This is a genomic window from Aeromonas sp. R2-2, assembly GCF_040908355.1.
In the GTDB taxonomy this organism is placed as follows: Bacteria; Pseudomonadota; Gammaproteobacteria; order Enterobacterales; family Aeromonadaceae; genus Aeromonas; species Aeromonas veronii.
In genome coordinates this window covers 167,437-212,606 of sequence record NZ_JBFODQ010000091.1, presented here as the reverse complement: position 1 = coordinate 212,606, position 45,170 = coordinate 167,437, and the positions used below count along the sequence as shown (strand labels likewise).

Below are 45,170 nucleotides of genomic sequence, written 5' to 3'. Positions count from 1 at the left end.
CTTCTTGGCGTTGCTGATGCGGCGCAGCTCGCGCCATACCCCGACCGGGGCGCCGCCGATCTGCTGGAAGGTGCGAATGCCCCACCAACTGGCCCAGGCCACGGCATGCAAGGCGCCCTCATCGGCGGCAGTGCCTGCCTCTTCGTCATCGTCCAGGTAGGCGCCGTCGATGTTCTTGGCAATGTATTTGGCGATATAGCCCGCGGAATCGCCCTTGGCCGGGTCTATCTCTTTCCAGTCGAAGCGGGGAGTAAAGTCGGTAAAGGGTGGGGCGCCCTTGATATCCCGCACCAGCTCTTCGTGGTCATCGGTCAGGGCATAGCGTTGCAGGATGCCGATCACCCGGTTGCGATCTTCCGGGCGCATAAATAGCAGCAGGTGCCAGTGCGGGGTGCCGTCGTGGTGAGCCTCGCACACGCGAAATCCATAAACGGGCGCGTTCCACCGTTTGAGGGCGGCTCTGGCGCGGCTCCAGAGTTTGGCCAGATAGGCGCAGGTCTCCCGCGGCGTGGCCCCTTGATAGCGCTTGTTCTCTACCGCTTTGCCGTTGTGCTTTTGTGTCCAGGCATGAAAGCGGCTCGGGGCGGTCCAGGTGAAGAAGACCCCCACATGACCCTGCTCCTCTGCATAGTCATTGAACCCCCGAGCACGCACCATCATTTCGTTGCGGCGGTTCACCGGGTTGGCGTTGCTGGCCTCCCAGCAATCCTTCATCGACACGACCAGATCATACTGCTCGTTGACCACTTCCGACTCGGCCAGCCAGCGCATCATGGCCCGCTTGCGTTCGCGTACCACCTTCATGGTGGCGTTCGATACATAAGCCGACACGCCCTTGCGTACCTTGCCGAGCAGAATGTTGATCTGCTCCTGCAGCCGGTCCCAGCAGCGGTTGACGCGCTTCTCCCACCACTTGGCTGAGAGCAGGCGCACCAGCACGCTCAGGATCCAGTTATCCCGCACTTCGTCGGATTTGAATTTGGGCATCTTGCCGATAAAGCCCCACTGGTCGGCAGTCTGGCGCATCAGCGCCCAGGTCTGCAGCAGATCCGGCTCGGCGCCCTCTTTGATGTCCTGCTCGATGTTCTTGTAAATAGCTGCGGTCTGGTTGGCGAACTGGTGGGCCACCTTCTTGCGGCCGTCTTCATCGCGCATCTCCCTCGGGTTGACCGGGATGGAATGGAGCAGCTGGCGCACCCAGCGGGTGCGCTCACGCAGCCAGATATTGGCTGCCCGGCAATGGGTGAAGCTGCAATCCTTGCGGCGCCTTGCGTACTGCTTGAACAGGTCGCGGGTTAACTCGGGGGAGAGGCCATCGAGCAACTGGATGGCCCACAGCAGATCGTATTGGCCGCGTGGGCCGCCGAAAACGGCGTCAAAGTTGACGCCGGGCAGAGAGTTGCAAAGGGTGTTGACGCGCTGCAGCTGTGCTTTTCTCGACAGCGGCAGCCGGGTGGTGAGCTTGGTCATGCGTTAAGCGGATAACGTCTTGATGCGAAACAGGCATCCACTGATGCGCTGCTGAGCATGGGTTTTCATTCGACGGGCGGCCGCACACTGGCGCAGCAACAGCTTGATGCTGACGCGGGGGCGTGCAGGTAGCCGGCGCGCATGGGCCAGCTCCCGTTGATAAAGACGCAGCCGCGCTGCGTCCTCCCGATAGGTCTCTTGCCAGCGATACATCTGGCTGGTCAGTTCCTGCTGCAGGTGATGGGTCACTTGATCACCTCACCTTGCCCATGCAGTGGCGCGCACTCTTGCCACCACTCGCCGATCTCTTTGGCCAGCGCGGTTTCGCCCTGACCCAGTGCCAGCCAATAGACAGAGCGCACCGCACCGAGTGCCAGCAGCTCTCGGGGGATATCCCGATCGCCTCTGGCCTCACCACCGGCGGCGATAAACTCGGCGCGGGCTGCCAGCCAGTGGGTGGTCAGCTGGTTGTGAGCGGGGATTGGTGCCGCCTCTTCATCGTCTCCATCGCCGTCATCATCGAGCAGATCAGCCGGGTTGCTGGTCGCAACCAGCTGTAGCTGGATGTACTGCTGGCCGGAGTAAACCCCGCCCAGGGCGATGCGGTTATCTTCGGCATTGGCGGCAAACATATCGGCCAGCAGACCCTCGACCACCTTGGGGGCTTGGCGGGCAATCTTGATGATGTCACTCATTGGCAGGCCCTCCGGTTGATGCTGAGAAACAGCTGATGCCAGCGCAGGGCACGCTTTGCCTGGGCTAACATGGTTTTACCCTCCGTTCCTCTGAGGCATGAGGAGTGACGGGCTTTGGCAGTGAGCCGCTGGTGCAGGCGCGGCAACTCGGCCAGCGCCTCCTGCTCTGATATGGGATGGAAGATCGTGGTCATACATGCACCTCCGGTGTGGCGATGCCGGTCAGCAGCCAATCGACATGGCGCTTCAACTCAGGGTGGTTGGCGAGCAGCAGGAATAGGCCGCCCCCGATCTCGCGGTATCCCAGCTCGTAGTTCTTGAGCGTGGTGGGCGGAATGCCGAGCAGGGCGGCAAACTTGGGGCGGCTCAGCTTCAACTGCTCCCGCAACTGGCGCAGGCGCTTGGCGGCATGGTGGTTGAGCAGATTGATTTGGATCGGTTGTGCGTTCATGGTCAGGCTCCTTGCTGAGTGGTGCAGGGGTTGATGCGGCTGAACAGAGAAGCCCAAGCCAGTGCGGTTGACCGCTCGATAAGCGCAACCCCGTCCGGGTGTTGGCTAAGACGGGCGCCATAGCGGCCCGTCAGCTTGCGTTGTTGGATGCGAAGGTTGCGCAGGGCGCAGGGGATCGCTAAAGTTGCCATGTCGACTTCCTCATATGTTGTTGATAGAGGCCCGCTTGGAGTTGCAGCTCCGTAATGCGGGCTTTTTTATTGCCCAATGGGGCGTGGGCCTTGCCCGGTCATCTGGCTTGCTGCCAGCACCGCGCGTTTCATGCGCAGCTTTGCTGCTCTCTCTTTCTTCTCCCTCTCGATATCCCTGATGGATCTGGTGACCGGTGCCGGGTGCCATACCTTGGTGTCACAGCCGCCACGAAATTCGCTTTGGTACTCCAGTGCAATCACGGCAAGGCGGATCGCCTCGCGCTGCGCATGCGGTAATGCCGATAGCGTGGCGCTCATCAGTTCGCCCCGAGGCTGGCGGGCGATGGCACAGATGGCCGCTTTCTTGGCCTGGCCCAGTGCTAGCCAGTCGGTGTCGAGGCTCGAGCGCTTCTTGCCGAACATCTCGCGCAGCAACATGCAGCCGGCGGTGTTCATGGCCACCTGTTCTTCTGGCGTCAGGCCAGCCAAATTGCGTTGTTGATGGTCAATGCGTTGGGTTTGCATGGGTTCCCTCTTTACATGGTCATGGTTTGCATCAGGATGTCTGACGCACAGGCCAGGGTCGGCACCGCCTGAAAGCGGGCCTCAATGTCGTGGATCAGGATGGCGAGCGACCCCATGGCCGAGGTGGCCACGCTCACCAGGGTGTTGCGCTCAGAGCGGGTGATCCGGCCGCGGTCAGTCAGCTCCAGCGCCCGCTGGCCAATGCTGGCGATCTTGGCGTTCAGGTCGATGGCCTGGTGGGGCAGGGAAGGGGCCCGATCAGCCTTGGGGATAGCCACTGCTGTGAGGCCACACTCCAACAGCAGGCCGTCGAACAGGGTCTCGTCCCCCTCTGTGGCGTGATAAATGGCCACCAGTTCCCGGGCGGTGAGTTGATGCGGTTGTGCTGGGTTTAACTTGTTGCGCAGTAACTGTTCGCCAATACCAGCAGCGCGTGCCACCTCGGCAAGGGAATGGCTGGCGGCGAAGCGTGAGCAGGCGGACTCGAAGTGCGGTTGTTTGGTTGAACTCAGGTCAAACATAGTGAACTCATCCTTGGCCGGTTATGGTTAACTCGCGAGCTTGAAGTTGTGTACTAACATCGAGCCGGCCATCTGCTTAGCGATGAACACATGCACCTTGACCATCACCAGCTCGTTGCCTCTGGTTTTTTCCATGACATCGAGGCGGCCGGTTCTGACCCAGTGGCGAGCAGTGTCGACAGAGACACCGATCCACTCGGCGAACTTGGCGATGGGCATCAGCGGTGGAATGTCAGGGGAGATCACAAGGTTGATCGCACTGACGGTCATCGGCGGAGCATGCGAAACGGCAGGATTGATATGACGTGGTGGCATTGGTGCTACCCTCATTGTGCGGTACGAGGTTGCGAGTCGTTGGCTTTCAGCTTGCCGCCTGTCATCACCTCGATCTGGTACGCACGCCCCTTTGGAATGACTTCACCCCAGCAGGAAACCGTGGCCATGTTGATACCCAGAGCCTTGGCTGTCTTGGAGACCCCACCGAAGTGGTTGAGCACATCCGTCTTTTTCATCACGAGTACCTTTGAAGTTTTAAACAAAAAGATTGGAACTCCAATCATCAGATTTGGACTTTTTATCTTTTAGACTTTGGAAAGTCAATCACTGAGTTTAAAAACTTCAAAGTTCATGAGTGTTAAAGTTTTCAAACTATGAAAAACGAACGCATCAAAGAACTTCGAAAAAAACATGGACTTACCCAGCGGAAGCTGGGCGAGCTTATTGGTGCGACTGGACCATCTGTGTCTCAGTGGGAAAGCGGTGATGTGTCCCCTAGCGCGGATTATCTAGTCGCCTTGGCAAGAGTATTCGGGGTGTCTGCCCACTGGCTTTCTACGGGAAAGGGATCGCCGGAACAGTCGAACGTTGAGCCAGCAGTGATCCCGCAGGGAAATCGGGTACCGATCCTGAGCTATGTCCAAGCTGGCAACTGGCGGGAGATGTGTGAGCAGGCCACGACCTTTGATGGCAATGTGGAGTTTGTGTCTGCCAGCGTTGATATCGGTCCTTGTGGATTTGGCCTTTGGCTACGCGGTAACTCCATGACCCCGTTCTTCAACGAAGGGGATCTGGTGATCATTGATCCTGACGAGCAACCACGTCCTGGTGACTATGTAGTGGCCAAGAACGGTGGCGAAGAGGCCACCTTTAAGAAATATCGCCCCCGTGGTATCGACGAGAACGGGCAAGAGGTGTTTGAGCTGGTTCCCCTCAACGACGATTACCCCACCATGCATTCAGATCGGCAGCACATCGAGATCATCGGCGTGATGGTCGAGCATCGAACTTTCCGAAAACGATAAGGGTGAGCTTGTGTGCACGGCCCCATAGCAATTGCATCAGGAACAGAGCGTTAGGCAGCCTCCATTGATTGAGACAATATCTTTTCCCTTTCAGAGAAGTTTTTATGACACCCATGATTTTGAACGGGTGGTCAGGCCGGCGCAGTTCAGTAAATTGCCCTTTATTTCTAATGTGGAGATAAAGATAGGGAGGGACTGTAAGTTTCTGGCTGATGCCACCCTGAAACTGCTTTGCCTTTGTCACCATGTAGTGTCGTTACGTAAGAATTTGACGCTAACTTTTGAAGGAGGGGCCTGCAATTGTTTCACTTTCCTAGAGCGCTGTGGTTTTTTCCACTCGTTACCGCCAGAAGCCGTCGTCATGCCGTACAGACCTCAAGCTCGGGATGCCTCAATAGCATATGCTGGCCAGAGCGCTAATTTGCTTGAGATTCGGGCCGTCAGCCCCACGGAGTCAAGTCGGAACAGACCTATTCCTAGTCAGTTAACTGATGCGCTAGGTGTTTTGATAAAAACAGATTGCGATACGTTCCTGTCTAACATTCAGACTGTTGTCAGCGAGTTTTGTAGCAATGTGTTTGAACATAGCCAGGTATCAACCCCTGGATTTGTGTACATGCACCACTATCCAGCCTCAGGTAACATTTTCATTTCTATCGCTGATCTTGGGGTCGGGCTTCTCAATAGTCTACGCGAGGGCTTACATTGGCGTGGGCACCCACACCAGAACTCACCTGACCAGGCACTCATTCTGGAAATGTTCAACAAGGGATTGAGTCGTAAGGGTGAGCACAGAGGATCTGGGTTAAACCGAGCTGCAATGATTGCCATCCAGTTTGGTGGTTCACTTCATGTCAGACTCGATAAGCATGTGATCGATCTAAAGCCTAACGGCAACCAATTTGAAGCCACAGCGTTTATGAGTACAGATTGCTTTCTTGCGAAAGGAACTCACATAACGCTCTGTTTTCCTCGGGCAAAACTGTAGTGTTTCCTTGCTATATCTACCTTACTCTGATTCAATAAGTTTTATGAAACAGATAATCGCACGTATCAAACTCATCGATTTCATGGGCTTTGCTGAGCCGAATGCTGATGGCACCAAGGATGGATGGGGAGTTACTGATGGTGAGGCCGTCGCGGCAGCACTCTCAAACTACATCTCTAATTCTCCAGAAGTGGATATCTACGATATCTCACTTGAAGGTGTCAGACGCATCGATGCATCCTTCCCTCGTGAGGCGTTCATCATGCTCGCAGCTAAGTCCGTGGGCAAACGGGGCTTTTTTGTCAGTGACGTTGCTAATGCTGTCTTACTGGACAACATTCGTGCTGGGGCTGATAAGTTGAGCTTTCCCTTGCATGCCTGCTGTCAGGGGCGTGTGGAGGTTTTGGGGCCAGAACCGAAAAGAACCCAAAAAGAGCTGTACAGCTATGTTGTGAGCAAAGGGTGGGTGACCGCGTCGGAGGTCGCAGAGGTATGCAACCTGAAAATCAACAATGCGAGCAACAAGCTAAAAGAGCTGGTTGATGAAGGTTTTTTGCTTAGAAAAGAAGGCGTTGCTGAGACTGGGGGGATTGAATTTTACTACTTCCCTATCTATGGGCAGGGTCAGCAGAAAACTGCTTCATAAAATTTCTTGATCGAGAAGATCCGCTGTGTTACTTTAGCCAATAAGGAGGTCTAGTTCGGCCTCCTTGAAAAACAAAGGCCATTCATTTTTTTTAGTGAAAGGCCTTTGTTAAGGCAGGGTGTTCATTATTTTTTGTGAATGCCATACGGCGAGCAATCGTCTTTATCGAGAGAATTGAAATTATGTTTAGCAAAATCAAAGATGTACATGTATGTGCCTATCTGAGGCGGCGTAAAGGGCGTTTAGAGTATGTGACTTCACATTGGCGTTCTTCGCCGGGGAGTTAGTAATGCTTTGTGTTCTAGAAAACAAAAAAGCCCAATGTGGGGACATTGAGCTCCTTTCTTAGACACACATCGCTGAAATTCGGACTGCGCCTGTTTGTTTTTGCAAACTAACTATAGTCGCAGTCCGATTTTTTGCCAACAAGTTTTAATGAGTCTCGGCTTGTCTTGGCCAGATCTCAATTTACAAAATGGCTTGGTCAGTAGCTTAGTCAGTAGCTATGACATCGGATAGTTTGAAGTCTTTGAGCATTTATTGGCAACTTAGTAACAGGTTCACCACGCAATGACAGTTCGCAAACTTGATGACGGCAAGCCAAAACCCTGGCTTGCCGAAGTTTATCCCCAAGGGCGTGATGGCCCTCGTAAACGCAAGCGCCATGCCACTAAGGGCGAAGCCTTAGCGTGGGAAAAGCACATGTTGGCTCAACCTTGGCTGCAGCCAGGGGCGGGGAATGTGGATGACAGGCGGCTGAGTGATTTGGTGGCGCTCTGGTATGGTCGCCACGGTCAAACCTTGACTGATGGCGAGCGACGCCGCGATAAGCTTATTTGGTTGGCTGAGGCATTGGGCAACCCCGTGGCAACAGAATTCACGGCCCAACAATTTGCGGCCTACCGCGAACGGCGCCTGGCAGGTGAGCTTTATGTTCCCGGTCAACGCAAGCAAGTGTCCCCGACCACTATCAACCGTGAACTACTCTACCTGCAGGCGGTGTTCAATGAACTTGGCCGCTTGGGTGAGTGGGCGCATGGCAACCCGCTAGAGGTGTTGCGTCAGTACAAGGTGCAAGAAGCCGAGCTGGCGTTCCTGAATCAGGATGAGATTGAACGGTTACTCGCGGCTTGTGCAGGCCTGAAAGATTTGTGGCTGATCGTGATGCTCTGCCTCTCGACCGGTGCTCGCTGGTCAGAGATCGAGAAGCTTACCCGCTCACAGGTTGGCATCGGCCGGCTTACTTTTACCCGAACGAAAGGCAAGAAGAATCGAACTGTGCCGGTGGCAGGTTGGCTATTGGCCTTGTTGCCCAAGCGCACTGGCCGCTTATTTGGTGACTGCTACGCTGAGTTCGAGAAGGCGATACGGCGGGCCGAGATTGAATTGCCTGCAGGCCAAAGCACCCACGTTCTGCGTCATACCTTCGCCAGTCACTTTATGATGGGGGGAGGCAACATTCTGGTGTTGCAACGGATCCTAGGGCATACCGATATTAAGATGACAATGCGCTATGCCCATTTTGCCCCGGATCACCTCGAAGATGCAGTCAAACTCAACCCGATCACCGCGCTGAAAAATGGCGGCAAAATGGCGGCAGCGCTCACCAGCGATACCCAATAAGCCCCATCCATCCCCAAGCAAACCCGCGAAAACACGGCAAGTTATTGATTCAGAATGGCTTGCGATGGTTTCAAAATCCGCCGGTGAATAACCGTGTCGGTTCGAGTCCGACCCCGGGCACCATCAAATTCATGACAAAAGGCCATCAGCAATGATGGCCTTTTGTTTTTTGGCGTTTCTGCGCTTTTGGGGCGTTACTGTTGAGCTGGCAGTGCTTCCCGTTACCTCTTGGTATCCCTTCTCTTTTCCCGCTCTCCGTTATTTCCTTTCCTTGATATAGCCGCTGACGGCATCACCGCCAGCGGCCTGTTTCTACTGCGGTTTTTTCCAAACCTTGCTGCATCAGAACATGGTTGCCGCACTATCCCAGCAGGGCAAACAGCAGGGTACCGAGGGTGCCTGCGAGCGTCAGCGCTATGATGGCTCTGGGTGTGCCGTGCAGCTTGGTCCACATAAACAGGCTGGTGAGGGCGAGCAGCAGCAGGGCCAGGGCGGCGATATCGCCAAACAGCTGCCAGCCGAGGCCGGTGCCCATGCCGCGGTGCAGCCGGTTGAGGCTGGCGGCAAAGTTGGCCAGTTGCAGGTCGGTACGTACCAGCAGGGTACCCTCAACATAGCTGGCAGCCACGCTCTGGCTGAGGGTAACGCCGCGCATCTCCCACTTGGCGGGCAGGGTGAGCGGGCCGTTCGGGGTGGGCAGGGTCTGGGCCGGGGTGATCATGGTTCGCCCGTCGGCAAAGGTATCGGGATAGCGCTGTTGCAGCAGGATTTTCAGCTGCTCCGGGCTGGCGAGCGGCGCCTTGAGCACTATCTCTTCACTCGATTTGTCGGTGTGGGGGCCGGGGATGGGCAACACGGCACGGTGTTGCAGCCAGAGACCGGTGATGCCGTACATCAGCATCAGGGCGAGGGTAAAAAAACCGGCCCAGGCATGGAGGCGGCGTACCCATTTGTTGTTGTGAAGGGGAACTCTTCTGCGTTTCATCGTGGTTGCTTCATAAAAAACTGGCCAGCAAGGGCTGGCCAGTCGGGGTGGTTGTCACTGAGATCAGAAGCGGTAGGTACCGGTCAGGCTCAGCTGGCGGGGTGTGCCCGGCATGATCTGGTTGGCACTGGTGGCGCTGACGAAGTACTCGTGATCGGTCAGGTTTTCGGCGCTCAGCTCGGCTTCCCACTGCTGCCAGCGATAACCGGCGCGCGCATCGAAGCGGGCGTAACCGGGCAGTGTGGTGGTGTTGGCGTTGTCGGCAAAGCGATCGCCCACTGCCGTCACGCCGGTTTCACCGAACCAGCCCTGCTCGCCACTCTTGTAGCCGAGATAGAACTGGCCATTCTGACGGGAGACGTTCATCGGGCGCTTGCCCTGCAGATCCGCATCCGCCTTGACCTGCTCCGCATCCTGAATGGCGAAGCCGCCACGCAGATAGATCTCGTCGGTCAGCTCGGCGCGGGCGCTCAGCTCGACTCCCTCGGTACGCTGCAGGCCGGTGAGGATCACCTTGGTGGGATCCAGCGGATCCTTGGTGCGCTTGTTGTACATCTCCAGTCGATAGAGGGAGAGAGTGGTCGCCAGCTTGCCGTTCAGCCAGTCACTCTTCACACCACCTTCGTAGAGGCGGGTGTGCTGGGGTTCCAGCCCGTTGTTCTTGTCACCCGGGGTGATGCCGATCAGCTCGCCGCCCACCGGAGTGAAGGTCTTGCTGTAGGAGGTGTAGAAGGCGTGATCCTCGAGGGGGTTCCACACCAGACCGAGGCGCGGGCTCAGGCTGTTGACCGAGACGCTCTCCTCCTTGTTGAGGTCGTAGCGGCGACTGGTGACGGTGAAGTTGTCACGGCGCAGCCCGCCAACCAGATGCCAGTCACCCAGGCTGAGCTGATCCTGCAGATAGAGGCCATTGCCGCGCACCTTGTGTTTGGCGTCGCTGGAGAGCTTCATGGCGCCATTGTAGGTAGGCAGTGAGCCCGGGTCGTAGAGATTGCCAGACGGGATGGCGGTGGCGTTCTGGTAGAGCTTGGGTGTGCGCTCCTGCCAGTTCTGCTCGAAGCCAACCAGCAGGCGATGTTCCACCGGGCCGGTCTGGAACAGACCCTCGGCCTCGGTGTTGCTGATCAGGTTCTTCGCTTTCAGATCCTGCTGCCAGCGGGAGCGGGTCACCTTATCCCCTTTGACGCTGGTGACATAGGTGTTGTCAAACTGGCTGCCGAGGGTGGAGTAACCGAGCTGCTGGCGCAACTGCCACTGATCGTTGATATCCCAGGAGAGGCGTGAGCGGGTGGATTGCGCCACGTCATCGATGAAGTCGCGGCTGGTATCGCTGTAAACATACTCTCGCGGCACATCGGCCGGACGGCCATTGACCCCGGGAATGCCGCGATCGGGGGTGCGGTCATGTTCGTTGCGCTCGTACTGCACCAGCCAGTTGAGGTTGTCGCTGATCTCCCAGTTGGCGGAGGGGGCCAGCAGGGTGCGCTTGCTCTTCACGCCGTTGCGGAAGCTATCTTTGTCCTCTTGCGCCATGTTGAGGCGCAGTTGCACCTGCTCACTCGCCTCACCATTGAGGTCGGCGGCCAGTCGCTGACTGTCAAAGCTGCCGACCCGGGCGGTGACGCTGGACTCCTGCCCTTTTTGCGGCTTTTTGCTGACCCGGTTGACGATGCCCCCCGTGCTACCGCGGCCGTAGAGCACGGCTGCCGGGCCCTTGAGCACTTCCACCCGCTCGATGTTGCCGAGATCCCGGGTGTACTGCATGTCGTCGCGGAATCCGTCGAGATAGAAGTCGTTGCTGGCGCTGAAGCCGCGGATATTGACCCCGTCGAAGCGGGTATCACCGCTGGCGTTGACCCCGGGAATGCCGCTCAGGGCTTCACTCAGCGTCGGTTGGCCGAAGGCGGTCAGCTCGCTGACCTTGACGCTGTCGATGGTCTGGGGCACCAGCTTGGCTGGCGTATTGGTCCGGGTAGCGGTGGCAACTTCCTGATGCTGGGAGCGTTTGCCAACCACAGTCATGGTTTCATCGGTGGCCTGGGCAGTGAAGCCGGTGCCCAGCAGTGCCAGCGAGACCAGCGTTCTGCGAAAGTGAGGGTGCTGCATATTCAATATTGACTCTTTGGATGTCGACCTGACGGCTCGAACATATTGATTTAATTATAATTAGCCTGACCCGCTAAAGCGGGATGCCAATGATATTGATTTTCATTTGTCTGGCAAGGTGAAAATGGATAGGGGCATTGGAGGAGGGTTGTGCGGTCGGGGGAGCTCGGCTGAAAAGCAGAGCCATTGCAGCAAACCGCGAGAACGAAGCGAGGGAAAAGGGCGTAGCGGAAGAAAAAGGTGCGAAATGTGAAGCGATATCCGGCCCGATGTGTCGGGCCGGATGGAGGGTTCAGTGGGTACGCAGCAGTCGGCGGGCGAGGGGGAGGGCCGCCATCAGGCGATAGGCCAGCAGAGACGCTCCCAGCAGCAGCGGCACCTTGGTGATCTCCCACAGGATGGATGCGCCCTGCGGGCCGAATACGAAGAGCCAGACCACCAGCATCATGTGCAGGCAGTAGATCCCGAGCACTTTGGGGGCCTGGCGCTCAAGCCAGCTGCCCTTGCCCCACTCGGGGTTGGCCAGCAGTAGTCCAAACAGACCGATAGCCCAGGGAAGGGAGCCAAGCAGGAAGTCGTGGCGGGTGAGCGGCACTGCGGCGAAGTGCTGCAGCGCCCAGGCTTCACAGCCATAGAGCGCCACGCCCGCCAGCAGCAGTTGCCAGCCGGTGCGGGCATCGGGCTGCCACTGACGCTGGCGCAGCAGGGCCCCGAGCGCCACAAACAGCAGGGAGAAGAAGGGGCCGTTACGGGTGAGTAGTGGCCACTCGGTGCCCAGCAGCGGCTTGGCATAGGAGCCCCCCAGCAGCGCCAGCAGGTAGAGGCCAAGACCCAGCCAGAGGGCGAGCGCTGGTCTGCCAAGCCGGTAGCAGAGTGCCAGCAGGGTCACCGCCATGATCAGGGCTGGCAGGAACCAGAGGTGGATCATGCCGCCCACCAGCCAGCCATTGAGGGGGTCGCCGAGCTGGAATTGCCACTGCCCGCGCAGGGAGGCCAGATAGCCTTGCTGCACGGCATCCAGCGGATTGAACGGCACCAGCAGGTAGACCAGACTCCATACCAGCCAGAGCAGCAGCAAGGGGTGGCAGTAGCGCCAGGCAACGGTCAGCGGCGCTTCGCGGCTCAGTCTCGGCTGCAGAAAGTAACCGGCACAGAGGAAAAACAGCGGCACGGCAAAGCGGCATAACTGGTTGATGGTGCCGCTCAGCCAGAGCCAGGATCCACTTCCCCACAGGGCGGGATTGAACGGATTGGCGAAGGGGGATACGTGAATGGTCATCACGGCCAGAATGGCCAGTACCCGCCCGCACTCGATACTGGGAATACGCATGGTGGCTCGTCGTTACAGGGGTTGTGATGGCACGCTAAAATTCTTGCCGAAAACTTACAACCAATTGATTCTATTAGTGTGAATCACGCTGTTGAGTAGTTACGTTTTGTAACGGGATGGCGGAAGGTGTTACCTGTAGCGGGAACTGGATCCCATTTTTTGGGCGCGCTCATGCAGATAAAAAAAGCGAGGCAGGTGCCTCGCTTGGTTGGGGATCTCGAGCTTACTGGTGAGTCAGCATGCTGCTCTGGTTGGCTGCAAGGGTGGTTCTGCCCGCGCTCTCCAGCCAGGTTTTGATCCGCTTGGCGTCGGCGACCCGATCGTTGGTGGTTTCGGCATTGAGCAGCACCATGATCACCGGCTCACGATTGACCTTGGTACCCAGCACCAGACAGCGGCCCGCTTCGCGGATATAGCCGGTCTTGGAGAGGGTGAACTCCCATTGCCCTTCGCGGATCAGCCGGTTGGAGTTGAGGTAGTGCAGCTGACGCTTGTTGGTACGCACATAGCTCTGCTCGTCGGTGGAGTACTGGCGGATCAGCGGATAGGAGGCCGCTGCGGCGGCGAGCTTGGCGAGATCCTGCGCGGTGGAGACATTGCGCGGGTTGAGCCCTGTGCTGTCAGCGTAGCGGGTATTCCACATCCCCAGCATGCGGGCTTTGGCGTTCATCGCCTCGACAAAGGCACGCTGGCCGCCGGGATAGTGGCGGGCCAGCGCCGAGGCGGCGCGGTTTTCAGAGGACATCAGGGCGATATGGAGCATTTCGGCGCGACTGAGCCTGGAACCTATGGCTAGGCGCGAGCCGGTTCCCTTGATGCGGTCGATGTCGGCATTGGTCACGGTGAGCATTTCGTTGAGGCGCAGGTTGGCATCCAGCACCACCAGCGCCGTCATCAGCTTGGTGAGGGAGGCGATGGGCATTACCCGGTTGCCGTTGCGCTCGGAGATCACCTCGCCGGTTCTGTGGTTGGCCACCACGAAGGCAGCCGAGCTGAGGTTGGGCACATCCCGTCGCTCGAGAAAGCCGCTGCTGCTCTTGCTGCTGGCGGAAAAGGGGTTGGCATGGGCACTGTCCATAGTGGCCGGCAGCATTATTGCGCCAAGCAACAGGGGAAGGAGGGAACGCATCATCATGATCAGCTCTACCGGACGAAATACAGGGATATCTCGCTAAGTTATATGTCGTGAACTGGCGCTTCACAATCATTCTCACCTTGATATTGATAATTTACGGCGTTGAGCGTGCTCTGACGGCGAGGAGTTCGTAAAAGAGGTCTCTATGGAGTCTTTTTTTGCATTGAAACTATGGGCTGGCCGTGATGGCGAGCGGAAGCCGGCGCTAAAAAAAATCGGGACCAGAACGGCCCCGATTGGCATGGAGCATTGCCTACCGTTTAGTGGGCATCTTCCTGCTTGATCTTGAAGCGCATGGCGATCACCACGAACAGCAGTGGGCCAATGATGGTCCAGACGCCGGTGGAGATATCGCCGGAGATAAAGGGGGCGACCACGGTAAAGACGTTGCCGAAGGCGACCAGGATCAGGCTGATGATGGTGGCAAGCAGTACCGAGCCCGCGCTCTTGAAGAAGATCAGGTCCTTGCCCAGCGCCGGGTTGTTGCGATAGCGATACCAGGCGTAGATGAGGAACATGTAGGGCAGGGTCATGCCGACGTTGGTCATGGTGATGATCAGCTCATAGAGGGCGGCGGCCCCTTCCGGGTTGATCAGGGTAAAGATGGACTTGGCGGCAATGAACAGACAGACCACCCAGGCTTGCACCTTGAGGGCTTCAATGCGCACGCCATTCTCGTTCTCGCGCTGGAAACGCTCCGGCCAGAAGTAACTCGGGGTGCCGGTGATGAACTGGCGCAGTGGCGCGTAGGAGAGGGCGATAAAGGCACCCAGATAGCTCAGGAACATGCCCAATCCGGCAAAGCGCATGAGCACCTGTCCAAGCCACTCGCCACCGAGATGGCGCCCCAGCTCCAGCATGATGATGAAGAGGGCGGAGAGAGAGGTGATCCCCTCGGCCGGGAAGTCGCTCCAGCGCATGATTGAGCCGACCGCCAGAAAGCCGATGATGTAGCAGAGTACGATGAAGGCGCCGGAGAGGAAGATGCCGCGCTTGAGGTCACGCTCGGGATCTTCCAGCTCGTCAGCCACTCCGGCCATCGCCTCGACCCCGCCGTAGGCGAAGATGGCGAACACCATAAAGCCGAGGAAGGGGATGATGTCGTTGAAAGCGGCATTGGGAGAGGCAGTCAGCGATGCCTGGGTGAAGGGCTCCTGCAGGGTCATGCCGCTCACCGTGAAGGTGAAGACGCCGCCAACCAGCAGCAACACGTTGAGTGCCACCACGGAGAGACCGCCGATGGCCGCCACTTTGGCGAAGCGGGCGCTACCCAGGGTGATGAGCTTGGTGACGGTGGCAACCAGCGCGATGGCGACCACACCCAGAATAAAGGGGCCAAAGTCGATGCCGGTACCCAGGGTGACCGGGATGACGGTGATGTCGCGGCCAAACAGCATGAAGGAGAGGGGCACCCACATGGAGAGCGCCTTGCCAAACATCCAGATGACGTAGGAGGCGAACCACATGGTCAGACCGATAAAGGCGAATCGGGTCGAGACCGAGTGGCGCATCCAGGTAAAGATACCGCCCGCCTCTTTGCGAAAGCCGGTGCCGAATTCGATCATCATCAAAATGAACGGGATGAAGAAGAACAGACCGCCAATGACGAACATCGGAATGGCGGCATATCCCATTCGGTAAAAACCGATCCCGATATTAGTGACGCCAAATACCGATGTTAATATCATCAATATAAAGGCGCCCAATTTCAGCTTTTTTGCCGACATATTAAAAACTCCCTGATGGTGCTGGATTTAAAATAATCAAAAATTAAACGGACGAAACCGGACCCATTAATAACGCGGTAGCGCCATGCCATCTTGCTGTGGCGGGCGCGATCGGGTCATCTCTGACCGGGCTGGCTTACCCGTCAGGCGGTCAATGAATGTATGGGCGGAGCGGCATGGTCTGTGCCATGCGCGGTATTGGTCAGCGTTGCCGAAAATTAACTGTGAACGATTTTATCATTAATGCTGCTGGGCAGGTAAGTTTCCCGAATGAAGCTGTGGTTGAAATAAACAGACCTGCCAGTTAATTGATACGTTGCGGATGTAAACATTTACGCCCGGGCCGACACTTATTTCCATTATTCGTATTCGGCATATTTGGCGGAGTGAATACGCTATCCTGCCTGATAAATACGCCCCAATGGCGACAGCGCTTATCCTCCCAGCCGGGTCAGCAGCACGCCGCCGGTAATAATGGCCGCCGCCGTCAGCCGCATGCGCCCGAGCGGCTCTTTCAGCAGCCAGACCGAGAGCAGCATGGCAAACAGCACACTGCTTTCGCGCAGAGCCGCGACCACGCCAATGGGGGCTTGGGTCATGGCCCAGATAACAATCCCGTAGGCGAGCAGTGACATGGCACCTCCGGTGGCGCCAACCAGCGCATATTGACGGATCTGGCGCCATGCGTTGCGTTTCTGGTGGACGAGCAGCACCAGCAGCATTGCCAGCCCGGTGCAGGCAAAGAGCCAGAGGGTGTAGCGTACCGGTTCACCCCCTGCGCGGGCGCCGGCTCCATCCGAGAGGGTATAGGTCGCCGTGAACATGGCCGTGATCAGTGCCGCCCGAACCGCTTTGCTGGCAAGGCGCTGCTGCCCACCTCGCCAGGCCATCAGCAAGACCCCCGTGATCAGCACGCAGGCGCCGACGATGCCGCCGTAACCTGGGTAGTCCCCCAGTAGTAGGGCACTTAACACCATGGCGAGCAGCGGGGCACTGCCACGGGCCAGCGGATAGATCTGGCCAAAATCGCCCTGATTGTAGGCATGGCTGAGAAACAGGCAGTAACCGATATGGAGCAGGACTGAGAGGCCGAGCCAGGGCAGCTCGGCAGCAGAGGGAAGCCCCATGGGTAGCAGCGCCACGGCGGCGATAAGCCCTGAGAAGATCGCCACCAGTGACACGCCCACCAGCCGCTCTTCGCCAATTTTGACCAGCGCATTCCAGCTGGCGTGAAGCAGGGCTGCCAGCAGAACGGCAAAAAAGACGGTGGTGCTCATGGGAAAGGGCTCTCGGGAGATGGGGGGCAACAGCATACCCGTCCGGAGCCTGATTGGCCGAGATCTTTATCAAGGCTTCGGCTTTTCGGGGCTCGCCTCCTGCGTGGTGGCGTTACCCAGTTGCCCCAGTACCAGTTTGGGATGGGGATCGGTCTGCAGCGGTATATCTTGCAGCTCGGTTCCCTGCTGGTGGCGATGGATGATCCCGGCGGCCATCTTGCCCAGTGCCTCGTAGCTGCTGATGGTGCCAACGCTGCAGCCGTGCTCGACGAACAGCTCGGCACTGCAGATGGTAGGGATGGCAGCTGCGTTGAGCGCATTCAGCAGGCGGGGGGCGATGGAGAGCAGATAGCTGTCTGCGGCCAGAAAGACGATGTCGTTTTTGGCATCCTGTTGCAGCCGCTTCAGTTCGTTGTCCAGCCGCCGTGGGTCAGGGGCCATTCGCCAGGTGACCATCTGCCACTGGTAGCGTTTCGCTTCATTGAGCAGCATATCGGCCACCAGCAGGGTGTTCTGCTCACGGGGGTTGAAGGGTAGCAGCAGCCGTTTTCCGGTGGCCAGATGCTCGCTGGCATTGGCCAGTTGCAGTGCCATCGGCACCATGTTGCTTACCCCGGCCACCATGCTGTTCTGGGCTTTGTCTTCCGAGAGGATGTCTGCCCCGATCGGGTCGGATACCACATTGAAGATCAGTGGCTTGCGGCTGGCCACCAGACTCTTGGTCATGGTGGTGGCGGTGGTGCCAAAGGTGTAAATGTAGTCGTATTCGGCCAGTTTCGGCAGCATCTGCTGGCGCAGCATGGTTGCCAGCGCCGTACGATCCTGATCGGCGTTATAGGTGGTGATGGTGGCCTGATAGCCAAGGCGGGTCAGCTCTGCCCGAAAGCCCGCTTCGGCTGCGGTTTCACCGCGCCACAGCACCATGGCGATAGAGAGGGCGTGAGCGGGAAGAGCCAGCAGCAACAGCAGGACGAAAGGCAGCCTGAACATGATCATCTCTCCGGCGATACATCTACTGTTGAGCCTAGGCTACTTTATCCGGTCGTGAACGACGCCCAGCAAAAAGCGCGATGGCAAGCCATCGCGCTTTGGGGATCCGCAAAACCTCGATTAGAAGTCGTAGCGGGCAGCCAGCTGGAAGTCATCCTTGACGTTGAGCTTGCCGCTCTCCTTGCTGTCCAGATTGTTGATACGGTATTCGCCAATCACCCGCAGGTTCTTGTTGAATTTGTACTGGGCACCCAGGGTGTAGTAATCCACGTTGTCTTTCTTGATGCCAGCCTTGTCCTGCTCCTGTTTGTTCCACAGTGCCATCAGACCGAAGCCGTTCTCGAAGTTGTAGCCCAGCGCGGCTTCCCAACCGGTGTGATCGGTGCCGGTCGCCAGGAAGTCGCTGCCATCGGCATAGCTCAGGGCGGCGTAGGCGGCCTTGTTGTCGAACTTGGCGGAGATAAGCCACAGCTTGGCATCTTCTTCACCGCTCTTGTCGCGGATACCGACGTTGTAAGCGGTACCCAGAGACAGGTTGAACGGGAAGGTATAGGCCACGGCAGCACCGTAGGCGGCGTCGCTATCCTTGCTGGTGGTCTCTTCGGTGTCACCACCGTCGAACTTGTAGCTGGTGTCGAGCTGGAAGCCATTGAACAGGCCGGAGTATTTCAGCACGGAACCGGCGCGGTTGGTGGCGAAGGTGTCGGTCTTGGCGCCCAGCGCGTCGTTGCCGTAGCCGTCAGAGAGGGAAACATCAGTCCAGTCGGCCAGGAAACCCGGGGCCCCTTTCTGGCGACCGAAGGTCACGGTGCCCCAGTCAGCGCCGACACCGGCAAACGCCAGACGGGTGCGCAGGTTGTCGGAGTTCTCGCTGATGGTCTTCTCGCTGTCATTGATATACATCTGTACTTCGTACTGAGCCAGAGCCTTCAGGCCGCTCTGGATCTGGGTCTCGGCCTTGGCGCCGAAACGGACAAACTGGTTGGCACCCTGCTTGTCGCTGTATTCGCTTTTCGGTTTGCCGCTGGCATCCAGTTCCTTCTTGTCACCAAAGAAGTGGCCAGCGTAGATACGGCCATAGAGATCCAGCATGGAGGTGTCATTTTTGTACACTTCAACGGCTTGAGCCTGGAAGGCTGCGGTGAGAGCCAGTGCCACTACAGTCAGCTTTTTCATCTTAATCCCTTGTGGTGTTGCAAGCTTTTGTTTTGAAAACGGGGTCATGCTAGGCAGCGGGGATGACAGCGGGGTGACAGTTGGATGAAGAGTCGATGGCAATTGGGTTGCAATTGGATGAATTGGCTACATTCTTGCTCGCAGCGGCTACTTTTGTGCGCAAAGGTTTGCCCTTGTGGTAGAATGCCGCCCGTTTTCGAGCTCCATAGGTTGGATATGCGATGAGACGTGAACTGGCAATCGAGTTTTCCCGAGTGACGGAAGCGGCTGCACTGGCTGGCTACAAGTGGCTCGGACGTGGTGACAAGAATATCGCTGATGGGGCGGCCGTAGCGGCCATGCGCCACATTCTCAACCAGATCGAGATCGATGGTGAGATTGTGATCGGCGAAGGTGAAATTGATGAAGCGCCGATGCTCTATATCGGCGAGAAGGTCGGTACCGGACACGGCGACGCGGTGGATATCGCGGTCGATCCCATCGAGGGTACCCGCATGACCGCCATGGGTCAGGCCAACGCGCTGGCCGTGCTGGCGGTGGGCGACAAGGGTTCTTTCCTGAAAGCGCCTGACATGTACATGGAAAAGCTGATCGTCGGGCCCAAGGCCAAAGGCGCCATCGACCTGGATCAGGCTCTCGAGCTGAACCTGAAGTCCGTGGCCAAGGCGCTGGGCAAGCCGCTCTCCCGTCTGACCGTCATTACCCTGGCCAAGCCGCGTCATGACAAGGCAATCAAGGAGATGCAGGGTCTGGGTGTGCGGGTGTTCGCCATTCCTGATGGTGACGTTGCCGCCTCCATCCTCACCTGTCTGCCGGACAGCGAAGTCGACATGCTGTATGGCATCGGCGGCGCACCGGAAGGGGTGATCTCCGCGGCGGTGATCCGCGCGCTGGATGGCGACATGCAGGCCCGTCTGGTGCCGCGTCACCGCGTCAAGGGCGACAGTCCGGAAGTGCGTGCGCTGGGCGAGCAGGAAATTGCCCGCTGCGAAGCGCTGGGCATCGATGTCAACAAGGTGCTCAAGCTGGAAGACATGGCGAAGAATGACAACGTCATCTTCTCCGCTACCGGCATCACCAAGGGTGATCTGCTGGATGGCATCACCAGCGATGGCGTGATGGCGACCACCGAGACTCTGTTGATCCGTGGCAAGTCGCGCACCATTCGTCGTATCAAGTCGATCCATTATCTTGAGCGCAAAGACAGCGTGGTACGCGATATCATCCTGTGATGATGGCTCGCTGAACCGGCTGTGTTGTCTGAAGCCCGATCGCCCGTGCGGTCGGGCTTTTTGTTGTGCGCCAGCTACGTTTGTGCCGCCGCTTCGGCTATGGTGGCTCAGACCGTCCCAAAGGAGTGGAGTCTATGGAGTGTCGTAGCGGCTGCGCTGCCTGTTGCATCGCCCCCAGTATCAGCAGTGCCATTCCCGGTATGCCAGATGGCAAACCGGCTGGCGTCCCCTGTATCCAGCTCGATAGCGCCCTTGGCTGCAAGATCTTCGGTCAACCGGAGCGGCCGGCAGTGTGCGGCGGTTTTCGCCCCATGATGGATGTGTGCGGCAGCCACCGTGCCGAGGCCATCTGGCTGATCGGCGAGCTGGAACGGCTCACCACCTGACGAGGGCAGGGCGAAGAAATAAAAAAAGAGGCCGCATCATGCGGCCTCTCGCGTTTCTGTTCGCCGGGGATCAGACTCCCGCCAGTTCCAGTGCCTGACGATAGTACTCGTTGGCCTTGTTGGTGAGGCGGCGCTTGTCCATCAGCTGGCCGAGGGCGTGGTAGGCGGCGGCGCTCGGCGCCCGCTCCACCTCCTGCTCCAGCAGCTTCTGGGCATCGTCCAGCTGACCTGCCAGCAGATAGAGCTGGGCCAGTGCGGTGTCCACATCCGGTTGCCCCTGCTGTTTTTGCAGCAGCGCCAGCAGCGGCTGGTAGCTGTCGAGTTTCAGCTTGGGCAGGCGAGCCAGCAACTGGGGCATCGGCTGTTTGCGCAGCGCCTCCTGCCACAGGGTGGCGGCTTCGCCGTCGGCGCCCAGCTGGCGCAGCAGATCGCCGTAGCAGGCCAGCAGCTCTGGCTCGAGGCGCAGCTTGCGCGGCAGATCCTGCCACACGGCTTTGAGGGTCTCGAGGCTGCCGGCAGCTTGTCGCAGGCGACCAGACCAGGCCTGTTGCAGCAGCTCTTCTTCCTGTTTCGGGGTCAGCTTGCCCACCTTGTGCAGTGCCGGGATCAGGTCGCACAGGGCGCTCCAGTCCTGACGGGCCAGATGTACCTGACGCAGCTGATCCAGCACCATGGGGTGGCGCGGGTTGAGGGCGTAGACCGACTCCAGCATCGCCAGTGCGGTATCGTACTGGCCCTGCTCGATCTGCAACTGGGTCTGGGTCAGGGTGAGCGCCAGCTCGGCCTTGGGGTTCTCCTCCTGCGCTTTTTGCAGGTATTGATCCCGGCGGGCGTCGTCACCACGGGCCTGTGCCGCCTTGGCGGCGCTCAGGTAGTTGAGCAGCGGGGTGTCGCTGTTGCTGGCTCCCTTGATCATCAGCTTTTCAGCCTGACTGTAGTGGCCTTCGGCCATTGCCAGGGTGGCGGCGACGGTCTGTTGATTGGCCTTGCGGCGGCGGCGCGAGCCGTACCAGCCGAGGGTCTTGCGGCGTAGGCCGAATACCCGTCCCAGCAGCCACTCGACGATCAGCAGGGCACCGTAGAACAGCACGGCCAGGATCACCGCGCTGGTGACGGAGGATTCGATGGTGTAATTGCCAAGGGCAATCAGCACATAGCCCTTGTTGCCGGAGGCTTGCGGGCCAAAGATCAGCCCTGCGACCATCACGGCGACCAGAATGATTATACGGATCATGGTGCCCTCCTCAGCTGCTGGCCAGAATGCGTTGCAGGCGTTCGGTCAGCACCTGCTCCAGCATGGCCTGGGTCTTGAACTGGGCCGGATAGTCGATCTGGATCTGCTCACCCTTGAGCTTGTCGATCTCGCCCTGCATGTAGCGGGTGGCGCTGTTGTCGGTGTCGAAATATTGGGTCAGCCAGCGCTGGGCCTTGTCCAGACTGTCTTCGTAGAGCGCCTGCTGCTCGCGATAGACGGAGAGCTGGGCCTGCAACAGCTTGGTCTTGAGGTTTTCACGCAGGAAGATCTCCTGCTGCGGCGAGAGCAGCGCCTCGACCGCGCCATCGCGGCGACGGATGGTGACGAAGTTCTCGGTGAACTTGACCCAGTTCTTCTTCAGATTGCTCTCCCACTCGTCGGGATTGGTGCTGACCGCCTGATCCGGCTCGGCCTTGGCTTCCGGCATGCTGACGGTGGAGAGGGGCAGCAGCTCGATCTGGTCTGACAGCGCGGCCAGCTTGAGGGTCAGCCCCTCGCGGTCGATGCGCGGCATCCCCTTGAGCTTGGCGATATCCTCGGCCAGCGCCTTGCGGATCGGCATCAGGCTGGGGTCGTTGAGGGCGGCGATCCGCTCGTCGGCATTGCCGAGCAAGGTGATGGCGGAGACGAGGTCATGCTCCAGCCACAGTTTGCGGCCCGCCATCCGTACCAGATACTCGGATTCGGCCAGCATCCAGTCGTTGGGGCGCTTGTCATTCAGATCCAGTACCCGGTTCTGTAGACCCTGCATCTCCCCCTGCAGCCGCTGCTGGGTTTGATCCAGCGCAGCCAGCTGCTCGGCATCCTTGCTGCTGGTCTGGTCGATCTTGCTCAGGGCGCTCGCCAGCTGCTGCTTGAGCTGGGCCAGTTCGGCCTGCTGGGCTACCGCATTCTTGTGACCGTGCAGATAGAGACCGCCGGTCAGGCCAAGGGCCAGCAGGATGGCGACCCCTCCCAGTACTGCACCGGAGCGGCTCTTGCTGCCATTGACCACAGCGGTCGGCTGGGGTTTGACCTGGGATTCTTGTTGTTCTGTCATTCCATCTTCCTCAGTTCCAGTGCGGCCGTCAGGGCCTGGTTGGATGCACCTTGGGCAATCGTGATATGGATAAAGCCCGCGGAGTGGGCCATCTCGGCCACGCGCGGGCTGGGGACCACCAGCAGGCGGTCAAAAAGCCAGGGCCGCTGGTGGTCGGGAACCAGCTCCAGCAGCCGTTGCAGCAGTTCACCACTGGTAATGAGCAGGCTGTCCAGCCCCGCTGCCTGCCAGTAGTGGGTCAATCTGTCCCCGTCTAGCTCGGGGTAGTGGCGCTCATAGGCCGCACAATAGTGCACCAGAGCACCGCGTGAGGCCAGTATGCTGGCGATGAGATCCCGCCCGCCATTACCGCGCAGGATCAGTACCCGTTTGCCTGCTACCTGCTGCAGGGCGGGCAGGGCCAGCAGCCCTTCGCTACGCGGGTCATCCGGGCAACTTGCCGTGATGCCGATGGCGGCAAACGCATCTGCGCTGGCCTGACCCACCGCAAAGTACTCAATATGTGGCCAGGTCTGACCAGTTTGCAACAGAAAATCGTGTGCAAAATGAACGGCATGAATGCTGACGGCGATAACCGCGTCAGCACTGCGCAGCAGGTCGGGCAGGAGAGGGAGTTCGCTGCCCGCCACGGTTTCCAGCAGCGGGCAGCAGAGTGGTGCATGGCCGTGCTGGCGCAGCAACTGCACCAGCTCGGCGGCCTGAATGGCCGGACGCACCACCAGCGGGGTCATGCGCGGTAGACCTCGGCCAGGATCTCGTCGGCTCCGGCGGCCAGCAGGCGCTGGGCCAGCTGCTCGCCGAGGGCCTCACCATCGGCCAGCGGACCGCGGATCTCGTCGCGGATCACCTGGGTGCCATCCGGGCTACCCACCAGACCGCGCAGCCAGATCTGCTCGCCGTCGACCAGTGCGTAGGCACCGATAGGCACCTGACATCCCCCTTGCAGAGCGCGGTTCATGGCGCGCTCGGTCAGCACCCGGGCGCGGGTCTCGGCGTGCTCCAGCGGCGCCAGCAGAGCGTGCAGCTCAGTATCGTCGAGGCGGCATTCGATGCCGACCGCACCCTGGCCGTTGGCAGGCAGGCTCTGCTCCGGCTCGATAAAGGCGGTGATGCGGTGCGCCATCTCCAGTCGTTTCAGACCGGCGGCGGCGAGGATGATGGCGTCGTACTCACCGGCATCCAGCTTGGCGAGGCGAGTGTTGACGTTGCCACGCAGGTCGCGGATCACCAGATCCGGGCGCGCGGCGCGCAGCTGGCACTGGCGGCGCAGGCTGGAGGTGCCGACCACGGCCCCTTGCGGCAGTTCGGCAATGGCCTTGAAACGGTTGGAGACGAAGGCATCACGGGGATCTTCCCGCTCGCAGATGGTGTGCAGGCCGAGCCCCTCGGGGAACTCCACCGGCACATCTTTCATGGAGTGAACGGCGATATCGGCCCGCCCTTCCAGCATGGCGGTCTCCAGCTCCTTGACGAACAACCCCTTGCCACCGACCTTGGCCAGCGGGGTATCGAGGATCTTGTCACCCTGAGTGCTCATGGGCACCAGTTCGACCTGCAACTGCGGGTGCAGGGCTTCGAGCCGGTCTTTGACAAAGTTGGCCTGCCACAGGGCCAGCGGGCTCTTGCGAGTGGCAATTTTCAGGGTTCGGGCTGCCATATCAATCAGTTGTTTCATTTTTAGAAGGAAATCGATATTACCACCCTTTGCCCGGGCTTTCATGGCGGAGCCGGCAAAAGCGGGGCCAAGCTCAAAAATGCATGCTGAAAATGATTTTCATTAAGCAAGGGGTGTTGATTAATTCATTGAATGTATTGGGATTTAATGATTTCCCCTGATACTTGATGTGGTCATACCAGAAATAATCTGACGTTTAGCTGAAGGCTTGTTTACCACCGCTGTTTGCATTGTTAACATGATCACACTTTTTTGACGTATCCCCCCTTTGGTGCGTCATTTTCACTTAGGTGATAGGCAGGGCATTGCAGGAACACATCGATACGCTGGTTGCGCGTTATGACGACATTACCCGTCTCAAGACGCAACGGGCGTTAGGCCTCATGAGTCGCTATGGGCAGCAGGTATTCCAACTGCTGCCTGTCATGCTGCACTTCAATCATCCCCTGCTGCCCGGTTATGTCTCCGGTGATGTCCCTCATGGCATCTGGAGCTTCAGCGCCACCGCCGAGCAGCAAGCCTTTATCGATGACCTCTGTCGCAACGCCAACTGCCAGAGCGGTCTGGCAACCCATGATCGAGCTATTCAGGGGCTCTACTCCATGGGTAGCACCTCCTCCATCGGTCAATGCTGTCACTCCGATCTCGATATCTGGGTCTGCCACGTGGCCGGTTTGTCGCAGGAGCGGCTCGATCTGCTGGAGCTGAAGTGCCAGCAACTCTCCAAGTGGGCCGAACAGCGCGGGGTCGATCTCAACTTCTTCCTGATCCCGGAAGACAAGTTCCGCCAGACCAACGATGCCCAGATGCAGGGGGAGAGCTGCGGCAGTGCCCAGCACCTGCTGTTGCTCGACGAGTTCTACCGCAGTGCCATGCGTATCGCGGGCAAACGCTTGATCTGGTATCTGGTGCCCACCGAATGTGATGATCACTACGATGAGTATGTGAACGAGCTGTTCGAGAGCGGCAAGCTCAAGCAGGACGACTGGCTCGATCTAGGCAGTTTTGACCGTATTCCGGCCGAAGAGTATTTCGGCTCTGCCCTGTGGCAGCTCTACAAGGGGATCGACTCCCCCTACAAGGCGGTACTCAAGTCGGTGCTGATGGAGGCCTACTCCCACGAGTATCCCAATACCCGCCTGCTGTCGATGATTGGTCGCGACTGGTTCCAGCACAATGAGGGGATGCACTACCGGCTCGACAACTACTGTCTGATGCTGGACAAGGTGACCAACTACCTCAAGTCCATCGGCGACATGGCGCGGCTCGATCTGGTGCGCCGTTGCTTCTACCTCAAGGTGTGCGACGGTCTCAGCCATCCCAAGGATGATCACTCCCCCGAGTGGCGCCGCGAGCAGATGAGCCAGCTGGTCTCCTACTGGGGCTGGAGTCAGGAAAAGCTCTATCAACTCGATCATCGCCACGAGTGGAAGATCGAAGAGGTGAAGATCGCCCACGCCGAGCTGCTGGAAGCCCTGATGCAGAGCTACCGCAACCTGATCCAGTTCGCTCGCCGCAACAACATCAGCGAGTCGATCAACCCGGAAGATATCGGCATTCTGTCGCGCAAACTCTACGCCGCGTTCGAGAGCCTGCCGGGCAAGGTGCAGCGCATCAACCTCAAGATCGCGCCTGATCTCAGCGAGCCGGATCTCAGCTTCGTGCAGGTGCCTCACGGTCGCCTCAACCGTGCCGGCTGGTATCTCTACAAACATTCGCTGGAGCCGGTGGACATCATTGGCCGCGCGCCGCTGGAGTTCAACGGCTACATCAGCAAGCTGGTCTCCTGGGCCTACTTCAACGATCTGTTGACGCCCCAGTCGCGGGTGCATCTGTTCAATCAGGGCTCGGATCTGCACATCGACAATCTGCACCAGTTCTGCCGTGATCTCTCCGGCTGCTTCCCCGAGAAGTACCCGCTGGCCACCAACCTGGCCCTCAGCCGGCCGTGCGAGATCCGCCAGCTCTCCATCTTCCTCAATCTGGAGATGGACCCGACCAGCCACTGGGTCGGCCAGGTGATCGAATTTGACGCCAATACCGTGGATGTCTTCTCGTTCGGTCGCAATCAGGAGTGTCTGGTCGGTTCGGTGGATCTGGTCTATCGCAACTCCTGGAGCGAGATCCGCACCCTGCACTTCCAGGGGGATGAAGCCGTGGTCGATGCCCTCACCACCATCCTCGGCAAGATGCATCAGGATGCTGCCGCCCCCGAGATGATCGAGGTGTTCTGCTACAGCCAGCACTTCCGTTCTCTGGTGCGCTCCCGCTTCCAGACTTTGGTGGCGGAGTGTATCGACCTGCGCCTTGCCCGCGACAAGCAACAGCTGGTCAAGACCATGGCCCTTGGCCGCGAGAAGTACGGCATCTTCTTCGAGCGTCGCGGGGTGTCGGTGAAGAAGCTGGAGAACGCCATCGATTTTTACCGTCACATCTCCCACAACAAGCTGGATCACCTGCCGCTGCGGCTCGACAAGACCCACAGCCAGCATCTGCCGAGCATCGTCGATGCCTATGCCAGCGAAGGCTTGGTGCAGTTCTTCTTCGATACCCGGGATGCGGGCACCAACATCTACATCCTCGATGAGGCGAACCGGGTGGAGATCTACCAGCACTTTGCCGGCAACAAGGATGAACTGGTGGCGGGGGTCAACCGATTCTATACCTCCAATCACGAGCGGTTCAGCGATGATGGGCAGTTCATCAACTTCAACCTGCCCCAGTACTACGAGATAGTACAAGTGAATGGCGAGCTGGATGTGATCCCCTATCGCAGTCAGGGCACTCTGCGCGAACAGGTGCCGCCCGCTCGAGAAGTGGGCTGACCCGCCAGTTGGAATCGTCATAAAAAACGGCCTGCAGATGCAGGCCGTTTGCTTTTGCGGTTGCTCAGGCGCCGAGGCGGGCCAGCAGCCAGTTGCGAATGTCGCCGAGCTGCGGACGGCAGATCTCGTGGCGCATCGGGTACTCGTGCCACTCGGGGGCGAGTCCGGCGCTTTCCAGCCGGTTCTTGGCATCCCAACCGAGCGACAGGCTCACCACATCGTCATAGATGCCGTGCATGTAGCAGATGGGCAGGGTGCGAGCAGCCTCGCTCATCTCGCCGAGCAATTTGTCGGGGGCTGCCAGATAGGTGGACATGCAGAGCAGGCCCGCCAGCGTTGTCTGATAGCGCAGCGCGGTGAAGGAGGCAATCACCCCGCCCTGAGAGAAGCCCGCCAGCACGATGCGCTCGGGGGCAAACCCGTCGGCCACCAGTTGATCGAGCAGGGCTGCAATCTGGTCGGCCGAGTCACGGACATGGGATTCCACGGCCCGCTCGGCGGGATCCTCGAAGCTCCTGATGTCGTACCAGCCGCGCATCTTGTAGCCCATGTTGATGGTGATGGGGCGCTCGGGGGCATCCGGCAGCAGGTGACGCACCGGCAGCTCGGCGGGCAGATCCAGCGCGTCCACCAGCGGGGCGAGACCGGCGCCGGAATCACCCAGCCCGTGTAGCCAGATCACCGCATGACGGGCGCCCTGCGGGTGCAGATCGATCATGGGAACACCACCTCTTCGCCAGCCTGGGCGGAGCAGGATTGGCTCAGCAGCGCCTTGAGCTCGTGGCCGAAGCGGTTGTCGATCCAGGTGTCACCCTGCAGTTCGAAGTGGAAGCCGTTCTCGCGGGTGGCGACCCAAATCTGGTGCAGTGGCTCCTGCTTGTTGATGATGACCTTGGTCTTGTTCTCGAAAGAGAGGGTCAATACGCCGCCGCTGCGTTCGCAGTCGATATCCGGATACCCCTCGTCGAGCGTGTCTTCCACATATTGGAAAAAGGCGTCGGTCAGGGCGTGATACTCGTGATCCTTCATCGGTTTATCCTGTTGCTTTTAACAATGTGAGTGCGATTATAGAGGGCCAAAAATTTTTTCGCAGCGAACCATTATGATCACCCAGTTCACCAAGTGTCTGCTTGCCACTCTTCTGTCCCTCGGGTTGGCCGCGTGCGGTCTGAAGGGGCCGCTCTATATGCCGCCCCCCGAGCAGCCACAGAGCCAGAGTACACCGCAAGCAGCACCGCCTGCGACCACTGAGGCTGCCACCGAGGCCGCGCCGCACTAATGCCGCACCCATTCTAGGAAGGAACCGCCCCCTTGGATCACTTTAACTACGACGCCGACGGCCAGCTTCAGGCCGAGCAAACCTCGCTGCAACAGCTTGCCGAGCAGTACGGTACCCCGCTTTACGTCTACTCCCGTGCGACCCTCGAGCGCCACTGGCACGCCTTCGACAAGGCCGCTGGCGATATTCCCCATCTGATCTGCTATGCGGTGAAGGCCAACTCCAACCTGGCGCTGCTCAACCTGCTGGCCCGACTGGGCTCGGGGTTTGACATCGTCTCCGGTGGCGAGCTGTCGCGGGTACTGGCGGCGGGCGGTGATCCGGCCAAGGTGGTCTTCTCCGGTGTAGCAAAGAGCGAAGCGGAGATGCGCCTCGCGCTGGATAAAGAGATCCTCTGCTTCAATCTGGAGTCGGAAGCAGAGCTGGAGCGCCTCAATCGGGTGGCGGGCAGCATGGGCAAGAAGGCTCGCGTCTCGGTGCGGGTCAATCCGGATATCGATGCCGGTACTCACCCCTATATTTCCACTGGCCTCAAACAGAACAAGTTCGGCATCCCCATCGAGCTGGCGCCAGCCATCTATCGCAAGGCGGCCGCGATGGCGAACATCGAGATCGTCGGGGTGGATTGCCATATCGGCTCGCAACTCACTGAATTAAATCCCTTTATGGAAGCGGCTGACAAGTTGCTGCGGCTGATCGACGGTCTGGCGGCGGAAGGGATTCATATCCACCATCTGGATGTGGGCGGCGGTCTGGGGGTCAACTACGGTTCCGAGCAGCCACCCCATCCGACCGAGTATGCCGAAGCGCTGAAGCAGAAGCTGGCGGGCCGGGATCTGACCCTGCTGTTCGAGCCGGGCCGTGCCATCGTCGCCAATGCCGGCGTGCTGCTGACCCGGGTCGAGTACCTGAAGCCGGGCGAGACCCGCAACTTCGCGCTGATCGATGCCGGCATGAACGACATGCTGCGCCCCTCGCTCTACGGCGCCTGGATGAACATCATCGAGGTGGATAGCCGTGCCGGTCATGCTCCCGCGCTCTATGACGTGGTGGGCCCGGTGTGCGAGACCGGCGACTTCCTCGGCAAGGAGCGTACCCTGGCCATTGCCGAGGGCTCCCTGCTGGCAGTGCGTTCGGCCGGTGCCTACGGCTTTACCATGTCATCCAACTACAACACCCGTCCGCGCGCAGCTGAAGTGCTGGTGGATGGTGCCGAGGCGCACCTGATCCGCGAGCGTGAGCAGTTGGCCGATCTCTGGCGCGGTGAGCACCTGCTGCCCTGATGGCGCAGGCTGGGACAATGATTTCATAACGGTTGACGGTGAGTTTTTACAGCCCTAACAGCACAGGAATGCACGATGTTGATAGATTTTTCCAAGATGCATGGCTTGGGCAACGACTTCATGGTGGTGGATGGCGTCACCCAGAAGGTATTTTTTAGCAATGACGTCATCAAGAAGCTGGCAGATCGCCACTTCGGGATCGGCTTTGACCAGCTGCTGCTGGTGGAGCCGCCCTATGACCCTGAACTCGACTTTCACTATCGCATTTTCAATGCCGATGGCAGCGAGGTGGAGCAGTGTGGCAACGGTGCCCGCTGTTTTGCCCGTTTCGTGCGTCTCAAGGGGCTGATAAACCGGGATCGCATCGCGGTCAGTACCGCCCGGGGTCGCATCGTGTTGCAGCTGGAGGGGGAGAATCAGGTCACGGTCAACATGGGGGTTCCCCAGTTTGAGCCGGGCAAGATCCCGTTCCGGGCCCAGAAGGCAGAGAAAACCTATCTGCTGCGGGCGCAGGAGCATACCGTGATGTGTGGCGTGGTCTCCATGGGCAATCCCCACTGCGTCATCGAGGTGCCTTCGGTCGCCGATGCGCCGGTCGAGACGCTCGGTGCCATCATGGAGCGCCACGAGCGTTTTCCCGAGCGGGTCAACGTCGGCTTCATGGAGATGGTCAATGCTACCGAGATCAAACTGCGTGTATTCGAGCGGGGCTGTGGCGAGACCCTGGCCTGCGGCACCGGTGCCTGTGCGGCGGCGGTGATTGGCATCAGTCAGGGCAAGCTCAAGGAGCGGGTCACCGTCAGTCTGCCGGGCGGCAAGCTGACCATCGCCTGGAAGGGGCCGGGCCAGCCGGTCTATATGACAGGTCCCGCCGAGCATGTGTTTGACGGCCAGATAGAGGTTTAGCCGATAAAGGTTCAGGTACGGGGGGCGTTGGCCCCCTTTGCCCATGATGTCGGGGCAGCGAGCCCCATTTCTCTGATGGATCAACCAATTTATGAGCGAACTCAAACGGCAGGAGCAATCGGTGGATGAAGCCACTGTGCTGGAGTACCTGGCCCGTTATCCCGAGTTTTTCCAACGCCATGCCGCCGTGCTGGACCGGATCCGCATTCCCCATGAACGCAAAGGGTCGGTCTCGCTGGTCGAGCGCCAGCTGGAGCGTCAGCGCGAGCGGATCGAACAGCTGGAGCAGGAGATCACCGAATTGATGGGGATCGCCAGCGAGAACGAACGGATCTTCCGGGTCTATGCCGATCTCTACGGCGAGCTGTACGGTTGCCAGACCCTGTTCGAAGTGAGTGCCGTGATGGGCAAGGCCTTTGTCCAGCGGCTGCGCCTGACCGGGTTGCGGCTCTGGCTCAACCCCAAGAAGTTTGCCCTGAGCGGGCCCGAGCAGCGTTTTCTGGCACAGGGCAAGCAGCTCGAATCCCTGCTGGGTCAGCGTCTGCCGGGGCAGGATTACTACTTTGGCCGCCTGAGCCAGAGCGAGAAGCAGGCGCTGTTTGGCCACGATGTGCTGGTCAACTCGGTGGCCCTGATGCGGCTCGGCGATCTCGGTGTGCTGGCCTTCGCCAGCTCGGATCCCGGCCACTTTACTCCCCACAACGATACCCTGCTGCTGGGCCAACTGGGGCGCCTGCTGCAACTGCGTCTGCCCGAGTTGACTCATGGCTAGAGCACCGGCCAGGGCGCCCGCCAAAGCTCCCGTCGTCGCACCGCCACTGCCTGCGGCACTGGCGGACGAACTGGCGGCCTTTATCGAATACCTGAGGGTCGAGCGCCAGCTCAGCCCTCATACCCGCAATAACTATCAAGCCCATCTGGAGGCGATGACCGCCGAGCTGGTGGCCCTCGGGCTCACTGACTGGGGTCGGCTCGAGGCGAGTCAGGTCCGAACTCTGGTGACCCGGATGCACAAGGCGGGCCTTGCTCCTCGTTCCCTTTCCACCAAGGTCTCGGCCCTGCGCAGCTTTTGCGACTGGCAGGTGCGGCAGGGGCGGCTGACCGCCAATCCGGCCCGCGGCATCGTCACCCCCAAACAGGGGCGGCCGCTGCCAAAAAACCTCGATGTGGACGAGATGCACCAGCTGCTCAACATCACCGACGAGCAGGATCCGCTGGCGGTGCGGGATCGCGCCATCATGGAGCTGATGTACTCCTCAGGGCTGCGTCTGGCCGAGCTGGTGGGGATCAATCTGGTGGATCTGAAGCTCGACGACCGCCAGCTCAAGGTGACCGGCAAGGGCGCGCGGGAGCGGGTGCTGCCCATCGGCCGGATGGCGGTCGAGTGGCTGCAGAAGTGGCTCAAGGTGCGCCCGCTGCTGGCCGGGGACGAGAGCGAGGCGCTGTTTGTCTCCAGCCGCAAGCAGCGGCTTTCGGCCCGCTCGGTGCAGGCCCGCCTTGATGGCTGGGGCAACAAGCAGGCGCTCAACGCCCACGTCCATCCCCACAAGCTGCGCCACAGCTTCGCCACCCATATGCTGGAGTCCTCCGGCGATCTGCGGGCGGTGCAGGAGCTGCTGGGACATGCCGACCTCTCTACCACCCAGATCTATACCCACCTCGACTTCCAGCATCTGGCCAAGGTTTACGACAGTGCCCACCCCAGGGCCAAGCGTGACCCGGATGCGCAGGACGATGAATAGCGGGCCCTGAGCCCCGTTGCAGAGGAGAGTCCATGCACTTCTATCGCCGCTGGCAGCCGGTTGCTGCCATCTCGTTTGACCTCGATGACACCCTCTATGACAACGGCCCCGCCATCGTGCGCGCCGAGCAGTGGATGCTGAGCCATCTGCGCAGCGAATATCTGGCCACCGCCATGCTCGACAAGCCGCGCTGGCTGGAGTTAAAACGCGCCGTGTTGCTGGCCTGGCCCGAGCTGCGCCACGATGTCAGCCTGGCGCGCCAGCAGACCATCCGTACCGCCATGGTCGAGGGGGGGATGGCCGACCAGCAGGCCAGCCGCGAGGCGGAGCAGGTGTTTGCTGCGTTTCTGGCAGAGCGCTCGAAGATCGAGGTGAGCGAGTCCACTCATCAGCTGCTGGCCAGACTGGCCGAACGCTATCCGCTGGTGGTCATCACCAACGGTAATCTGGATCTGGTTCAGGCCGGGCTGGATCGCTACTTCTCGCTGGTCTGCAAGGCGGGGGCGGGCGCCAGAATGAAACCGGCACCGGATATGTTTGAGCAGACCCGCAGTGCCCTCAAGCTGCCAGCGGAGCGGATCCTCCATGTGGGGGATCATCCCGAGACCGATGTGCTGGGTGCCCGATTGCACGGCTTTCGCGCCGCCTGGCTCAACGAGCGGCGGCAACCGTGGCAACAGCTACAACTGTTGCCGGACGTTGAGCTGACGGCACTGGAGGAGCTGGCCGAGCTGCTGCTCTGATGGCGCTGGCGGATGGCCCGGCTCAGGCGGTAATGGCTGTCAGCGAATAGCGATATATGGCAAGGGATTACGCCCGCTATTTGCGGCAAACCAACCCGAGCAGGGTGTTGCGATCGCGCTGGTTGACGCGGCAGTAGCTGATGCCGACGGGCAGCGCCTGCTGCAGGGTGATGGCACTGTTCTGATAGCGGCAGACCAGATAGAGCGGGCGCAGGCTGCTATCGAGCTGGCTCCAGTAGTGGATCTCGTCGCTGTCGCCATTATCCGGTTTGAGCTGGGCCAGCTCGGCAGGATCTCCGTCGAACAGGGCCAGATTATCGAGCCGGTGGCTGAGGGGTTCGTCCGGTTTGCCATCGTCATTGCGGGTGAACGCCTGCCAGCCCTGCTGCGGGGTCAGCAGCTGCTGGCGACTCTCGATGGTGGCGGGACAATCAAATTGCAGGCTGGCGGCAAGGGCCAGGGTGGTCAGTAACATGGCTGCGGTTCTCTCTTCACGTCCTCAATCTCGTGCCATGCTACGTCATCTTCCGCCGAACAGCTTCATCAGTTTATCAAGCAGATCAAGCTGTTGTGGTGGTTGCTTCATGGCTTCCGCCTCCCGCTCCAGCAGGGCCCGCTGCTCCTGCTGGCGGTCGCTCAGCACCCGGTAGAGGGGCTCGACCAGCGACTCGCGCTGCATCACCAACTCCTGAAACATTGCCTGATTGATGCGATAGGTTTCGACGGTGGCCACCGCCCGCACCGTGAAGGAGCTGGGCTCGCCGGTGAGCAGGCTCAGTTCGCCAAAAAAGTCTCCCGCGTTGAGCGTACCGAGTTTCAGCTCTCGCCCTTCGACATTGACCACCATCTCGGCCTCCCCTTTGACCAGCACGAACAGCCAGCTGGAGACATCCCCCTGCTCCAGCATGATGTCGCCGCTGACGAAGGGGGCGAACTTCACCTGATCGGCCAGCTGGAGCAGCTCATTCTCCTGCAACATGGCAAACAGCGGTAGCTTGCGCAGGGTATCGGTTCGTTCGGCGGTGTGGCGCTTGTGGCGGGCATCCAGATGCTGCTTCTCCTTGGCCATAAAGACGTTGAAGATCGGCGGGGTGAGGCGGCGATCGTTGCGACGCAGGGCGGCATCGATCAGGCTGCGCACCATGGAGTCGGTCGGATCGTCGCGAGCCAGGTCAGTGAGCCAGTAGCGCACCGCATAGCGGGCGATGCCCCCTTCGACGTTCATCAGCAGGCAGTCCGGTTGCGGATGCTTGGCGACGCAGGGGAGCTTGGTCTCCCGCAGGGATTTCTCGATCAGCGCGATGATCTGGGTCGGCAGGGTATCCAGGGTCAGATCGAACCAGACCCAGCGCCGCCACTGCAAGGGTTCGCCACGGCGGCGCCCGAGCACGGTGAAGCGCTGTTTGAGCAGGTGGCTGTTGGGGATGACGACAGTCTCCCAGTTGCGGGTCTCGATGGTGGTGGCACGCCAGTTGATCTCTACCACCCGGCCCTGGGTGGTGTCGACTTGCAGCCAGTCACCGATGGCGATGGAGTTGTCGAGCTGAATGGAGACCCCGGCCAGCAGATTGCCCAGGGTGTCCTGCATGGCGAAGGCGATGACCGCGGTGATCACCGCCGAGGTGGTGACTATCTCTCCGAGCGCCATGCCGGAGGCGTAGAGGCGAAACAGACCCCAGCCGATATAGCCGATGGTGATGACGATATCGGCGATGATCCGCGGGATCCGCACATGGCAGAGGGGGAGCAGAAACTCGAACAGCAGGATCCCCCATATCTTGACCAGTATCAGGCCGGACAGCAGGGTGGAGATCTCGATCAGCAATTGATGGGGCAGCGGCAGTTTGAACCAGCCCCCTTCCAGCTGGATCAGCAGGATCACTACTGCGCTAATCATCACGAAACTGAGTTCGGAGAGCAGCTCCCGTCGCTGTCCCGGACGGCGCCAGAAGTGGATCAGCATCAGGGAGAGGGTGAGCAGGGTCCAGAACGGGTGTTCGCCAATCCAGATCAACGTCGGTAGCGCGGTGAGGTTTTCGCCAGCCATAGCAGCACCTTATTGTGGTTTTATTTCCAGCATAGCTGCTGCGGCGCGGGGAAATGGTGCGTTGGGGCGGCAATTTATTTATCCTGTGCAGAACCGGGCAAAGGAGTGCGATTGAGTGAAATTTTCAAAGAAAATCATCTGTTTGATGGCCCTGTTGCCATTGGCTGGCTGCGACCTGCTGGCCGAGAAGTATCGGGTCGAATTCCGGGATGGCTCCTGGCGTGAAATAGCCATTACCCCCTTCTCCAGCGAGGCGCGCTGGCGCGAGGGGTGTGCCACCGGCGAGGTGCTGAGTGATATGAAGGTGCCCATCAAGCGGGGTGACACGGTCAATGGCCGTGAGCAGTTGCTGATCGGCGGCGAGAAGTTCGAGCTGGATGACAACAACCTCTACCGCAGCAACGGTATGGTGTTTGGCCATTCGCCTGATCATATCCAGCGCGGGCTCAAGGGGATGGATATTTGCCGTACCCTGCGCCCCGAGCGGGGTGGACTGCCCAAGCTCAAGGCGCGCGGGTTTGGCGACTGAATCGATGAGGGATTAACTAGCCGCTATCAATGCACTGCGTTGGCGGCAGGCATCGCCAAAGGCTTGAAAGATCTTGATGGAGTGGGGGTTTTCATTGGCCTTCCACTCCGGATGCCACTGCACTGCCAGCAAAAAGGGTGACAGTGCGGGAGCATGAAGCGCCTCGATCAGCCCATCTTCGGCGTGGGCCAACGGCTCCAGACCCTTCCCCAACCGGTTGATACCCTGTCCATGCAGGGAGTTGACCTGAATCTGTTCTTCCCCCATCAGCTTGGCAAACCAGCTGCCTGGCAGCAGTTTGATCTGATGGCTCGGCCCATACTGCTCGTCGACCGGATCGTCGGCATCCTCCCGGTGATCGTCATAACCCGGCTCGTTATAGACCTTCTGATGGATGTCTCCCCCCAGCGCCACGTTGATCTCCTGCATGCCGCGGCAGATCCCGAGGATCGGCAAGCCACGGGCGAGTGCCCCCTTGATGAGGGGTAGATCGAACAGGTCGCGATCCCTGTCTTGCTGTTTTTCTGGCGTGAGGTTCTCCTGACCGTAGAGGGCCGGATCGATGTTGGAACCGGCGCCGCTCAGATAGACCCCATCGGCGAGATCCAGATACTGCTCCAGATCGGCGGTGCCGCAGCAGGTGGGCACCAGCAGCGGGACGCAGCCGCTTATCTCCACCAGCGGCATGATGTATTTGTGGGTCATCACCTGATAGGCGTGGCCGTTGCGGGGCTGGGCACCCATGGTCATCAGTACGACAGGTTTACGGGTGGCGGGAGGCTGGGGATTTGGCATAGGGCACCTTGATTATCCTTGGCGTTGAAGTCTCATCCTGCGCCTTGGGCAGACCCTTGCAAACCTGCAGGGCAAGGGCATGCCTCAAGGCATGGTCATGGGATCCCGCGTCGGGCCGAGTGACAGAATCGTTGGTCAGCCTGGGCAGCGACGGCATGGCTCCTCTCTTCAGTCTGCCAAGGCCGTTCAATATGTCAAACAAAATGATACAAAGTTGTTAACGGATTTGTCTTGGACGGCTCTTAAGCGGCGATTTAACGGGGCTGTTGAGATGAGCCGTTATGGCTGGGGCAGTAAAATGGTGGATATATTAAACGCGCAGGGCTGGCGGAGGATGTTGAGAGGAAAAGGCATCAATAGAAACACGCCTCCCCGAGGGGAGGCGTGTTTCGGGGATCACAGCAGGTCTTCGATCTCGCCGCGCAGATACTGGTACATCTCGCGGTAGGCGACCGGCGGCTTGTTCAGCTCCCGCTCCTTGTTGGCGGAGCGGATCAGCTGGCGCAGCTTCTGGCGATCCAGCTCGTGGAACTGGGACATCAGCTCATTGAGGGCGCTGTCACCTTCGGTGATCAGGCGCTCGCGCCACTGCTCCAGGCGGTGCAGACGGGCATTCACGGTGGAGTGACGGTTCTTGATGATGGAGAGCGCTTCGGCAATCGGCTCGATATCGCGGCTGCGCATCAGGCGCCCGATGAACTGCAGATGGCGGCGGAAGGACTCATCCTTCTTCGGCTTGAGTTTGCGACCCAGTTCGACAGCTTCTGCCAGCTCTTCATCCAACGGGATTTTTTCCAACTCGCTGTGGCTGAGGGAGACGATCTCTTCCCCCATTTTCTGCAATGCTTCGGCATCGCGCTTGAGCTGGCTCTTGCTGGGGCCCCAGTCTTCGAACTCGTTGTCGTCTTGATATTGACTCATCGGTCTCTTGATTCCTGTCATTCACGTTTGGGGGATATGTTACCAGCTTCTCCCGCTGGGCGCAGGGGTCTGATATGCTTACCCCCTTTCCTTCTTTCATACAGATGTGAGTTATGGATCAGCAAGACCAAATCCGCCAGGATCAAGCCCATCTCGAGGCCGTGGTTGCCGAAGCCCTGGAGATAGCCAAAGGACTGGGCGCCTCGCTGGCCGAAGTCTCCATCAGCAAGCAGACCGGGTTGTCGGTGAACACCCGGGGTTGTGAACTGGAAAGCATTGAATTCAATAAGGATGGCGCCCTCGGCATCGCTGTCTATCGCGATGGTTGCAAGGGATCCTCCTCGACCACCGATCTGAGCAAACCCGCCATTCGTGCCGCCGTTGAAGCGGCTATCGAGATTGCTCGCCACACCTCGGCCGATGATTGCGCCGGTCTGGCGGACGCTGAGCTGCTGGCTTGGGATGCCCCCGACCTGCAACTGTGTCACCAAATCGAGCTGGATCCCCAGCGCGGCATCGAGCTGGCCATCGAGTGCGAGCGACTCGCTCTGGGCCGCGATGCCCGCATCAAACACTCTGACGGTGCCGGTTTCTCCAGCCATCTCGGCATCAAGGTCTATGGCAACAGCCACGGCTTCGTCAAAGGCTACGCGGCGTCGCGCAACTCCCTGAGCTGTGTGCTGATCGGTGAGCAGGATGGCGACATGCAGCGTGATTACGGCTACTCCTCCAGCCGTACCCTCGACGGGCTCTGGAGCCCGCAGCGCATTGCCGACGAAGCCGTTGAGCGTACCGTCTCCCGCCTCGGCGCCCGCAAGATCTCTACCCGTCATGCGCCTGTGCTGTTCCACCCTGACACAGCCTCCGGTCTGTGGGGCCATCTGGTGATGGCCATCAGCGGTGGCAACCTCTATCGCAAGTCGAGCTTCCTGCTCGACAAATTGGGCAAGCAGATCCTGCCCGAGTGGCTCACCATTCAGGAGTTCCCCCACCTGCTGGGCGGGCTCGCCAGTACCCCGTTCGATGGCGAAGGGGTTCGTACCCGCGACATGGATATTATCCGTAACGGCGAGCTGATGAGCTGGCTGCTTACCTCCTACTCTGCGCGCAAGCTGGGGTTGACCACCACGGGTCACGCCGGTGGCATCCACAACTGGCAGGTCTCCAATACCGGCCAGGATTTTCAGGGCATGCTCAAGGAGATGGGCACCGGTCTGCTGGTGACCGAGCTGATGGGGCAGGGGGTCAATATCGTCAATGGCGACTACTCCCGCGGCGCTGCCGGTTTCTGGGTCGAGAATGGCGAAATAGCCTATCCGGTCGAGGAGATCACCATCGCCGGCAATCTGGCCGAGATGTTCAGCCATATCGTGGCGGTAGGTCGTGACGAGGATGAGCGCTCCAGTCTCAAGACCGGCTCGGTGCTGGTAGAGAATATGAAGCTGGCGGGCCACTGATCCCGGTTTCAACAGAACCGAAACCATGAAAAAGGCCCCCTCGCCAACGCGAGGGGGCCTTTTTATCGGCTAGCGATCAGTGGGCTATCAGCCCTTGATGCGCTCGATGCGGCCACCCAGACCCTGCAGCTTCTGCTCGATATCTTCGTAGCCACGGTCGATGTGATAGATACGGTCGACGATGGTGGAGCCTTCGGCCACGAAGCCGGCCAGCACCAGACTGGCGGAGGCGCGCAGATCGGTCGCCATCACCTGGGCGCCCTTGAGTTGCTCGGTGTCACGGCAGATGGCCACATTGCCCTGCAGTTCGATGTCTGCACCCATCCGTACCAGTTCGGGAACGTGCATGAAGCGGTTCTCGAAGATGGTCTCGGTGACCATACCGGTACCTTTGGCGACGGCGTTCAGCACGGTGAACTGTGCCTGCATATCGGTCGGGAAGGCTGGGTAGGGGGCAGTCTTGATGGTGACCGGTTTGAGGGTGCGGCCAGTCATGTCGAGGGTGATCCAGTCTTCACCCTTCTCAATCAGGGCGCCAGCCTCTTCCAGCTTGACCAGTACCGCTTCCAGCAGAGTCGGGTCTGTCTTGCGGCAGGTGATCTTGCCGCCGGTGACCGCTGCACCCACCAGGAAGGTACCGGTTTCGATGCGGTCAGGCTGCACGCTGTAGTTGCCGCCGTGCAGACGCTCGACACCGTCGATGGTCAGGGTATCGGTGCCCGCGCCCTGGATCTTGGCACCCAGGGTATTGAGGAAGTTGGCCAGATCGACCACTTCCGGCTCGCGCGCGGCGTTTTCGATCACGGTGCGGCCATCTGCCAGGGTCGCAGCCATCATCAGGTTTTCGGTACCGGTGACGGAGACCATATCCATAAGGATGTGGGCGCCTTTCAGGCGACCATCGACACGGGCCTTGATGTAACCATCTTCGATGGTGATCTTGGCACCCATCAGCTCCAGGCCGTGGACGTGCAGGTTGACCGGACGGGCACCGATGGCGCAACCGCCTGGCAGGGAGACATCAGCGGCGCCGAAACGGGCAGCCAGCGGGCCCAGCGCCAGAATGGAGGCGCGCATGGTCTTCACCAGCTCGTAGGGGGCGACATGGTTGTTCACCGCACCGGTCAGCACGGTGACGTTGCCGTTGACCTTGGTGGTCGCGCCCAGCATCTCCAGCAGCTTGATGGTGGTGCCCACATCTTTCAGGCGCGGCACGTTGGAGAGGTGTACCTCTTCATCACAGAGCAGGGTTGCGAACAGGATCGGCAGCGCGGCGTTTTTGGCGCCGGAGATGGTCACTTCGCCGTTGAGAGTACAACGACCATCGATTTTGAATTTGTCCATTTTTACTTCGTTACCAAATCAGGAGGGCAATAGGAATTTACGTTCGCGTTTCCACTCGGCGTCGGTGAACGCCTTGATGGAGAGGGCGTGAATGGCGTTGCTGGCGATCTTGTCCATCAGCGGGGCATAGATGGCCTGCTGCTTCTTGACCCGGCTCATGCCGTCAAACATGTCACCGACGGCGATCACTTGGTAGTGACTACCGTCCCCTTTGACATGGACTTCGGACAATGGCAGAGCCTCAAGGAGTATCGCTTCAATTTCAGAGACTTGCATTATGCGTCCTCAGTTGTGAGCGGGGTTGATTGAAACAGCCCGGCCACCCCGTAGAGGTTGGCCAGGGTATAGAAATCACTGGAGGCGCCCACCAGTTGCGGTGTGGCGCCTCGCGCTAATACGGCTTTGGCCCATTTGACCAGCAGGGCCAGTCCGGCGGAGTCGAGAGTGGTGACGCCGCCGAGCTCGAGCTGGTCGTCCTGCCACCATTCGGCGCGGCGTTGCCACAGGTCATTGACCTGTGGCGCCTGCAGCTCACCGCTGAGGGTCATGGTTTGAGTACCAGCGGCTTGGCGTTGTGTTCGCGCAACTGGGCGATCACCGCATCGATGCCGTTCTGGCGGATCAAACCGCCGAGCTCGCTCTGTTTGGCGGAGAGCAGGCTGATCCCCTCTGCCACCATGTCGAAGGCTTTCCATTCGCCGGTCTTGTTGTTCTTGCGCAGCTTGAACTCGAGGAAGATGTCCGGCTTGCCGGCCTCTTTCACGCTGACGTTGACGGCGGTGATGTTGCCGCTGGGAGCTTTGCCCGGCTCGACCTTGACGGTCTGCTTGTCAAAATGGGCCAGCGCATCGGCGTAGGAGCTCACCATGTACTCGGTGAACACCTCGACGAAGGCATTGCGCTGCGCTTCGGTAGTCTCTTTAATCTGGTTGCCAAGCACCTTGTAGGCGGCGAAGCGGTTGTCCACATAGGGCAGCAGCTCTTCGCGGATGATCACCCGCAGGTGATCCGGATTGCTTTTCACCTGGGCCTGATCGGCTTTCAGGCGGGCAAAGGTCTGCTTGGCAGCCTGATCCACCAGCGCATTGGGGTCGGTGGCATCGACTGCGGCCTGAGCAGACAGGGAAAAGAGCATGCTGGTCATCAGGCCCAGCAGCAGGGCGATTTTCTTGAACATGATTACTCCTTCTTGCTGTCTGATTTGCTGTCGGAGGATTGGCTATAGAGGAACTTGCCAATCAGATCTTCCAGCACGATGGCGGATTTGGTGTCTTCAATCAGGTCGCCATCCTTGAGCATCTCGGTGCCCATCTCCTCATCGCTGAAGCCGGGGGCCAGACCGATGTACTGCTCGCCGAGCAGACCGGAGGTGAGGATGGAGAGGGAACTGGTATCGGCGAACTCGCCAGCGCTCTTTTGCATCATCAGGGTCACTTCGGGCACCTGGGTTTTCGGGTCCAGTACGATGTCGCTGACCCGGCCTACCACCACGCCGCCGACCTTGACCGGCGAACGGACTTTCAGGCCGCCGATATTATCGAAATGCGCGCGCAGGGTATAGGTTTCTCCTTCCGGTTTGAAGCTCAAACCGGCCACTTGCAGGGCCAGTGCCAGAATGGCACCGATGCCAGCCAGCATGAAGGTGCCGACCAGGAATTCTACTTTGCTGAACTTCATCTTTACCTTATCCAAACATGACTGCAGTGAGTATAAAATCCAGGCCGAGCACGGCGAGGGATGAGTGGACCACGGTACGGGTCGTGGCCTGACTGATCCCGGCCGAGGTCGGCTTGGCATCATAGCCGTTAAAGAGCGCAATCCAGGTGACTACCAGGGCGAAAATCAGGCTCTTGATGGCGCCCTGCATGATGTCTTCATGCCAGTCGACGGAGGCCTGCATGGCAGACCAGAAGCCCCCTTCGTCCACGCCGAGCCAGTCCACACCGACCAGCTTGCCGCCGAAGATGCCGATCAGGCTGAACATAAAAGCCAGCAGCGGCATGCTGATGACGCCAGCCCAGAAGCGGGGGGCCACCACCCGGCGCAGCGGGTCGACAGCCATCATTTCGAGGCTTGAAAGCTGCTCGGTGGCCTTCATCAGGCCGATTTCAGCGGTCAGGGCCGAACCGGCACGGCCGGCAAACAGCAGCGCCGTGACCACAGGCCCCAGCTCCCGCAGCAGGGAGAGGGAGACCAGCGGTCCCAGACTCTGCTCGGCGCCGAAATCCTTCAATACGTTGTAACCCTGCAGCGAGAGCACCATGCCGATGAACAGGCCGGAGACCAGAATGATGGCCACCGACTGTACGCCCACCACATACAACTGCTGGACAAGCAGCGGGAAGTGCTTGCGCGGCTCGGGTTTGCCCGCCAGCGCATGGAACAACATGATGGTGGCGCGACCGACGGAGCTGATAAACCGCACTCCGACCCGCCCCAGCTTGCTTATTTGACTTATCAACATCAGAGATCCTGTAGCAGATCGCCTGCCGGAAAATGAAACGGAACAGGACCATCGGGCAATCCTTTGAGGAACTGCTCGACTTCGGGATTGTGCTCCTCGCGCAGCTGGTCCGGCGTGCCGTGCGCCACCACCTTGCGATTGGCAATGATGTAGGCGTAATTGGCGATGCTCAGCACCTCTTTCACGTCGTGGGTGACGATGACGGAGGTGATACCGAGGGCATCGTTCAGCTCCTTGATCAGCTTGACCAGCACCGCCATGGTGATGGGGTCCTGCCCGACGAACGGCTCGTCATACATGATGAGGTCAGGATCGAGCGCAATTGCCCGTGCCAGCGCCGCCCGGCGCGCCATGCCGCCGGAGAGCTCGGAGGGCATCAGTTTCGCCGCGCCGCGCAAGCCCACCGCCTGCAGCTTCATCATGACGATGGTGTGGATCAGCTCCTCCGGCAGGCCGGAGTGCTCCCGCAGCGGGAAGGCCACGTTGTCGTAGACCGTCATGCCGGTAAACAGGGCGCCGCTCTGGAACAGCATGCTCATCCGTTTGCGCACTTCATAGAGGCGCGAACGGGAGAGGGTGGGGATATCTTCCCCGTCAAACAGAATGTGACCGGACTCCGGCTTGAGCTGGCCACCGATCAGCCGCAGCAGGGTGGTTTTACCGATGCCGCTCGGGCCCATGACGGCGGTCACCTTGCCACGAGGAATGGTCAGGTTGATCCCGTCATACAACAGCCGATCTCCGTGACTGAAGGTCAGGTCGGAGATGGTGATCAGGTCATTGTTCAAACAATTGTCCATCCGGTGTAAATGAGGTGCGAATTTTATGGGGTAGTCTAGGTCTAAGCAACAGCAAGGAACAACTATTGAACAGGCTGCAAGCCCATTTGCACGACAGTTTTCTGTAACAAAGTGCGTCATTGAGAGCGGGACTTGCCATCCGATTCGCTTATCCGGACAGACTTTTTTATAATCCCGCAGCTAATTTCGGCCCGGAGCTGTGTCTTTATGTCTGTAAAGCCTGAGAAAGTGTCTGAACTGTTCGATTTTCGTCGCAGTGCCCGCGCGGTGCTGGACACAGAAAAGCAAGCCATTGATGGACTCTATCAGTATCTGAACGACGCCTTCGACAAGGCGTGCGAAATGGTGCTGCGCTGCGGTGGCAAGATAGTGGTCACCGGCATGGGCAAATCGGGCCATATCGGCAGCAAGATCGCCGCCACCCTCGCCAGCACCGGCACACCGGCCTTCTTCCTTCACCCGGGAGAAGCGAGTCACGGCGATCTGGGGATGATCTCCAGTGGCGACCTTATCATCGCCATCTCCAACTCCGGTGAGAGCGACGAAATCCTGGCTCTGCTGCCGGTACTCAAGCGCCGCGGCATTCCGCTCATCTGCATGACTGGCAATCCCGCCTCCACCATGGCCAAAGAGGCCAACGTGCACCTGTGCATCAAGGTGGAGAAAGAGGCTTGCCCGCTGGGTCTGGCACCCACTTCCAGTACCACTGCAACCCTGGTGATGGGTGATGCCCTGGCAGTGGCTCTGTTGGAAGCGCGCGGTTTTACCGCCGATGACTTCGCCCTCTCTCACCCGGGCGGTTCCCTTGGCAAGCGTCTGTTGCTGCGGGTTGGCGACCTGATGCACAGCGGTGAGCTGTTGCCCCGGGTGGGGATAGATGCCACCATCAGCCAGGCGCTGCTGGAAGTGAGCCGCAAGGGGCTCGGTATGACGGCTGTGGTCGATGGCAATGGCCTGCTGGCCGGGCTCTTTACCGATGGCGATCTGCGCCGCATTCTTGACCAGCAGATCGATATCCATCACACCCCCATCAGCCGTGTGATGACGGCCAACTGTGTTACCGTAGGTCCAGAGATGATGGCTGCAGAAGCCGTCAAGCTGATGGAAACGAGAAAAATCAATGGATTACTGGTCGTGGATGAAGAGAAACGCCCGCTCGGCGCCTTCAACATGCACGACCTGCTGAAAGCCGGAGTAATTTGATGCAAAACGTACCGACCCTCTATGGTCCGGTGACGCGCAGCCAGTTCGACAAGGCGGCGCAAATCCGCCTGCTGGTGTGCGATGTGGACGGGGTGCTCTCCAACGGCC

At 59.5% G+C, this 45,170-nt stretch carries 52 protein-coding genes (1 of these 52 running past the window's edge); 17 read left to right on the top strand and 35 right to left on the bottom strand.

Annotated features, from left to right (window positions below):
- From AB5Z09_RS20085 to AB5Z09_RS20040, 10 genes are all read right to left on the bottom strand, one after another.
- Window positions 1–1,470: replication endonuclease (locus AB5Z09_RS20085; protein ID WP_368196056.1), on the bottom strand; the 1,470-nt coding region annotated here is incomplete at its 3' end.
- A gap of 3 nt (window positions 1,471–1,473) precedes the next feature.
- Window positions 1,474–1,719, bottom strand: coding sequence for a hypothetical protein (locus AB5Z09_RS20080; RefSeq protein ID WP_202004195.1), 246 nt, complete (start codon window positions 1,717–1,719; stop codon window positions 1,474–1,476).
- Entirely contained in the window at window positions 1,716–2,165 is a 450-nt protein-coding gene (locus tag AB5Z09_RS20075) for a hypothetical protein (RefSeq protein ID WP_368196055.1), read from the bottom strand. Before AB5Z09_RS20075 ends, AB5Z09_RS20080 begins: the two co-directional genes overlap by 4 nt.
- Window positions 2,162–2,359: a hypothetical protein gene (locus AB5Z09_RS20070; protein WP_268011705.1), complete on the bottom strand. Its 198-nt coding sequence runs from the start codon at window positions 2,357–2,359 to the stop codon at window positions 2,162–2,164. Before AB5Z09_RS20070 ends, AB5Z09_RS20075 begins: the two co-directional genes overlap by 4 nt.
- Window positions 2,356–2,616 carry a helix-turn-helix domain-containing protein gene (locus AB5Z09_RS20065; RefSeq protein ID WP_368196054.1) on the bottom strand — a complete coding sequence of 87 codons (261 nt, stop codon included), beginning with the start codon at window positions 2,614–2,616 and terminating at the stop codon, window positions 2,356–2,358. Before AB5Z09_RS20065 ends, AB5Z09_RS20070 begins: the two co-directional genes overlap by 4 nt.
- Before the next feature lie 2 nt (window positions 2,617–2,618).
- Window positions 2,619–2,807, bottom strand: a complete 189-nt coding sequence (locus AB5Z09_RS20060) for a hypothetical protein (RefSeq protein WP_041213699.1) — start codon at window positions 2,805–2,807, stop codon at window positions 2,619–2,621.
- Window positions 2,808–2,873: 66 nt separating this feature from the next.
- Window positions 2,874–3,332: a hypothetical protein gene (locus AB5Z09_RS20055; protein WP_065402397.1), complete on the bottom strand. Its 459-nt coding sequence runs from the start codon at window positions 3,330–3,332 to the stop codon at window positions 2,874–2,876.
- 11 nt (window positions 3,333–3,343) lie between these two features.
- A complete protein-coding gene (locus AB5Z09_RS20050) occupies window positions 3,344–3,853 on the bottom strand; it encodes a phage regulatory CII family protein (RefSeq protein WP_223379426.1) in 510 nt (169 codons plus the stop codon).
- A 27-nt stretch (window positions 3,854–3,880) separates the two neighbouring features.
- Window positions 3,881–4,168 (bottom strand): hypothetical protein, encoded by a 288-nt coding sequence (locus tag AB5Z09_RS20045; protein ID WP_223379424.1) that lies wholly within the window; start codon window positions 4,166–4,168, stop codon window positions 3,881–3,883.
- Window positions 4,169–4,179: 11 nt separating this feature from the next.
- Window positions 4,180–4,365 carry a Cro/CI family transcriptional regulator gene (locus AB5Z09_RS20040; protein ID WP_223379422.1) on the bottom strand — a complete coding sequence of 62 codons (186 nt, stop codon included), beginning with the start codon at window positions 4,363–4,365 and terminating at the stop codon, window positions 4,180–4,182.
- A gap of 138 nt (window positions 4,366–4,503) precedes the next feature.
- Here AB5Z09_RS20040 and AB5Z09_RS20035 point away from each other — a divergent pair, with 138 nt between their 5' ends.
- From AB5Z09_RS20035 to AB5Z09_RS20020, 4 genes are all read left to right on the top strand, one after another.
- A complete protein-coding gene (locus tag AB5Z09_RS20035; protein ID WP_223379420.1) occupies window positions 4,504–5,154 on the top strand; it encodes a LexA family transcriptional regulator in 651 nt (216 codons plus the stop codon).
- Between the two features lie 361 nt (window positions 5,155–5,515).
- Complete coding sequence (locus AB5Z09_RS20030) at window positions 5,516–6,142, top strand: ATP-binding protein (RefSeq protein ID WP_368196062.1); 627 nt, start codon at window positions 5,516–5,518, stop codon at window positions 6,140–6,142.
- Between the two features lie 43 nt (window positions 6,143–6,185).
- Window positions 6,186–6,788 carry a helix-turn-helix domain-containing protein gene (locus AB5Z09_RS20025; protein WP_223379418.1) on the top strand — a complete coding sequence of 201 codons (603 nt, stop codon included), beginning with the start codon at window positions 6,186–6,188 and terminating at the stop codon, window positions 6,786–6,788.
- A 570-nt stretch (window positions 6,789–7,358) separates the two neighbouring features.
- Window positions 7,359–8,411, top strand: coding sequence for a site-specific integrase (locus tag AB5Z09_RS20020; RefSeq protein ID WP_368196053.1), 1,053 nt, complete (start codon window positions 7,359–7,361; stop codon window positions 8,409–8,411).
- Window positions 8,412–8,772: 361 nt separating this feature from the next.
- Here AB5Z09_RS20020 and AB5Z09_RS20015 read toward each other — a convergent pair whose 3' ends face one another.
- The 8 genes from AB5Z09_RS20015 to AB5Z09_RS19980 all read right to left on the bottom strand — a co-directional run bounded on the left by AB5Z09_RS20015 (window position 8,773) and on the right by AB5Z09_RS19980 (window position 19,137).
- Entirely contained in the window at window positions 8,773–9,438 is a 666-nt protein-coding gene (locus AB5Z09_RS20015; protein WP_339385042.1) for a PepSY-associated TM helix domain-containing protein, read from the bottom strand.
- A gap of 21 nt (window positions 9,439–9,459) precedes the next feature.
- A complete protein-coding gene (locus AB5Z09_RS20010) occupies window positions 9,460–11,502 on the bottom strand; it encodes a TonB-dependent receptor (protein ID WP_368196052.1) in 2,043 nt (680 codons plus the stop codon).
- Window positions 11,503–11,794: 292 nt separating this feature from the next.
- Complete coding sequence (locus AB5Z09_RS20005) at window positions 11,795–12,832, bottom strand: acyltransferase (RefSeq protein ID WP_368196051.1); 1,038 nt, start codon at window positions 12,830–12,832, stop codon at window positions 11,795–11,797.
- A 223-nt stretch (window positions 12,833–13,055) separates the two neighbouring features.
- A complete protein-coding gene (gene pbpG / locus AB5Z09_RS20000; protein ID WP_368196050.1) occupies window positions 13,056–13,967 on the bottom strand; it encodes a D-alanyl-D-alanine endopeptidase in 912 nt (303 codons plus the stop codon).
- A gap of 260 nt (window positions 13,968–14,227) precedes the next feature.
- Window positions 14,228–15,694, bottom strand: a complete 1,467-nt coding sequence (gene yjeM, locus AB5Z09_RS19995; protein ID WP_368196049.1) for a glutamate/gamma-aminobutyrate family transporter YjeM — start codon at window positions 15,692–15,694, stop codon at window positions 14,228–14,230.
- 434 nt (window positions 15,695–16,128) lie between these two features.
- The gene (locus AB5Z09_RS19990; RefSeq protein WP_322112764.1) at window positions 16,129–17,007 is read right to left on the bottom strand and encodes a DMT family transporter; all 879 of its coding nucleotides are present in this window, start codon (window positions 17,005–17,007) and stop codon (window positions 16,129–16,131) included.
- 33 nt (window positions 17,008–17,040) lie between these two features.
- Window positions 17,041–17,961, bottom strand: a complete 921-nt coding sequence (locus AB5Z09_RS19985; RefSeq protein WP_323917960.1) for an ABC transporter substrate binding protein — start codon at window positions 17,959–17,961, stop codon at window positions 17,041–17,043.
- A 120-nt stretch (window positions 17,962–18,081) separates the two neighbouring features.
- Entirely contained in the window at window positions 18,082–19,137 is a 1,056-nt protein-coding gene (locus tag AB5Z09_RS19980; protein ID WP_021231817.1) for a porin, read from the bottom strand.
- Between the two features lie 221 nt (window positions 19,138–19,358).
- Here AB5Z09_RS19980 and glpX point away from each other — a divergent pair, with 221 nt between their 5' ends.
- Entirely contained in the window at window positions 19,359–20,369 is a 1,011-nt protein-coding gene (gene glpX, locus AB5Z09_RS19975) for a class II fructose-bisphosphatase (RefSeq protein WP_005336386.1), read from the top strand.
- Window positions 20,370–20,503: 134 nt separating this feature from the next.
- Window positions 20,504–20,755 carry a YkgJ family cysteine cluster protein gene (locus tag AB5Z09_RS19970; RefSeq protein WP_005336384.1) on the top strand — a complete coding sequence of 84 codons (252 nt, stop codon included), beginning with the start codon at window positions 20,504–20,506 and terminating at the stop codon, window positions 20,753–20,755.
- 70 nt (window positions 20,756–20,825) lie between these two features.
- Here the strand turns inward: AB5Z09_RS19970 and AB5Z09_RS19965 are convergent, their stop codons facing one another.
- The 4 genes from AB5Z09_RS19965 to hemC are packed head-to-tail and all read right to left on the bottom strand — an operon-like array spanning window position 20,826 to window position 24,706.
- Window positions 20,826–21,989, bottom strand: coding sequence for a heme biosynthesis HemY N-terminal domain-containing protein (locus tag AB5Z09_RS19965; protein WP_368196048.1), 1,164 nt, complete (start codon window positions 21,987–21,989; stop codon window positions 20,826–20,828).
- 10 nt (window positions 21,990–21,999) lie between these two features.
- Window positions 22,000–23,049: a uroporphyrinogen-III C-methyltransferase gene (locus AB5Z09_RS19960; RefSeq protein ID WP_076495577.1), complete on the bottom strand. Its 1,050-nt coding sequence runs from the start codon at window positions 23,047–23,049 to the stop codon at window positions 22,000–22,002.
- On the bottom strand, window positions 23,046–23,780 hold the full coding sequence (locus tag AB5Z09_RS19955; RefSeq protein WP_368196047.1) for a uroporphyrinogen-III synthase: 735 nt from the start codon (window positions 23,778–23,780) through the stop codon (window positions 23,046–23,048). Before AB5Z09_RS19955 ends, AB5Z09_RS19960 begins: the two co-directional genes overlap by 4 nt.
- Window positions 23,777–24,706 carry a hydroxymethylbilane synthase gene (gene hemC, locus AB5Z09_RS19950; protein WP_139123765.1) on the bottom strand — a complete coding sequence of 310 codons (930 nt, stop codon included), beginning with the start codon at window positions 24,704–24,706 and terminating at the stop codon, window positions 23,777–23,779. Before hemC ends, AB5Z09_RS19955 begins: the two co-directional genes overlap by 4 nt.
- Window positions 24,707–25,029: 323 nt before the next feature.
- Between hemC and AB5Z09_RS19945 the strand changes: the two genes are divergently transcribed.
- Window positions 25,030–27,549 (top strand): class I adenylate cyclase, encoded by a 2,520-nt coding sequence (locus tag AB5Z09_RS19945; RefSeq protein ID WP_139734549.1) that lies wholly within the window; start codon window positions 25,030–25,032, stop codon window positions 27,547–27,549.
- Between the two features lie 64 nt (window positions 27,550–27,613).
- On the opposite strand, the gene AB5Z09_RS19940 is transcribed toward AB5Z09_RS19945, so the two are convergent.
- Both AB5Z09_RS19940 and cyaY read right to left on the bottom strand, forming a co-directional pair.
- Window positions 27,614–28,267, bottom strand: a complete 654-nt coding sequence (locus AB5Z09_RS19940; RefSeq protein WP_139734548.1) for an alpha/beta hydrolase — start codon at window positions 28,265–28,267, stop codon at window positions 27,614–27,616.
- Complete coding sequence (cyaY, locus tag AB5Z09_RS19935; RefSeq protein WP_040068798.1) at window positions 28,264–28,578, bottom strand: iron donor protein CyaY; 315 nt, start codon at window positions 28,576–28,578, stop codon at window positions 28,264–28,266. The genes AB5Z09_RS19940 and cyaY overlap by 4 nt, the downstream gene beginning before the upstream one ends.
- A gap of 73 nt (window positions 28,579–28,651) precedes the next feature.
- Between cyaY and AB5Z09_RS19930 the strand changes: the two genes are divergently transcribed.
- The 6 genes from AB5Z09_RS19930 to AB5Z09_RS19905 all read left to right on the top strand — a co-directional run bounded on the left by AB5Z09_RS19930 (window position 28,652) and on the right by AB5Z09_RS19905 (window position 33,502).
- Window positions 28,652–28,828, top strand: coding sequence for a lipoprotein (locus tag AB5Z09_RS19930; protein WP_019444858.1), 177 nt, complete (start codon window positions 28,652–28,654; stop codon window positions 28,826–28,828).
- 32 nt (window positions 28,829–28,860) lie between these two features.
- Window positions 28,861–30,111: a diaminopimelate decarboxylase gene (gene lysA / locus AB5Z09_RS19925; protein ID WP_064335261.1), complete on the top strand. Its 1,251-nt coding sequence runs from the start codon at window positions 28,861–28,863 to the stop codon at window positions 30,109–30,111.
- 75 nt (window positions 30,112–30,186) lie between these two features.
- Entirely contained in the window at window positions 30,187–31,017 is an 831-nt protein-coding gene (gene dapF, locus AB5Z09_RS19920; RefSeq protein WP_005336371.1) for a diaminopimelate epimerase, read from the top strand.
- Between the two features lie 91 nt (window positions 31,018–31,108).
- Window positions 31,109–31,789: a DUF484 family protein gene (locus tag AB5Z09_RS19915; protein ID WP_005336370.1), complete on the top strand. Its 681-nt coding sequence runs from the start codon at window positions 31,109–31,111 to the stop codon at window positions 31,787–31,789.
- Window positions 31,782–32,759, top strand: coding sequence for a tyrosine recombinase XerC (gene xerC / locus AB5Z09_RS19910; RefSeq protein WP_368196046.1), 978 nt, complete (start codon window positions 31,782–31,784; stop codon window positions 32,757–32,759). Before AB5Z09_RS19915 ends, xerC begins: the two co-directional genes overlap by 8 nt.
- A 32-nt stretch (window positions 32,760–32,791) precedes the next feature.
- The gene (locus AB5Z09_RS19905; protein ID WP_201902345.1) at window positions 32,792–33,502 is read left to right on the top strand and encodes an HAD-IA family hydrolase; all 711 of its coding nucleotides are present in this window, start codon (window positions 32,792–32,794) and stop codon (window positions 33,500–33,502) included.
- 76 nt (window positions 33,503–33,578) lie between these two features.
- Here the strand turns inward: AB5Z09_RS19905 and AB5Z09_RS19900 are convergent, their stop codons facing one another.
- Together AB5Z09_RS19900 and AB5Z09_RS19895 are read right to left on the bottom strand one after the other, a co-directional pair.
- Entirely contained in the window at window positions 33,579–33,977 is a 399-nt protein-coding gene (locus AB5Z09_RS19900; RefSeq protein WP_257700048.1) for an STY0301 family protein, read from the bottom strand.
- A 45-nt stretch (window positions 33,978–34,022) separates the two neighbouring features.
- Window positions 34,023–35,549, bottom strand: coding sequence for a cyclic nucleotide-binding domain-containing protein (locus AB5Z09_RS19895; RefSeq protein ID WP_368196045.1), 1,527 nt, complete (start codon window positions 35,547–35,549; stop codon window positions 34,023–34,025).
- A 145-nt stretch (window positions 35,550–35,694) separates the two neighbouring features.
- On the opposite strand from AB5Z09_RS19895, the gene AB5Z09_RS19890 reads away from it, so the two are divergent.
- Window positions 35,695–36,078, top strand: a complete 384-nt coding sequence (locus AB5Z09_RS19890) for a hypothetical protein (RefSeq protein ID WP_040069030.1) — start codon at window positions 35,695–35,697, stop codon at window positions 36,076–36,078.
- 12 nt (window positions 36,079–36,090) lie between these two features.
- Here the strand turns inward: AB5Z09_RS19890 and AB5Z09_RS19885 are convergent, their stop codons facing one another.
- Together AB5Z09_RS19885 and yjgA are read right to left on the bottom strand one after the other, a co-directional pair.
- On the bottom strand, window positions 36,091–36,873 hold the full coding sequence (locus tag AB5Z09_RS19885) for a gamma-glutamyl-gamma-aminobutyrate hydrolase family protein (protein WP_236382223.1): 783 nt from the start codon (window positions 36,871–36,873) through the stop codon (window positions 36,091–36,093).
- A 396-nt stretch (window positions 36,874–37,269) separates the two neighbouring features.
- Window positions 37,270–37,794 (bottom strand): ribosome biogenesis factor YjgA, encoded by a 525-nt coding sequence (gene yjgA / locus AB5Z09_RS19880; RefSeq protein WP_005336359.1) that lies wholly within the window; start codon window positions 37,792–37,794, stop codon window positions 37,270–37,272.
- A gap of 113 nt (window positions 37,795–37,907) precedes the next feature.
- On the opposite strand from yjgA, the gene pmbA reads away from it, so the two are divergent.
- A complete protein-coding gene (gene pmbA, locus AB5Z09_RS19875) occupies window positions 37,908–39,251 on the top strand; it encodes a metalloprotease PmbA (RefSeq protein WP_040068810.1) in 1,344 nt (447 codons plus the stop codon).
- Between the two features lie 87 nt (window positions 39,252–39,338).
- On the opposite strand, the gene murA is transcribed toward pmbA, so the two are convergent.
- From murA to mlaF, 7 genes are read right to left on the bottom strand one after another with little or no spacing between them, the layout of a single operon-like run.
- The gene (gene murA, locus AB5Z09_RS19870; RefSeq protein WP_005336355.1) at window positions 39,339–40,595 is read right to left on the bottom strand and encodes a UDP-N-acetylglucosamine 1-carboxyvinyltransferase; all 1,257 of its coding nucleotides are present in this window, start codon (window positions 40,593–40,595) and stop codon (window positions 39,339–39,341) included.
- 18 nt (window positions 40,596–40,613) lie between these two features.
- Complete coding sequence (ibaG, locus tag AB5Z09_RS19865) at window positions 40,614–40,871, bottom strand: BolA family iron metabolism protein IbaG (RefSeq protein ID WP_005306001.1); 258 nt, start codon at window positions 40,869–40,871, stop codon at window positions 40,614–40,616.
- Window positions 40,871–41,143 (bottom strand): lipid asymmetry maintenance protein MlaB, encoded by a 273-nt coding sequence (locus AB5Z09_RS19860; protein ID WP_005336352.1) that lies wholly within the window; start codon window positions 41,141–41,143, stop codon window positions 40,871–40,873. The genes ibaG and AB5Z09_RS19860 overlap by 1 nt, the downstream gene beginning before the upstream one ends.
- Window positions 41,140–41,772 (bottom strand): phospholipid-binding protein MlaC, encoded by a 633-nt coding sequence (locus AB5Z09_RS19855; RefSeq protein ID WP_005336350.1) that lies wholly within the window; start codon window positions 41,770–41,772, stop codon window positions 41,140–41,142. The genes AB5Z09_RS19860 and AB5Z09_RS19855 overlap by 4 nt, the downstream gene beginning before the upstream one ends.
- Before the next feature lie 2 nt (window positions 41,773–41,774).
- Window positions 41,775–42,272 (bottom strand): outer membrane lipid asymmetry maintenance protein MlaD, encoded by a 498-nt coding sequence (gene mlaD, locus AB5Z09_RS19850; protein WP_005336348.1) that lies wholly within the window; start codon window positions 42,270–42,272, stop codon window positions 41,775–41,777.
- Between the two features lie 7 nt (window positions 42,273–42,279).
- Window positions 42,280–43,059, bottom strand: coding sequence for a lipid asymmetry maintenance ABC transporter permease subunit MlaE (gene mlaE / locus AB5Z09_RS19845; RefSeq protein WP_005336345.1), 780 nt, complete (start codon window positions 43,057–43,059; stop codon window positions 42,280–42,282).
- Window positions 43,059–43,859, bottom strand: a complete 801-nt coding sequence (gene mlaF / locus AB5Z09_RS19840; protein ID WP_252412772.1) for a phospholipid ABC transporter ATP-binding protein MlaF — start codon at window positions 43,857–43,859, stop codon at window positions 43,059–43,061. The genes mlaE and mlaF overlap by 1 nt, the downstream gene beginning before the upstream one ends.
- A gap of 207 nt (window positions 43,860–44,066) precedes the next feature.
- Between mlaF and AB5Z09_RS19835 the strand changes: the two genes are divergently transcribed.
- Together AB5Z09_RS19835 and kdsC are read left to right on the top strand one after the other, a co-directional pair.
- Window positions 44,067–45,062: a KpsF/GutQ family sugar-phosphate isomerase gene (locus AB5Z09_RS19835; RefSeq protein ID WP_058057518.1), complete on the top strand. Its 996-nt coding sequence runs from the start codon at window positions 44,067–44,069 to the stop codon at window positions 45,060–45,062.
- On the top strand, window positions 45,062–45,170 hold the beginning of the coding sequence (gene kdsC / locus AB5Z09_RS19830) for a 3-deoxy-manno-octulosonate-8-phosphatase KdsC (RefSeq protein ID WP_108542371.1). It continues 446 nt past the right edge of the window; 109 of the gene's 555 nt are visible here — the first part of the coding sequence; the start codon lies at window positions 45,062–45,064; its stop codon lies beyond the right edge, outside the window. Before AB5Z09_RS19835 ends, kdsC begins: the two co-directional genes overlap by 1 nt.

Bases quoted from the DNA above. Each gene is read 5' to 3' on its own strand.
- AB5Z09_RS19955 (WP_368196047.1), bottom strand. From the start codon at position 23,780: ATGACCCCGCTGGTGGTGCGTCCGGCCATTCAGGCCGCCGAGCTGGTG.
- AB5Z09_RS19915 (WP_005336370.1), top strand. From the start codon at position 31,109: ATGAGCGAACTCAAACGGCAGGAGCAATCGGTGGATGAAGCCACTGTG.
- mlaE (WP_005336345.1), bottom strand. From the start codon at position 43,059: ATGTTGATAAGTCAAATAAGCAAGCTGGGGCGGGTCGGAGTGCGGTTT.
- AB5Z09_RS20065 (WP_368196054.1), bottom strand. From the start codon at position 2,616: ATGAACGCACAACCGATCCAAATCAATCTGCTCAACCACCATGCCGCC.
- mlaF (WP_252412772.1), bottom strand. From the start codon at position 43,859: ATGGACAATTGTTTGAACAATGACCTGATCACCATCTCCGACCTGACC.
- yjeM (WP_368196049.1), bottom strand. From the start codon at position 15,694: ATGTCGGCAAAAAAGCTGAAATTGGGCGCCTTTATATTGATGATATTA.
- AB5Z09_RS20070 (WP_268011705.1), bottom strand. From the start codon at position 2,359: ATGACCACGATCTTCCATCCCATATCAGAGCAGGAGGCGCTGGCCGAG.
- AB5Z09_RS20060 (WP_041213699.1), bottom strand. From the start codon at position 2,807: ATGGCAACTTTAGCGATCCCCTGCGCCCTGCGCAACCTTCGCATCCAA.
- ibaG (WP_005306001.1), bottom strand. From the start codon at position 40,871: ATGCAAGTCTCTGAAATTGAAGCGATACTCCTTGAGGCTCTGCCATTG.
- AB5Z09_RS20025 (WP_223379418.1), top strand. From the start codon at position 6,186: ATGAAACAGATAATCGCACGTATCAAACTCATCGATTTCATGGGCTTT.
- AB5Z09_RS20035 (WP_223379420.1), top strand. From the start codon at position 4,504: ATGAAAAACGAACGCATCAAAGAACTTCGAAAAAAACATGGACTTACC.
- pmbA (WP_040068810.1), top strand. From the start codon at position 37,908: ATGGATCAGCAAGACCAAATCCGCCAGGATCAAGCCCATCTCGAGGCC.
- AB5Z09_RS20010 (WP_368196052.1), bottom strand. From the start codon at position 11,502: ATGCAGCACCCTCACTTTCGCAGAACGCTGGTCTCGCTGGCACTGCTG.
- dapF (WP_005336371.1), top strand. From the start codon at position 30,187: ATGTTGATAGATTTTTCCAAGATGCATGGCTTGGGCAACGACTTCATG.
- AB5Z09_RS19900 (WP_257700048.1), bottom strand. From the start codon at position 33,977: ATGTTACTGACCACCCTGGCCCTTGCCGCCAGCCTGCAATTTGATTGT.
- AB5Z09_RS20075 (WP_368196055.1), bottom strand. From the start codon at position 2,165: ATGAGTGACATCATCAAGATTGCCCGCCAAGCCCCCAAGGTGGTCGAG.
- AB5Z09_RS19895 (WP_368196045.1), bottom strand. From the start codon at position 35,549: ATGGCTGGCGAAAACCTCACCGCGCTACCGACGTTGATCTGGATTGGC.
- hemC (WP_139123765.1), bottom strand. From the start codon at position 24,706: ATGGCAGCCCGAACCCTGAAAATTGCCACTCGCAAGAGCCCGCTGGCC.
- AB5Z09_RS19965 (WP_368196048.1), bottom strand. From the start codon at position 21,989: ATGATCCGTATAATCATTCTGGTCGCCGTGATGGTCGCAGGGCTGATC.
- AB5Z09_RS19970 (WP_005336384.1), top strand. From the start codon at position 20,504: ATGGAGTGTCGTAGCGGCTGCGCTGCCTGTTGCATCGCCCCCAGTATC.
- murA (WP_005336355.1), bottom strand. From the start codon at position 40,595: ATGGACAAATTCAAAATCGATGGTCGTTGTACTCTCAACGGCGAAGTG.
- AB5Z09_RS19940 (WP_139734548.1), bottom strand. From the start codon at position 28,267: ATGATCGATCTGCACCCGCAGGGCGCCCGTCATGCGGTGATCTGGCTA.
- AB5Z09_RS20050 (WP_223379426.1), bottom strand. From the start codon at position 3,853: ATGTTTGACCTGAGTTCAACCAAACAACCGCACTTCGAGTCCGCCTGC.
- AB5Z09_RS19990 (WP_322112764.1), bottom strand. From the start codon at position 17,007: ATGCTGTTGCCCCCCATCTCCCGAGAGCCCTTTCCCATGAGCACCACC.
- AB5Z09_RS19960 (WP_076495577.1), bottom strand. From the start codon at position 23,049: ATGACAGAACAACAAGAATCCCAGGTCAAACCCCAGCCGACCGCTGTG.
- AB5Z09_RS19930 (WP_019444858.1), top strand. From the start codon at position 28,652: ATGATCACCCAGTTCACCAAGTGTCTGCTTGCCACTCTTCTGTCCCTC.
- AB5Z09_RS20030 (WP_368196062.1), top strand. From the start codon at position 5,516: ATGCCGTACAGACCTCAAGCTCGGGATGCCTCAATAGCATATGCTGGC.
- AB5Z09_RS19860 (WP_005336352.1), bottom strand. From the start codon at position 41,143: ATGACCCTCAGCGGTGAGCTGCAGGCGCCACAGGTCAATGACCTGTGG.
- AB5Z09_RS19835 (WP_058057518.1), top strand. From the start codon at position 44,067: ATGTCTGTAAAGCCTGAGAAAGTGTCTGAACTGTTCGATTTTCGTCGC.
- AB5Z09_RS19890 (WP_040069030.1), top strand. From the start codon at position 35,695: ATGGCCCTGTTGCCATTGGCTGGCTGCGACCTGCTGGCCGAGAAGTAT.
- AB5Z09_RS19980 (WP_021231817.1), bottom strand. From the start codon at position 19,137: ATGAAAAAGCTGACTGTAGTGGCACTGGCTCTCACCGCAGCCTTCCAG.
- yjgA (WP_005336359.1), bottom strand. From the start codon at position 37,794: ATGAGTCAATATCAAGACGACAACGAGTTCGAAGACTGGGGCCCCAGC.
- AB5Z09_RS20045 (WP_223379424.1), bottom strand. From the start codon at position 4,168: ATGCCACCACGTCATATCAATCCTGCCGTTTCGCATGCTCCGCCGATG.
- pbpG (WP_368196050.1), bottom strand. From the start codon at position 13,967: ATGATGATGCGTTCCCTCCTTCCCCTGTTGCTTGGCGCAATAATGCTG.
- AB5Z09_RS20055 (WP_065402397.1), bottom strand. From the start codon at position 3,332: ATGCAAACCCAACGCATTGACCATCAACAACGCAATTTGGCTGGCCTG.
- AB5Z09_RS19985 (WP_323917960.1), bottom strand. From the start codon at position 17,961: ATGTTCAGGCTGCCTTTCGTCCTGCTGTTGCTGCTGGCTCTTCCCGCT.
- xerC (WP_368196046.1), top strand. From the start codon at position 31,782: ATGGCTAGAGCACCGGCCAGGGCGCCCGCCAAAGCTCCCGTCGTCGCA.
- AB5Z09_RS20005 (WP_368196051.1), bottom strand. From the start codon at position 12,832: ATGCGTATTCCCAGTATCGAGTGCGGGCGGGTACTGGCCATTCTGGCC.
- glpX (WP_005336386.1), top strand. From the start codon at position 19,359: ATGAGACGTGAACTGGCAATCGAGTTTTCCCGAGTGACGGAAGCGGCT.
- AB5Z09_RS19885 (WP_236382223.1), bottom strand. From the start codon at position 36,873: ATGCCAAATCCCCAGCCTCCCGCCACCCGTAAACCTGTCGTACTGATG.
- cyaY (WP_040068798.1), bottom strand. From the start codon at position 28,578: ATGAAGGATCACGAGTATCACGCCCTGACCGACGCCTTTTTCCAATAT.
- AB5Z09_RS20020 (WP_368196053.1), top strand. From the start codon at position 7,359: ATGACAGTTCGCAAACTTGATGACGGCAAGCCAAAACCCTGGCTTGCC.
- AB5Z09_RS20040 (WP_223379422.1), bottom strand. From the start codon at position 4,365: ATGAAAAAGACGGATGTGCTCAACCACTTCGGTGGGGTCTCCAAGACA.
- mlaD (WP_005336348.1), bottom strand. From the start codon at position 42,272: ATGAAGTTCAGCAAAGTAGAATTCCTGGTCGGCACCTTCATGCTGGCT.
- AB5Z09_RS19855 (WP_005336350.1), bottom strand. From the start codon at position 41,772: ATGTTCAAGAAAATCGCCCTGCTGCTGGGCCTGATGACCAGCATGCTC.
- AB5Z09_RS19905 (WP_201902345.1), top strand. From the start codon at position 32,792: ATGCACTTCTATCGCCGCTGGCAGCCGGTTGCTGCCATCTCGTTTGAC.